At 38.5% G+C, this 57,671-nt stretch carries 60 protein-coding genes (1 of these 60 only partly in view); 38 read left to right on the top strand and 22 right to left on the bottom strand.

Annotated features, from left to right (window positions below):
• Positions 1–1,775 carry the 3' portion of a DEAD/DEAH box helicase gene (locus tag BR30_RS0131265; RefSeq protein WP_026568479.1) on the top strand. 1,429 nt of this gene lie to the left of the window's left edge, so 1,775 of the gene's 3,204 nt are visible here — the last part of the coding sequence; its start codon lies beyond the left edge, outside the window; it ends in the stop codon at positions 1,773–1,775.
• A gap of 35 nt (positions 1,776–1,810) precedes the next feature.
• Here the strand turns inward: BR30_RS0131265 and BR30_RS34995 are convergent, their stop codons facing one another.
• The gene (locus BR30_RS34995) at positions 1,811–2,092 is read right to left on the bottom strand and encodes a YggT family protein (protein WP_035446447.1); all 282 of its coding nucleotides are present in this window, start codon (positions 2,090–2,092) and stop codon (positions 1,811–1,813) included.
• A gap of 106 nt (positions 2,093–2,198) precedes the next feature.
• A complete protein-coding gene (locus BR30_RS0131255) occupies positions 2,199–2,771 on the bottom strand; it encodes an HAD-IA family hydrolase (protein WP_026568478.1) in 573 nt (190 codons plus the stop codon).
• A gap of 155 nt (positions 2,772–2,926) precedes the next feature.
• Between BR30_RS0131255 and BR30_RS0131250 the strand changes: the two genes are divergently transcribed.
• Both BR30_RS0131250 and BR30_RS0131245 read left to right on the top strand, forming a co-directional pair.
• Positions 2,927–3,115 carry a hypothetical protein gene (locus tag BR30_RS0131250; RefSeq protein WP_026568477.1) on the top strand — a complete coding sequence of 63 codons (189 nt, stop codon included), beginning with the start codon at positions 2,927–2,929 and terminating at the stop codon, positions 3,113–3,115.
• A 151-nt stretch (positions 3,116–3,266) separates the two neighbouring features.
• A complete protein-coding gene (locus BR30_RS0131245) occupies positions 3,267–3,692 on the top strand; it encodes a DUF1801 domain-containing protein (RefSeq protein WP_026568476.1) in 426 nt (141 codons plus the stop codon).
• 42 nt (positions 3,693–3,734) lie between these two features.
• Here the strand turns inward: BR30_RS0131245 and BR30_RS0131240 are convergent, their stop codons facing one another.
• Positions 3,735–4,544, bottom strand: coding sequence for an alpha/beta fold hydrolase (locus BR30_RS0131240; RefSeq protein WP_026568475.1), 810 nt, complete (start codon positions 4,542–4,544; stop codon positions 3,735–3,737).
• A 367-nt stretch (positions 4,545–4,911) separates the two neighbouring features.
• Here BR30_RS0131240 and BR30_RS34990 point away from each other — a divergent pair, with 367 nt between their 5' ends.
• The 9 genes from BR30_RS34990 (at position 4,912) to BR30_RS0131195 (ending at position 13,407) form a co-directional block, all read left to right on the top strand.
• Positions 4,912–6,159, top strand: coding sequence for a cation:dicarboxylate symporter family transporter (locus tag BR30_RS34990; protein ID WP_035446446.1), 1,248 nt, complete (start codon positions 4,912–4,914; stop codon positions 6,157–6,159).
• Between the two features lie 194 nt (positions 6,160–6,353).
• Positions 6,354–7,367 carry a glutathione S-transferase family protein gene (locus tag BR30_RS0131230; RefSeq protein ID WP_026568474.1) on the top strand — a complete coding sequence of 338 codons (1,014 nt, stop codon included), beginning with the start codon at positions 6,354–6,356 and terminating at the stop codon, positions 7,365–7,367.
• 30 nt (positions 7,368–7,397) lie between these two features.
• Positions 7,398–7,901, top strand: coding sequence for a GNAT family N-acetyltransferase (locus tag BR30_RS0131225; RefSeq protein WP_026568473.1), 504 nt, complete (start codon positions 7,398–7,400; stop codon positions 7,899–7,901).
• A gap of 287 nt (positions 7,902–8,188) precedes the next feature.
• Positions 8,189–8,359 carry a YezD family protein gene (locus BR30_RS36410; RefSeq protein WP_155928992.1) on the top strand — a complete coding sequence of 57 codons (171 nt, stop codon included), beginning with the start codon at positions 8,189–8,191 and terminating at the stop codon, positions 8,357–8,359.
• Between the two features lie 193 nt (positions 8,360–8,552).
• Entirely contained in the window at positions 8,553–9,623 is a 1,071-nt protein-coding gene (locus BR30_RS0131215) for a sulfate ABC transporter substrate-binding protein (RefSeq protein ID WP_026568472.1), read from the top strand.
• A gap of 83 nt (positions 9,624–9,706) precedes the next feature.
• On the top strand, positions 9,707–10,540 hold the full coding sequence (gene cysT, locus BR30_RS0131210) for a sulfate ABC transporter permease subunit CysT (protein WP_026568471.1): 834 nt from the start codon (positions 9,707–9,709) through the stop codon (positions 10,538–10,540).
• A 345-nt stretch (positions 10,541–10,885) separates the two neighbouring features.
• Positions 10,886–11,773, top strand: coding sequence for a sulfate ABC transporter permease subunit CysW (gene cysW / locus BR30_RS0131205; RefSeq protein WP_026568470.1), 888 nt, complete (start codon positions 10,886–10,888; stop codon positions 11,771–11,773).
• Position 11,774: 1 nt separating this feature from the next.
• Complete coding sequence (locus tag BR30_RS0131200) at positions 11,775–12,845, top strand: sulfate/molybdate ABC transporter ATP-binding protein (RefSeq protein WP_026568469.1); 1,071 nt, start codon at positions 11,775–11,777, stop codon at positions 12,843–12,845.
• A gap of 76 nt (positions 12,846–12,921) precedes the next feature.
• Positions 12,922–13,407 carry an HIT family protein gene (locus BR30_RS0131195; protein WP_026568468.1) on the top strand — a complete coding sequence of 162 codons (486 nt, stop codon included), beginning with the start codon at positions 12,922–12,924 and terminating at the stop codon, positions 13,405–13,407.
• Between the two features lie 21 nt (positions 13,408–13,428).
• Here the strand turns inward: BR30_RS0131195 and BR30_RS0131190 are convergent, their stop codons facing one another.
• From BR30_RS0131190 to BR30_RS0131160, 7 genes are all read right to left on the bottom strand, one after another.
• Entirely contained in the window at positions 13,429–13,737 is a 309-nt protein-coding gene (locus BR30_RS0131190) for a hypothetical protein (protein WP_026568467.1), read from the bottom strand.
• A 133-nt stretch (positions 13,738–13,870) separates the two neighbouring features.
• Positions 13,871–15,274: a decarboxylating NADP(+)-dependent phosphogluconate dehydrogenase gene (gene gnd / locus BR30_RS0131185; protein ID WP_026568466.1), complete on the bottom strand. Its 1,404-nt coding sequence runs from the start codon at positions 15,272–15,274 to the stop codon at positions 13,871–13,873.
• A 67-nt stretch (positions 15,275–15,341) separates the two neighbouring features.
• Complete coding sequence (locus BR30_RS0131180; protein WP_026568465.1) at positions 15,342–16,688, bottom strand: GntP family permease; 1,347 nt, start codon at positions 16,686–16,688, stop codon at positions 15,342–15,344.
• A 17-nt stretch (positions 16,689–16,705) separates the two neighbouring features.
• Complete coding sequence (gene gntK, locus BR30_RS0131175) at positions 16,706–18,250, bottom strand: gluconokinase (protein ID WP_026568464.1); 1,545 nt, start codon at positions 18,248–18,250, stop codon at positions 16,706–16,708.
• Positions 18,250–18,975 (bottom strand): GntR family transcriptional regulator, encoded by a 726-nt coding sequence (locus BR30_RS0131170; RefSeq protein ID WP_026568463.1) that lies wholly within the window; start codon positions 18,973–18,975, stop codon positions 18,250–18,252. The genes gntK and BR30_RS0131170 overlap by 1 nt, the downstream gene beginning before the upstream one ends.
• Positions 18,976–19,222: 247 nt before the next feature.
• On the bottom strand, positions 19,223–20,071 hold the full coding sequence (locus BR30_RS0131165) for a hypothetical protein (RefSeq protein ID WP_026568462.1): 849 nt from the start codon (positions 20,069–20,071) through the stop codon (positions 19,223–19,225).
• A gap of 201 nt (positions 20,072–20,272) precedes the next feature.
• Complete coding sequence (locus BR30_RS0131160; RefSeq protein ID WP_026568461.1) at positions 20,273–20,614, bottom strand: DUF3889 domain-containing protein; 342 nt, start codon at positions 20,612–20,614, stop codon at positions 20,273–20,275.
• A 98-nt stretch (positions 20,615–20,712) separates the two neighbouring features.
• Between BR30_RS0131160 and BR30_RS38620 the strand changes: the two genes are divergently transcribed.
• Positions 20,713–21,822: a GNAT family N-acetyltransferase gene (locus BR30_RS38620; RefSeq protein WP_081825656.1), complete on the top strand. Its 1,110-nt coding sequence runs from the start codon at positions 20,713–20,715 to the stop codon at positions 21,820–21,822.
• 116 nt (positions 21,823–21,938) lie between these two features.
• Positions 21,939–23,357 carry a tetratricopeptide repeat protein gene (locus tag BR30_RS0131145; RefSeq protein ID WP_026568460.1) on the top strand — a complete coding sequence of 473 codons (1,419 nt, stop codon included), beginning with the start codon at positions 21,939–21,941 and terminating at the stop codon, positions 23,355–23,357.
• 95 nt (positions 23,358–23,452) lie between these two features.
• Here the strand turns inward: BR30_RS0131145 and BR30_RS0131140 are convergent, their stop codons facing one another.
• Positions 23,453–23,683: a hypothetical protein gene (locus tag BR30_RS0131140; protein WP_231507875.1), complete on the bottom strand. Its 231-nt coding sequence runs from the start codon at positions 23,681–23,683 to the stop codon at positions 23,453–23,455.
• 153 nt (positions 23,684–23,836) lie between these two features.
• On the opposite strand from BR30_RS0131140, the gene BR30_RS0131135 reads away from it, so the two are divergent.
• Positions 23,837–24,292, top strand: a complete 456-nt coding sequence (locus BR30_RS0131135; protein WP_081825655.1) for a DUF2269 family protein — start codon at positions 23,837–23,839, stop codon at positions 24,290–24,292.
• A 196-nt stretch (positions 24,293–24,488) separates the two neighbouring features.
• Positions 24,489–25,481: an alpha/beta fold hydrolase gene (locus tag BR30_RS0131130; RefSeq protein WP_026568457.1), complete on the top strand. Its 993-nt coding sequence runs from the start codon at positions 24,489–24,491 to the stop codon at positions 25,479–25,481.
• Between the two features lie 51 nt (positions 25,482–25,532).
• On the opposite strand, the gene BR30_RS0131125 is transcribed toward BR30_RS0131130, so the two are convergent.
• Positions 25,533–26,309: an alpha/beta hydrolase gene (locus BR30_RS0131125; RefSeq protein WP_026568456.1), complete on the bottom strand. Its 777-nt coding sequence runs from the start codon at positions 26,307–26,309 to the stop codon at positions 25,533–25,535.
• Between the two features lie 132 nt (positions 26,310–26,441).
• Between BR30_RS0131125 and BR30_RS0131120 the strand changes: the two genes are divergently transcribed.
• Complete coding sequence (locus BR30_RS0131120) at positions 26,442–27,119, top strand: AlkZ-related protein (RefSeq protein WP_026568455.1); 678 nt, start codon at positions 26,442–26,444, stop codon at positions 27,117–27,119.
• Positions 27,120–27,404: 285 nt separating this feature from the next.
• Complete coding sequence (locus BR30_RS0131115) at positions 27,405–28,649, top strand: MFS transporter (protein WP_026568454.1); 1,245 nt, start codon at positions 27,405–27,407, stop codon at positions 28,647–28,649.
• A 34-nt stretch (positions 28,650–28,683) separates the two neighbouring features.
• Here the strand turns inward: BR30_RS0131115 and BR30_RS0131110 are convergent, their stop codons facing one another.
• Positions 28,684–30,201, bottom strand: coding sequence for an ATP-binding protein (locus tag BR30_RS0131110; protein WP_026568453.1), 1,518 nt, complete (start codon positions 30,199–30,201; stop codon positions 28,684–28,686).
• Positions 30,202–30,611: 410 nt separating this feature from the next.
• Here BR30_RS0131110 and BR30_RS0131105 point away from each other — a divergent pair, with 410 nt between their 5' ends.
• The 3 genes from BR30_RS0131105 (at position 30,612) to BR30_RS0131095 (ending at position 33,713) form a co-directional block, all read left to right on the top strand.
• Positions 30,612–32,243 (top strand): M4 family metallopeptidase, encoded by a 1,632-nt coding sequence (locus BR30_RS0131105; protein WP_026568452.1) that lies wholly within the window; start codon positions 30,612–30,614, stop codon positions 32,241–32,243.
• Between the two features lie 581 nt (positions 32,244–32,824).
• Positions 32,825–33,313 carry a GNAT family N-acetyltransferase gene (locus BR30_RS0131100; RefSeq protein WP_026568451.1) on the top strand — a complete coding sequence of 163 codons (489 nt, stop codon included), beginning with the start codon at positions 32,825–32,827 and terminating at the stop codon, positions 33,311–33,313.
• Between the two features lie 178 nt (positions 33,314–33,491).
• Positions 33,492–33,713: a hypothetical protein gene (locus tag BR30_RS0131095; protein ID WP_026568450.1), complete on the top strand. Its 222-nt coding sequence runs from the start codon at positions 33,492–33,494 to the stop codon at positions 33,711–33,713.
• Positions 33,714–33,782: 69 nt separating this feature from the next.
• On the opposite strand, the gene BR30_RS0131090 is transcribed toward BR30_RS0131095, so the two are convergent.
• The 4 genes from BR30_RS0131090 to BR30_RS0131075 form a co-directional block, all read right to left on the bottom strand.
• Entirely contained in the window at positions 33,783–34,292 is a 510-nt protein-coding gene (locus BR30_RS0131090) for a DoxX family protein (RefSeq protein ID WP_026568449.1), read from the bottom strand.
• Between the two features lie 234 nt (positions 34,293–34,526).
• Positions 34,527–34,916: an SRPBCC family protein gene (locus tag BR30_RS0131085; protein WP_026568448.1), complete on the bottom strand. Its 390-nt coding sequence runs from the start codon at positions 34,914–34,916 to the stop codon at positions 34,527–34,529.
• Positions 34,917–34,951: 35 nt separating this feature from the next.
• On the bottom strand, positions 34,952–35,407 hold the full coding sequence (locus tag BR30_RS0131080; protein ID WP_026568447.1) for an SRPBCC family protein: 456 nt from the start codon (positions 35,405–35,407) through the stop codon (positions 34,952–34,954).
• Entirely contained in the window at positions 35,391–35,717 is a 327-nt protein-coding gene (locus tag BR30_RS0131075) for an ArsR/SmtB family transcription factor (RefSeq protein ID WP_035446444.1), read from the bottom strand. Before BR30_RS0131075 ends, BR30_RS0131080 begins: the two co-directional genes overlap by 17 nt.
• Before the next feature lie 191 nt (positions 35,718–35,908).
• On the opposite strand from BR30_RS0131075, the gene BR30_RS0131065 reads away from it, so the two are divergent.
• The 4 genes from BR30_RS0131065 to BR30_RS34980 all read left to right on the top strand — a co-directional run bounded on the left by BR30_RS0131065 (position 35,909) and on the right by BR30_RS34980 (position 39,048).
• Positions 35,909–36,616 carry an MBL fold metallo-hydrolase gene (locus tag BR30_RS0131065; protein WP_026568445.1) on the top strand — a complete coding sequence of 236 codons (708 nt, stop codon included), beginning with the start codon at positions 35,909–35,911 and terminating at the stop codon, positions 36,614–36,616.
• 12 nt (positions 36,617–36,628) lie between these two features.
• A complete protein-coding gene (locus BR30_RS0131060; protein WP_026568444.1) occupies positions 36,629–37,201 on the top strand; it encodes a TetR/AcrR family transcriptional regulator in 573 nt (190 codons plus the stop codon).
• Between the two features lie 639 nt (positions 37,202–37,840).
• Complete coding sequence (locus BR30_RS0131055) at positions 37,841–38,446, top strand: exonuclease domain-containing protein (RefSeq protein ID WP_026568443.1); 606 nt, start codon at positions 37,841–37,843, stop codon at positions 38,444–38,446.
• A gap of 83 nt (positions 38,447–38,529) precedes the next feature.
• Positions 38,530–39,048 (top strand): DUF6933 domain-containing protein, encoded by a 519-nt coding sequence (locus BR30_RS34980; RefSeq protein ID WP_051633865.1) that lies wholly within the window; start codon positions 38,530–38,532, stop codon positions 39,046–39,048.
• Between the two features lie 146 nt (positions 39,049–39,194).
• On the opposite strand, the gene BR30_RS0131045 is transcribed toward BR30_RS34980, so the two are convergent.
• Both BR30_RS0131045 and BR30_RS0131040 read right to left on the bottom strand, forming a co-directional pair.
• Positions 39,195–39,620 carry a VOC family protein gene (locus BR30_RS0131045; RefSeq protein WP_026568442.1) on the bottom strand — a complete coding sequence of 142 codons (426 nt, stop codon included), beginning with the start codon at positions 39,618–39,620 and terminating at the stop codon, positions 39,195–39,197.
• A 201-nt stretch (positions 39,621–39,821) separates the two neighbouring features.
• Entirely contained in the window at positions 39,822–40,346 is a 525-nt protein-coding gene (locus BR30_RS0131040; protein ID WP_026568441.1) for a DinB family protein, read from the bottom strand.
• A gap of 172 nt (positions 40,347–40,518) precedes the next feature.
• Here BR30_RS0131040 and BR30_RS0131035 point away from each other — a divergent pair, with 172 nt between their 5' ends.
• From BR30_RS0131035 to BR30_RS0131005, 8 genes are all read left to right on the top strand, one after another.
• Positions 40,519–40,746: a hypothetical protein gene (locus BR30_RS0131035; RefSeq protein ID WP_026568440.1), complete on the top strand. Its 228-nt coding sequence runs from the start codon at positions 40,519–40,521 to the stop codon at positions 40,744–40,746.
• Positions 40,747–40,913: 167 nt separating this feature from the next.
• Positions 40,914–41,339 (top strand): hypothetical protein, encoded by a 426-nt coding sequence (locus BR30_RS0131030; protein ID WP_155928990.1) that lies wholly within the window; start codon positions 40,914–40,916, stop codon positions 41,337–41,339.
• 170 nt (positions 41,340–41,509) lie between these two features.
• Positions 41,510–41,956, top strand: coding sequence for a nucleotide exchange factor GrpE (gene grpE / locus BR30_RS0131025; RefSeq protein WP_026568438.1), 447 nt, complete (start codon positions 41,510–41,512; stop codon positions 41,954–41,956).
• 95 nt (positions 41,957–42,051) lie between these two features.
• Entirely contained in the window at positions 42,052–43,236 is a 1,185-nt protein-coding gene (locus BR30_RS0131020; protein WP_026568437.1) for a tetratricopeptide repeat protein, read from the top strand.
• A gap of 165 nt (positions 43,237–43,401) precedes the next feature.
• Positions 43,402–44,235 (top strand): BglG family transcription antiterminator LicT, encoded by an 834-nt coding sequence (licT, locus tag BR30_RS0131015; RefSeq protein ID WP_026568436.1) that lies wholly within the window; start codon positions 43,402–43,404, stop codon positions 44,233–44,235.
• Between the two features lie 30 nt (positions 44,236–44,265).
• Positions 44,266–44,397 carry a hypothetical protein gene (locus tag BR30_RS38615; RefSeq protein WP_269320666.1) on the top strand — a complete coding sequence of 44 codons (132 nt, stop codon included), beginning with the start codon at positions 44,266–44,268 and terminating at the stop codon, positions 44,395–44,397.
• A gap of 289 nt (positions 44,398–44,686) precedes the next feature.
• Positions 44,687–45,073, top strand: coding sequence for a VOC family protein (locus BR30_RS0131010; protein WP_026568435.1), 387 nt, complete (start codon positions 44,687–44,689; stop codon positions 45,071–45,073).
• 143 nt (positions 45,074–45,216) lie between these two features.
• Positions 45,217–45,609, top strand: a complete 393-nt coding sequence (locus BR30_RS0131005) for a globin domain-containing protein (RefSeq protein ID WP_026568434.1) — start codon at positions 45,217–45,219, stop codon at positions 45,607–45,609.
• Between the two features lie 46 nt (positions 45,610–45,655).
• Here the strand turns inward: BR30_RS0131005 and BR30_RS0131000 are convergent, their stop codons facing one another.
• From BR30_RS0131000 to BR30_RS0130990, 3 genes are all read right to left on the bottom strand, one after another.
• Positions 45,656–46,951: an ABC transporter substrate-binding protein gene (locus tag BR30_RS0131000; RefSeq protein WP_026568433.1), complete on the bottom strand. Its 1,296-nt coding sequence runs from the start codon at positions 46,949–46,951 to the stop codon at positions 45,656–45,658.
• 90 nt (positions 46,952–47,041) lie between these two features.
• Positions 47,042–47,869, bottom strand: coding sequence for a carbohydrate ABC transporter permease (locus tag BR30_RS0130995; RefSeq protein WP_026568432.1), 828 nt, complete (start codon positions 47,867–47,869; stop codon positions 47,042–47,044).
• On the bottom strand, positions 47,869–48,837 hold the full coding sequence (locus tag BR30_RS0130990; protein WP_026568431.1) for a carbohydrate ABC transporter permease: 969 nt from the start codon (positions 48,835–48,837) through the stop codon (positions 47,869–47,871). The genes BR30_RS0130995 and BR30_RS0130990 overlap by 1 nt, the downstream gene beginning before the upstream one ends.
• Positions 48,838–49,087: 250 nt before the next feature.
• Between BR30_RS0130990 and BR30_RS0130985 the strand changes: the two genes are divergently transcribed.
• The 5 genes from BR30_RS0130985 (at position 49,088) to BR30_RS0130965 (ending at position 57,320) form a co-directional block, all read left to right on the top strand.
• Complete coding sequence (locus BR30_RS0130985) at positions 49,088–50,872, top strand: sensor histidine kinase (RefSeq protein WP_231507873.1); 1,785 nt, start codon at positions 49,088–49,090, stop codon at positions 50,870–50,872.
• Positions 50,869–52,458: a response regulator transcription factor gene (locus BR30_RS0130980; protein ID WP_026568429.1), complete on the top strand. Its 1,590-nt coding sequence runs from the start codon at positions 50,869–50,871 to the stop codon at positions 52,456–52,458. The genes BR30_RS0130985 and BR30_RS0130980 overlap by 4 nt, the downstream gene beginning before the upstream one ends.
• Before the next feature lie 155 nt (positions 52,459–52,613).
• The gene (locus tag BR30_RS0130975) at positions 52,614–54,410 is read left to right on the top strand and encodes a sensor histidine kinase (protein WP_026568428.1); all 1,797 of its coding nucleotides are present in this window, start codon (positions 52,614–52,616) and stop codon (positions 54,408–54,410) included.
• A complete protein-coding gene (locus BR30_RS0130970) occupies positions 54,388–55,968 on the top strand; it encodes a response regulator transcription factor (RefSeq protein WP_026568427.1) in 1,581 nt (526 codons plus the stop codon). The genes BR30_RS0130975 and BR30_RS0130970 overlap by 23 nt, the downstream gene beginning before the upstream one ends.
• Positions 55,969–55,994: 26 nt before the next feature.
• Positions 55,995–57,320, top strand: coding sequence for an ABC transporter substrate-binding protein (locus tag BR30_RS0130965; RefSeq protein WP_026568426.1), 1,326 nt, complete (start codon positions 55,995–55,997; stop codon positions 57,318–57,320).
• Positions 57,321–57,671 lie beyond the last annotated feature (351 nt).

The raw sequence follows: 57,671 nt of genomic DNA, 5'->3' as shown, positions 1-57,671 counted from the left end.
ATCGGATTTCCAGAGAGAATTTTCGTCCGCAGGTAAGGGTAAGGGTTAAAAGGGTACGGACCAACTGGCTTGAATTCAAATTTGAAATGGACGGTATTCCTGAAAGACAAATACGTGAGGTTTTGGCGGCTTTAGAGGAAAAAAGGAAATATTATCGTCTGCCAAATGGGTCGCTGCTTTCGCTTCAGACAAGAGAATTTGAAGAAATCCAGCGTTTTCTTTATTCACCTCTAGCCAAAAATAAGGACCTCGCCAGTGGATTAGATCTACCAATAGAGCAGAGTCTTCAACTCCTTGATACGGTTGAGATAAGTGATGCGTTCAAACTAGAAGAATCCTTTCGGCAGTTCCTGGATCACCTTCACCATCCTGGCAAGTTAGAATTCGAGGTGCCTACAAGTTTAGATCCTATACTCAAAGAGTATCAAAAACACGGGTTTAAATGGATGAAAACTCTGGATTACTATGGATTCGGAGGGATATTGGCGGATGATATGGGGCTTGGAAAAACGATTCAAAGCATCGCGTATATTGTATCAGTCCAGTCTGATATTCGAAAAAATAAGCAGCCGGCCCTTGTTGTTTGTCCGTCATCGTTAACCTATAACTGGCTGAGTGAATGCAGGAAGTTCGCTCCTCAGTTAAAAACAGTTGTTATTGATGGAACGAAAGCAGAGCGGACCCAACTGCTGAAAGAACATACAAATGTTGATGTCGTGATAATCTCCTATCCGTTATTGCGCCGTGAGATTACCTGGTTTGAGAAAAAAATGTTTCATACCGTGTTTTTCGATGAGGCCCAAGCCTTTAAAAACCCGGTGACACAAACAGCCCGAGCAGTAAAGAAACTGCAGTCCCAGCATCGCTTTGCGCTTACAGGTACACCAGTGGAAAATGCCTTAGAGGAGTTATGGTCGATATTTCATGTTGTTTTTCCAGAACTGTTTCTCGGGCTAAAGGAATATAGCAAGCTTTCAAGAAAAACGATTGCGCGGAGAATCCGTCCTTTTTTACTGCGCAGGTTAAAGGAAGATGTTCTCGCTGAACTTCCTGGAAAAATGGAGTCTTTGGAATCGGTCGAACTGTTCCCTGAACAAAAGAAATTGTATGCTGCCTATTTGGCGAAACTAAGGCACGACACGTTGAAGCATCTCGACAAAGATACGATTCGCAAAAATCGAATCAGAATATTGGCAGGTTTGACGCGGCTGCGGCAGATTTGTTGTCACCCAGGTTTGTTTGTAGATGGTTATCAAGGAAATTCGGCGAAATTTGAACAGCTCTTGCAGATTATCCAAGAATCAAAGCTCTCTGGAAGAAGGGTATTAATTTTTTCCCAATTTACGAAGATGCTTGAACTTATCGGACGGGAGTTAACGGTAAAAGGGATGAACTACTTTTATCTGGATGGACAGACCCCATCAGAAGAACGAGTCAACATCTGCGAGCGCTTTAATCGCGGTGAACGGGATTTGTTTCTCATTTCCTTGAAAGCAGGAGGAACCGGTTTGAATTTAATGAGTGCGGATACTGTCATTTTATATGACACGTGGTGGAATCCAGCTGTTGAGGAACAAGCGGCCGACCGTGCCCATCGGATGGGTCAGAAAAATGTTGTTCAGGTCATCAAGCTGGTAGCACGCGGGACGATTGAGGAAAAAATGAATGAACTACAAGATAAAAAGCGACACCTCATCGAAGAAATCATTGATTCTGATGAGAAAGTCATATCAACGCTTACGGAAGAGGATATAAGGGAGATATTGATGATATAGAAAAAAGGAGCTGCAGCCCAGCTCCTTTTTTTGCTTTACACACCAATAACATTCAATGATTGGCGGAGACCTTCGATTGCAAATTGCCTGATGAATTGAAAGGCAAATAATGCAATAATCGGTGAAAAATCAATAGGACCAAGTGGCGGAATAAACCTTCTAAACAAACCTAAGTAAGGTTCGACAAGCTTAGCAATCCAAATCCCAAGCTTGCTTTCTTGAAACTTAGGAAACCAAGAACCAAAAATGGATATTAAGATTAACCAATAATAAGCCTCAAAAACATAATGTCCAATAAGTAAAATATTAGAGCCCAATATAGATCTTCCGTTCTATCATAATTTTTTTTATTTTGCCATTCATCGTACCTATATATACTTGTACGATTTAGATTCAATAAAGTTTCAAAATTTTAATAAAAACCTAAAGGCGGTTTAGAACTTCAGGGATAAAATCTGTATAGCTGTCAATATGAAAATCTGCTTTGATGTTGCGATTTTGAAAGGCACATGTTTTAATATTTAATTCGCGAGCGGGAATTAAGTCTAAATCACGGTCACCGACGACCAAATCAATTTGGTAACTTTTTAAAACATATTCATAAGAGGAACTGTGTGGTTTTCGTGTAAATCCTTGTTCCTCCACGGATACAATGTCTTTAAAGTAGTCGGTTAACTGATATTTCTCAAGCAGAAATACAGTGGATTCCTTATCACGATGCGTCACAATAATATTATTATCCACAGATGATAAAGCTTCCTTTAAGTATTCAAATGGCTTGCTTTCTGTCTTTGAATAATAGTTATGTAAATTTTGATATTCAAGTCTCTGCTCCTCACCGATTCCATAATGCTTAAAGGCAGTTTTAGAATCAATTTTAAGCCACTTAAGAACCTCATCACGGTCCAAATCTTGTTGGCTTAAGCGGATGAATCCAGAGACAAGCGCTGGATAGGTATCAAAAAGAGTTCCGTCAAAATCCCAAAGTACGTTCATAATAATCCCTCGTTTCCGAAACATTTTCATTTTTCTTTTAAGAGAGTACCACAAGTTGAAATTAAAGAAAAATCATTAAGCACACCGGAGGTAGAAAATTTGTTATAATTTACGAAGGGAATGTACATGTTATTAGATAGAAATGAGGGATAACCATGCCATTTGATAGTTCAACACTTGGATTACCATATTTTAGCCTAGAGGCAGCAGCCGTGGATAAAAGTCCAAGTGAATTAGTCATCAGTGACGACAATAAGGAAAACTATTACATAGTTTCTCGCGAAGTATACGAGGACGGCCCGCAGCAACATGGGTATATCATTGTTGTAGAAGAAGGAGAGTAGAGCTACTCTCCTTTTTTATTTGGTGGAAAAGCAACGAACTAGCAGGAAAGGAAGGATTGAAAGAGTATTAATTAATACAGATGTCTGTGGTTTGTTCTTTTTACCAATAATGTATGTAATTCTTCGCATCTAATCTAAAGGAGTGAACCAATTGAGTTATCAACAAAAAACAAAAGAAACTGAGCACAGTGTCATTGAGTTTATTGAACAGGTAGACAACCCGAAAAAACGTGAAGATGCGTATAAATTAATCGATATTTTTACTGAAACGACAGGTTTTGAGGCGAAGTTGTGGGGGCCGAGTATCATTGGTTTTGGTTCTTATCACTATAAATATGAATCTGGTCATGAGGGAGACGCTCCTTTAGTTGGCTTTTCACCACGTAAGGCAAAAATTAGTTTGTATTTTGCACCTGGTGAGACGAAGCGTGAGGAATTACTAAAAAACTTTGGAAAACATACAACTGGAAAAGCGTGTGTGTATATCAATAAAGTAGCCGATGTTGATGTCTCTGTATTAAAAGAGCTCATTACCGAGTCAATCAAATTTTTACAAAAAACATATCCTCAAAAATAGTAATAAAACGCTTCCCATAAAAGTAGGAAGCGTTTGTATCTTCTATCCAATGAAATTAGCCAATTCCTGGGTAAACTTCTTCTGCTCTTCCCAGAACAACCCATGACCACTATGCTCAAACCAAACCAGCTTAGAATTCTGTATGCCTTGATGAAGGACGGAAGAAAGCGGCGGTTTGCAAATTTGATCATGTTTCCCATGAAGAATCAATGTAGGCACTTGAATCCTTTTGAGATCATCGAATAAGGTTTCATCTCTTAAGGAGTTAAGTAAACCTGCCGTGGAATGACCTGCAGCTTGGAGTCCTAATTGAAAAAACCAGTCTGAGAATGGTTTGGTGAGCGCCTGATGGAAGAACATATTCGTGAAGTCAGCAAGCATTTTCGGACGATCGTTATAAATCTGTACAAGTAGTGTATTAACATCCTTCGCTTCTAATCCAAAAGGAAAACCGGGCCGCTTGATAAAACTAGGAGCCGCTGCACCGAAAAGGGCTAATTTCGATACCCCATAGCCATTATGTCGCCCCATATATCTAATAACAATTGCCCCACCTACCGAATGACCTGCCAGCGTAAAGTTCTGTAAACGGAGCGCTTTCACAATTTGGCGAATATCATCAGCCATTCTATCGTAAGAGTAGCCGTTCCATGGTTTATCTGATTTGCCAAATCCCCTAAGATCTATCCCAATACACCGATATCCCAAGGAAGGAAGGACATTAAACTGATATTCAAATAATTTATGATTCGCAGGCCAGCCATGGACAAAGAGGATGGTCTTATGGCTCTTGGGATTAATATCTTCTACATAAATGTTAACTTGAGAAGCAACATTTACATAATACCCCATTTTGACCCCTCCTTTACAAAAGTATGGAAAACCATCTACAACTAGGCTATTCATCAATAGCTAGGCTAATACGTAGTGAACCTTTTTGTACAGGTTGTAAATCCCCATTTTTCTTATACTTTTGAGATGGGAATTTTCCGCGCTCTTTTAATTCTATTAGGCGAAAAGTCTTGGTGAATAAGAAATATTATTATTCCAATATTTTAAATGAGAGTAATTTCCACATATAAAATTATTGTTTTGTGAGGAAAAATTCTATAATATTGACTAAGTATAACTGTATAGATAAGAGAAAATTTCATTTCGTAAGTCAAAGTTGATTCATTATAGTAATCAACTTTTATTATATTGAAAAGGAGAAATGCAAATGAAGAAGATTAGTTTAGCATGGCAGATATTCATTGGGCTCATTCTCGGTATCATTGTCGGTGCGGTTTTTTATGGTAATCCACATGTGGCAAGTTACCTGCAACCAATTGGCGATATATTTATTCGTTTAATTAAAATGATTGTTGTTCCCATAGTTATTTCCAGTTTAATTGTGGGTGTTGCTGGCGTTGGAGATATGAAGTCATTGGGGAAACTTGGTGGTAAAACACTGCTTTATTTTGAAATTATCACTACGATTGCGATTATCTTAGGACTTCTCTTTGCAAACGTATTTCAACCGGGTGCTGGCGTAGATAAATCGAAACTTGCGAAAACAGATATTAACAGCTATGTAAGCACAGCGGAACAAACAGAATCTCATTCAATGATTGATACTGTTGTAAACATTGTTCCTACAAATATCATTCAGTCTCTCGCAAACGGGGAAATGCTGCCAATCATATTCTTCTCCGTTATGTTCGGACTTGGAGTTGCGGCAATTGGGGAGAAAGGGATTCCAATCATTAATTTCTTCAGAGGAACTGCCGATGCGATGTTCTATGTCACAAACCAAATCATGAAGTTAGCGCCATTCGGTGTGTTCGCATTAATTGGTGTTACTGTTTCAAAATTTGGTATTACTTCATTAATACCATTGGGTAAACTAGTCCTTGTTGTATACGGGGCCATGTTTTTCTTCATTCTAGTTGTCTTAGGTTTAACAGCAAAACTTGTCGGATTTAACATTATCCATCTCATTAAGTATTTAAAAGATGAATTAATTTTAGGCTACTCAACAGCAAGTTCGGAAGCCGTTCTTCCAAAAATCATGGAAAAAATGGAGAAGCTTGGTTGTCCTAAGGCGATTACATCCTTTGTCATTCCAACAGGATATTCCTTTAACCTCGATGGATCGACCCTTTACCAAGCGATCGCAGCGCTGTTTATTGCACAGATGTATGGTATTCATATGAGTATTGGCCATCAAATCACATTAGTACTTGTATTAATGTTAACCTCTAAAGGTATTGCCGGGGTTCCAGGCGTATCATTTGTCGTTCTTTTAGCTACATTGGGAAGCGTAGGAATCCCTGTAGAAGGTTTAGCATTTATTGCCGGGATTGACCGGATCCTTGATATGGCACGTACTTGTGTTAACATTGTTGGAAACTCATTGGCGGCCATTGTTATTACTAGATGGGAAGGCCATAAGCTTAAACCTTATCAAGAACAAAAAGCAGCTTAATAGCGGAAAAAGGACATCTTCAACATGGAGATGTCCTTTTTCGTTAGAATTGGGTCACTTTAAGAAAATAATTCTGAATTATAAATGTAGTCAGGTAATATCATTGACTTATAAAAGTTAATCATACTAAAATTAATAAAGCCGATAGAATTACTAAGGTTTTATTTTTTTATCAATAAGGGGGGATGCATTCCATGTCACAAGATAATCAGGGAATAAATAATCGTCCAAATGCCGTTAAAGAGATTACAGCGGATGGTTCGTTTAATCGTCAAAAAAATAGATTTACCACGCCTTTTGGTCAAAACCAAGGGGAGCTGCCTATTGAGGCGGGGCGTTATCGATTATTATGGTCAGCCGTTTGCCCATGGGCCCATCGGTCGGTTATTGTCCGTCGTATCCTTGGGCTAGAAGAAGCAATCAGTTTAGGGACAGCTAGTCCTATGCGCCCAAAACTCCCCCATGTCGATTGGGAGTTTTCTTTAGATGAGGACGGCGTAGACCCAGTATTAGGAATTAGATATATGAGTGAAATTTATTTAAAAACAGCTGCAGATTATACTGGCAGGCCGACGGTGCCGGTAATCGTGGATGTTAAAGAACAAAAGGTCGTTAATAATGATTATTTCAAACTGACCAACTATCTCGAAACGGTCTGGGTCCCTTTTCACAAAGAGCATGCACCTAATTTGTATCCGGAACATTTACGTGCGGAGATTGATGTTTTAAATGATGTCATTTTCCATGAGGTCAACAATGGCGTCTATAAATGTGGATTCGCCCAATCACAAGAGGCCTACGAACAGGCATATGACATCTTATTTTCAAGATTAGATGAGATGGAAGAGCGTCTGTCGAAACAGCGGTTCTTATTTGGTGATTTTATTACGGATTCTGATGTTCGGTTGTATGCTACGTTAATCCGCTTCGATGCTGCATATTATTCTGCCTTCAAGGCCAATCGAAATCGGATTGTCGATTTTCCTAATCTATGGGGCTATTTAAGGGATCTTTATCAGACCCCTGGGTTTGGTGATACGACAGATTTTGATGCGATTAAAAGGCATTATTATTTGTCGAACCATATCGCGAGTAATGATCAAAAGGGATATACTATTTTACCGAAGGGCCCTGATCTATCTGGTTTGACATCAGAACATCATCGACAAGCTTTAAGTAATAACGTAAAGAAATTTTTAATACACTGAGAGAAAAAAAGATTATAAGTAGGTGAAAAAATGATTATACGTGATGCTGGAGCGAATGAATTACCTCTTATTCGCGACCAAAGAGTTCATTCCTATGTAGAACATGCCCAAAACATACCTAATGAGCACTGGCAGGCTCTAAAACAAGCTATCTCTTCGGAAGCAGATTTGCAGGAAAATGTGGAACGGATTGTGGCGGAGATTGATGGGAGCATCGTAGGCAGTGTTGCCTTATTTCCAGCCAAAATCAATGCGTATGGAGGATTAGTCGATGAACTGGATTACCCTGAGATTCGGATGCTCGCAGTCACACCGCATGCTCGAGGAAAAGGAGTAGCAGGTGCTTTGATTTCAGAATGTATAAGGCGTGCAAAAGCGCAGGGATTTTTAGCGATTGGCCTGCATACAGCAGATTTTATGAAAAGCGCGATGAGACTTTACGAACGAATGGGTTTTGAACGGTTACCTCAATACGACTTTGAACCTGCGGATGATGGTATTATTGTGAAAGCATTTCGACTTACTTTTGAATAATGCAAAGGTTTTTTTAAAAACCCACTTGACAGGTAGGAAAAGTCAGAATAAAATGTAAATAATTCAAATAAATTGTAAACATAAAATTAAGCTGATTGGAAAACCAAAGGCTTATACTCTTAGATATAATAAAGGGGTATAGGCCTCTTTTGTTAGGAAGGTGACTGATCATGAATTTTCCGATTAGTAAGTGCAGTCCACATTGTTGTCTGTCATTGGATCGTTTTTTATTGAAATAAAACCAAGTATTCTTATGTGAAATTGGTAGATTGAGAGAGGATGATACGATGGCATACGTGGATCAAGCAAAGGCAAATTATATTCTATCGTTACTTAAAGGGTTAGAGTATGGATCTGTGGTGATAACAGTTCATGACGGCACCATTACTCAAATTGATAAAACAGAGAAAACTAGATTTGCACAACAAAAAAAGTACGCACCTAAAGAACAAAAGTAACCACACTTATTATTGGGTTCATTTTAAAAAAACAGCCGATCAGTCCACTGAAGGCTACTTATTTCCTAGACTATCCGAAAGATGAGCATTTCTGACGGGTCTTTTACTGAGGCCAAACGCAGAAACTTATTCTAAAAGGAATGGTCTAGGGATAGGTAGTCTTTTTTGTTTATAAAAAAGGGGGAAATTACTAATGAAAATAGCTTACAAATTCACAACTGTACTCATTCTAATCGCTCTTATTTTGGCCGGATGCGGCTCTCAGGCAAGTAACCAAAGTTCTGAGAAAAAGGATGGAGGAACCGAACAAGAATCTGCAAAAACGAAGGAACCAGTCCAATTATTGAATGTCTCATATGACCCAACCCGGGAACTTTATGAAGAGTTTAACGGAGAATTCGCTAAGTACTGGGAAAAAGAAAAAGGCCAGAAAGTGACCATTCAACAATCACATGGTGGTTCCGGAAAACAAGGCCGCGCTGTTATTGATGGGCTTGAGGCAGATGTAGTGACTTTGGCATTGGCCTACGATATTGATGAAATTGCGAATCTTGGCGGATTACTTTCTAAGGATTGGCAAAAGAATCTGAAGGATAACTCCACACCGTATACATCGACCATTGTGTTTCTAGTTAGAAAGGGAAATCCTAAGGGAATTAAGGATTGGGACGATTTAACGAAAAAAGGCACTTCCGTCATCACCCCGAATCCAAAGACGTCAGGTGGCGCCCGCTGGAATTACTTAGCCGCTTGGGCCTATGCAAAAGATAAATTTAATGGTGATGAAACGAAAATTAAGAAATTTATGAGCCAACTATATAAAAATGTTGAAGTTTTAGATTCTGGTGCGCGCGGGGCAACTACGACGTTCGTGGAACGCGGAATTGGTGATGTCTTGATTGCCTGGGAGAACGAAGCCTTCTTGACACTGAATGAATTAGGAAAAGACAAATTTGAGATTGTCGTCCCATCCATTAGTATTCTTGCCGAACCACCGGTTGCTGTAGTCGATAAGAACGTCGAGAAAAAGGGAACAAAAGAGGTAGCTGAAGCCTATTTGAACTATTTATATAGTGATGTGGGACAGGAAATTATCGCTAAGAACTATTATCGTCCTCGTAATCAAACGATTCTTGATAAGTATGCAGATGTCTTTCCAAAAATTAATCTAGTGACCATTGACGATGATTTTGGCGGATGGAAAAAAGCACAAGAGACGCACTTTAATGATGGCGGAACGTTTGATCAGATTTACCAGCCGTAAGAGTAGTTCAGTTTGACGGGTGTCCTCCATCAAGTGCGATGGGGGGCGCCCTACATGTATCTTATCTGGAAGGGGTCAACCTCATGGCTCGTTTAGCAAGTTTGAAAATGAAAAGAAATAGTGTCCTGCCGGGATTCGGCCTGTCGTTAGGGTTTACGATGTTTTATATAAGCATCCTTGTCATTCTGCCATTATCGATGATTTTTATTAATTCAGTGACAGTTGAGTGGTCAAAAATTTGGGGGACGATTTCAGATCCGAGGGTGGTTGCCTCCTATAAATTGAGCTTTGGTGCAGCTTTTTCCGCCGCGTTTATTAATGTTATTTTTGGCGTATTAATCGCATGGGTGCTAGTCCGTTATCCGTTTCCAGGCCGACGAATCATTGATGGACTAGTTGATTTACCGTTTGCTTTACCAACAGCGATTGCTGGAATTGCCTTAACAACGTTGTATACAGAGAATGGCTGGGTTGGGCAGTTTTTAAGTTTTAAGGTGGCGTTTACTCCACTCGGAATTACACTAGCATTAACCTTTATTGGGCTGCCCTTTGTGGTACGGACCGTGCAGCCTGTTCTGCAAAATTTGGAGAAAGAAATAGAAGAAGCATCGGCTAGTTTAGGGGCCAATCGTTTGCAAACGTTTGTAAAGGTGATTTTTCCAGAAATAATGCCGGCTGCGTTAACTGGTTTCGCGCTCGCCTTCGCTCGTGCCCTTGGGGAATACGGTTCGGTAGTTTTTATTGCCGGAAATATGCCGATGCGGACAGAGATCACCCCACTTTTAATCATGACGAAATTAGAACAGTATGATTATGCCGGTGCAACAGCGATTGCGGCCGTGATGTTGATCTTTTCTTTCACGATTTTACTTATTATTAACGTATTGCAGTGGTGGAGTAATCGGAAATTTATATAGTATTTTAATAGATTTTGAGGAGAATTGTCTTTTTTCTAATAAACTGGGGGGGTTCGGTAAATAAATCACCTTGTTTCGCAAATAAGCTTTTATAAAACCGAGTTTTTTCAATTATTTACGTTAAATTGTTGTTTTATTAAGTGTAAAATTACACCTAATCGGCGAATTTATATTGTTTATCAGCGAATTTATCGGTTTAATCAGCGAATCCACCGGTTTAATCGGCGAATTTATCGGTTTAATCAGCGAATCTACCGGTTTAATCGACGAACTCACCGATTTAATCAGCGAATCTGAAAAAAACAAACTACAGATGAAAAAGTATAGTTCTAGAAGGAGGTCCTTATGGCAGGGAATGTCTCATTGCAGTATTCAACAACACCGGTTCAAGTTACAGCCAGCAACTCTGAGCCACGTCTTGTACGTTGGGTACTCATCACACTCGCATTAGCATTCTTAGGTTTGTTTTTGGTGTCACCACTGGTTGCTATTTTTATAAAAGCATTTGATAAAGGGGCAGCAGTTTTTCTAGAGGCCATTAGCAATCCTGATGCGTTATCAGCAATCAAGTTAACACTGATTATTACCTTAATTACTGTTCCCCTAAATGCCATCTTTGGTGTGGCAGCGGCCTGGGCCGTTACCAAGTTCAATTTTAAGGGAAAAAGTCTATTGATTACGATTATTGATTTGCCATTTGCTATTTCCCCAGTGATTGCGGGATTGGTGTTTGTTCTATTATTTAGTGCACATGGCTTATTTGGACAATGGTTAATTGATCATAATATCAAAATCATCTTTGCAGTACCAGGAATTGCTCTGGCAACGCTTTTAGTGACGCTGCCATTCGTCGCTAGGGAACTGATTCCATTAATGCAAACGCAGGGGACGGCCGATGAAGAAGCTTCTCTGACGCTGGGGGCGAGCGGATGGAAAACATTCTTTTTGGTAACTTTGCCGAATATTAAATGGGGACTACTATATGGGGTTATTCTCTGCAGTGCGCGAGCGATTGGGGAGTTTGGTGCTGTATCGGTTGTTTCGGGACATATCCGCGGATTGACCAATACCATGCCGCTCCATATCGAAATTTTATACAATGAATATCAATTTTCCGCTGCCTTTGCGGTTGCTTCCTTAATGTCATTGTTCGCCATCATTACACTGATTGTAAAAAATGTGATTGAGTGGAAAGCCAGAAAGTCATTTGAATCAGAAGAAGGAGCGCATTAAGATGAGCATTCAAATCCAAAATATCTCAAAATCATTTGGAAATTTCCAAGCTCTTGATCAAATTAATCTTGATATTCAAACGGGGGAGCTCGTTGCCTTGCTTGGTCCGTCCGGTTCTGGAAAAACTTCACTGCTCAGAATTATCGCAGGCCTAGAAGCAGCCAATCAAGGGGCGATTCTATTTGGGGAAGAAGACATCACGCATATCAGTACTAAGGAACGGAAAGTAGGATTTGTGTTTCAGCATTATGCTTTGTTTCGTCATATGACTGTTTTTGATAATGTGGCTTATGGATTAAAAGTGCGGCCCAGAAAATTACGGCCTTCAAAAAACGAAATAAAAGAAAAGGTCATGGAACTACTAAAGTTAGTAAAACTAGAGGCTTTTGCCGATCGATATCCATCCAATTTGTCTGGGGGTCAACGGCAGCGGGTCGCATTAGCACGGGCATTAGCGGTTGAGCCCAAGGTGCTATTGTTAGATGAACCATTTGGAGCCTTAGATGCCAAGGTCCGGAAAGATCTTCGCAGATGGTTAAGAAAACTTCATGATGATTACCAGATTACCAGTATCTTTGTGACCCATGACCAAGAGGAGGCGCTGGATGTTGCCGATCGTGTGGTCGTGATGAATGAAGGGAAGATTGAGCAAATCGGAACACCAGAAGAGGTTTATGAAAATCCAAACAGTCCTTTTGTCTATCACTTTTTAGGAAATGTAAATTTGTTTAAAGGCCGTCTGCATAACGGGAAATTACGGCAGGGGCATTTTGAAGTCGATGCTCCAGAATTTTCGGGAATAGAGAATACCGAGGCCGTTGGTTATGTTCGTCCGCATGATATTAGTATCGAAAGGGAAGCAAGCCAGGATTCAGTTTCTGCCAAAATTAATTATATTCATTTAGTTGGGGCGGCTGTCCAACTTGAACTGATTCGAAAGGATAATGGGGACTACCTAGAAGTGGAATTAAGAAAGGAGCAATATCGAAGCCTTGATCTAAAAACAGGAGAAGAAGTGTTTGTAAAGCCCAAACAATTAAAAGTCTTCATCCCCCAAGATTATTCTATTTAATAGTATAGTATTATCGGTAAAAATCAGATAAGATTACTGTCAGTATTCGTATCTGATTTTTACAGGGGGAGTATTTTTGAGGAGAATTACTTTATCAAATGGACATACAGTCGAGGTGGAATGTTTAAGCTGTGCGTTAACAAGTGGTTTGATCGAGCCTGATGGCGGGGTCGTCTATGAAACAGAATATTTTCATGCCCATCAAGATGTCGCCTACCCGATTAAGGGATTAATAATTGTCGCCTCTAAACGGCATATTACATGTCTTGATGAATTGACGGATGCTGAGAAGACAGATTACATAAATATTCTCACTAAAATAAGAAAAGCCCAAAGAGAAGTCCTTGGGATCCAGCATGTGTATTATTTTTATAATGAAGATACCACCCACCATTTTCACATGTGGATGGTCCCGCGCTATGAGTGGATGTACCAATTTGGTCGGTCTGTTGAATCGGTACGGCCCGTTTTACTCCATGCTAGAAATGAAATGAATCGTGATGAAAATCTCCAAGAGGTAATGGAAGCTATTAAACAACTGACGATTGACCTAAATAAATAGTGAGGCAATCAAGCAGGAAGATTAGCTTCCTGCTTGATTGCCTTCAGCTTTAGCCGCATCAACCATTAGAATAATCGCTGAGATAATATGCATAATCATTCCTACAAACGGAATCCAACCTATACAAGAAGTTATGATGCCAAGGACGCTGCCTGTAATTGATTCGCTGCCCTCTTTTTTGGTAATCACCAACGTAACAATATGTAATATTAACATGATTGCTAGAGGGGTCCATACAAGACTGATAACGATTGTACCTCCAAGTACAGGAATTCCTAGTAATGCTTCAAGCCCACCTGAAACCCATTTCAGTATTCTCGATGTTGACATAAAATCCCTCCAATATTAGTTGGTTTTTCTTTCCATAATCCTTTCGTTTCATTCTATTCACGCTCTATCCAAAAATAGAACAAAGTCCTATACTCATTGCACGAGTATAGGACTTTTATGGTTAAAAGACCGCTTAGTTCCAGTCGGTGTGAAATACACCTTCCATATCGGTTCGTTCATACGTATGGGCACCGAAGTAATCCCGTTGAGCCTGTAAAAGGTTGGCATTGGAATGGCCTCTTCGATAGCTATCGAAATAAGAAAGGGAAGCACTTAAGCAGGGGAAGGAGATCCCGGAATTAATTCCCTCACATACGATTTTCCTTAAACCTGTTTGATACTCTTTTACTTTTTCAGCGAAAAATGGAGCGATTAATAAATTCTTCAGATTTGCTTGTGTTTGATAGGCTTCACTTATTACGTTTAAGAACTCAGCACGAATGATGCACCCGCCGCGGAAAATAAGTGCAATTTCCGCCAATGGCAAGTTCCAGTCATAGAGGTCAGAAGTCATTTTATATTGTGTAAACCCTTGGGCATAGGCACAAACTTTCCCCATATATAAAGCTTGTCTAATTTGCTCAATCCACAAATCTTTATCTACTATTGACTGATCCAATTCCGGTCCAGCTAAAATTTCTTCCGCAAAAACACGTTCTTCCTTTAAAGAAGATACATAACGGGAGAATAATGATTCCGTTATGATGGATAAGGGAATCCCGTTATCAATTGCTTGCATACTTGTCCATTTACCCGTTCCCTTTTGCCCTACTTTATCAAGGATGACATCAATCAGTGGTAAGCCTGTTTTTTCATCCTTTTTCTTTAAAATTTCCGCCGTGATTTCAATTAAATAACTTTTCAGCTCACCCTGATTCCAAGTTTCAAAGATATCAGCAATTTCATTCACAGCTAATTGTAATCTTTCCCTTAAAAAGGTATAGGCTTCAGCAATCAATTGCATATCAGCATATTCAATTCCGTTATGAACCATTTTCACAAAATGCCCGGCACCTTTTGGACCAATATACGTACAACATGGAGTACCATCCACTTGGGCCGCTATTTTGGTGAGGATGGGCGCTACTTTTTCATAAGCTTCTCTATCTCCGCCAGGCATAATTGATGGGCCATTTAAAGCGCCAACCTCTCCGCCAGAAATACCAATCCCTAAATACTCAATTTCTTTCGACTTCAAATCATCGTATCTTCGGGCCGTATCATCATAATGGGAGTTCCCGCCGTCCATAATAATGTCACCTGGCTCAAGAAAAGGTACTAAGGATGAAATGACTGAATCAATTGCTGCTCCAGCAGTCACCATTAGGAAGATCTTTCTAGGGGTTTCCAAGGACTGAACAAAACTTTGCACGTCGTAATATGGGTCGATTGGGTGATTGTCAATTCTATGTAAGAGTTTATCTGTTAAATCCCTCGTGTAATTGTAGACAGCAACTTTTTCCCCTTTATTCGCCATATTTAAGGCAATGTTGCTGCCCATTACACCTAAGCCAATAACTCCAATTGTATTGTTCATTTAACTCTCTTCTCCTTTTAACTGCCAATAGTGGGGAATAAAAATTCCCCACTATTGGATATTCTTCTTAAACAAATAAATTTAGTATTAAAATAAATCCTAATCCACAAACGGAAATGATCGTCTCAAGTAATGTCCAAGTTGCAAATGTTTCTTTCATGGTTAAACCAAAATACTCTTTAAACATCCAGAAACCTGCATCGTTAACGTGCGAGGCAATTAAACTACCTGCTCCTGTTGCAAGGACGACTAAGGCAAGGTTCACGTCTGTTTGCCCTAACATTGGAATCACTAACCCAGCAGTGGTTAAAGCAGCAACTGTTGCAGAACCTAAGGCAATACGTAAAATAGCTGCGATGATCCATGCGAGAATAATTGGTGATAATGAAGTTCCTTTAAATAATTCAGCTACATAGTCTCCTACATGGCCATTAATTAATACTTGTTTGAAGGCACCGCCGCCACCGATAATTAATAGCATCATCCCAATATGTGAGATGGCTGTTGAACAAGAATCCATCACTGATTTAATAGGAATATTTCTTGCTAACCCCATTGTATAAATAGCGAATAATAACGAAATCACCATGGCAGGGGATGCACCGCCAACAAAACGGATAATGGCAAGTAAAGTGTTATCTGCAAATCCCATTGTTTTTTGAAGCAAAGTAATAATTGTAGCGATGGACATTAGAATTACAGGAAGCATTGCAGTAAATACACTGATTCCAAATCCAGGTGTGTCTTCCATTTTGAATGTTTTTTGCTCACCTAAAGAGGCGATATCTCCAGTTCTTGTAAAGGATGCAGGAACCAATCTTTTCGCAATCTTTGTAAATAAAGGTCCAGCAATAAAGACAGTTGGAATAGAAATAATAAAACCGTAAAGTAATACTTCCCCAAGATCTGCACCATATTCACCTGCGATGGTTGTTGGTCCAGGATGTGGCGGTAAAAATCCGTGTGTTACAGATAAAGCTGCTGCCATTGGAATACCAAGAAATAGAATTGAAACCTTTAATTGTTTAGAAATTGCAAATACGATTGGAATTAATAAAACTAGTCCTACTTCAAAAAATAAAGCGATTCCAATAATGAATGAAGATACTACTACAGCCCACTGAATGTTTTTTTCTCCAAATTTATTAACGAGAGTCATCGCAATACGCTGCGCGCCTCCTGAATCTGCAATTAATTTACCCAGCATTGCACCAAGTCCAAAGATTAGTGCTATATGTCCAAGTGTTCCACCTAACCCTGCTTCAATTGTTGCAATGATCTCATCTAATTTCATTCCAAGTGCGATGGCCACACCGAAAGAGACAATGATAAGTGAAACAAAAGTGTTTAATTTAAAGCCCATGATTAAAATCAGTAATGCTATAATCCCTACTGCAACTATAACTAATGGCATGATAATTCCCCCAAAAATTATTTATTTTTATTAATTAATCCTCTTTGATAATTAGCAATCCGTGTATAATCTTCTTCCAAAACTCTCGATAAGTTAATAAAGATCGGCAATAATTCTCTATATTCTTTTGCTGCCTCTTCTTTAGGCGTATGTTTGTAGGTACTGCCAATCATTTCAGAAACTACCTCAAATGATTCAATTTTTCCTGTAGCATACAGGCCCAAGATACAAGCCCCTAGACATGAGCTTTCATAACTTTCTGGAACGACTACTTCAAGGTCGAAAATATCGGACATCATTTGACGCCAAACCTCTGACCTCGCAAACCCTCCTGTTGCTTGGATTCTTGTCACAGGACCTTCCATGCATTCAATTAGTGCTAGAAATACCGTGTATAAATTGTAAATAACACCTTCAAGGGCAGAGCGAATCATATGTTCTTTCTTGTGTGCCATCGTTAAGCCGAAAAATGACCCGCGCACGTCTGGATTCCATAATGGCGCCCGTTCACCCGCAAGGTAGGGATGGAATAACAATCCATCAGCGCCCGGTCTAACACCCTCTGCGATTTTTGTTAGTACTTCATATGGATCAATGCCTAGTCTTTTTGCGGTTTCTACCTCGGAAGCGGCAAATTCATCCCGAATCCAGCGAAAAATCATCCCGCCATTGTTAACGGGCCCGCCAATTACCCAATGCTTTTCCGTTAATGCGTAGCAAAATATTCGGCCTTTTTCGTCGGTTTGCGGCTGATCAATTATGGTCCGAATCGCACCACTTGTCCCAATAGTGACCGCAATCTCACCTTTTCCAATCGCATTTACCCCAAGATTGGAAAGGACTCCATCACTGGCACCAATTACAAAAGGAGTTTGTGGGTCAATCCCCATTTGGTTTGCTAAATCCTGATTACAATTGGTGAAAATTTCTGTCGTTGGTACGAGTCTTGACAATTGCTCACGGGAAATCCCGGCGATTTGTAATGCTTCCTGGTCCCAATCAAGTTTTTTGAGATCCATCATGCACATGGCTGAAGCTAGTGAATGATCGACAACGTATTGGTCAAAAAACTTTTTAAAGATATATTCCTTTATCCCGATATACTTTTTTGCCTTTTCAGCAATTTCGGGACGATCATTCACAATCCAAGTAATTTTGCTTAATGGCGACATCGGGTGAATCGGCGTTCCTGTCCGTTTGTAGACCGCATGTCCATTTAATTCATCTTTTATTTTATGGGTCCAGGCCTCACTGCGATTATCTGCCCATGTGATACATGGTGTTAGCGGTTGATCATTTTCATCCATAGCAATGAGACTATGCATGGCGCTGCTAAATGAGATGAACGATATCTCTTTTTGAGGATGTTGTTTTCTGATCCTCGAAATAACTTGTACCACAGCCGAAAAGATTTCTTCAGGGTCTTGTTCGGCAGTCGAAATATCAGGTGTATAGAGCGGATAACCAATATTCTCATGTTGGATGACTTCGCCTTTTTCGCTAAATAATACGGCTTTTGTGCTTGTTGTTCCGATGTCTACCCCTAACATATAGTTTGTCATTATTCTTGCTCGACTCCTTTAGAAAGCATTTGTTGAGACCTCCAGAGGTCTTCTACTTTTCCTTGAACATCATCAAAATTTTGATGTAAGGATAAAATCATGAGGTCTCTATTTTTTGCATCGATTGCATCAATATATAATTGATGATTTTCCACAATGCGCGGAAAGTCTTCGTAATTTTCCTTGAACCGGCACCGCATCGATAAAAGGATGAAGGCTTCCATTACTGGTTTGGCATTATTCCAGATCATCATGATGTAGGAATGATTGATTGCCCGAATAATTGTTTCGTGGAAGAGGACATCTTGATAGGCAAACTCATCGGCATCATGATATTTGATGGCTATTTTCATCATCTCGAGTATTTTACTCAGTTCCATAACTAATGATGTATTGTCCAATTTTACAAGACGTTCATATACAAACGTTTCAATCAGTAATCGGACATCATAGATTTCAACTATTTCTTTACTGGTTAATCCAATGACAACCGCACCCATTCGCTCTAAACGGATTAAATTTTCAGAGGCAAGTGTTTTTAATGCTTCGCGAATCGGTGATCGACTCACATTAAAATCAGCGGCTAATTTATTTTCCGAAAGGATGGCACCGCTTTCAATCAAACTAGAAATAATCTGCATTCTTAGCTCATATGTTACACGATCGCCGACAGAAGCTTTTGTGAGCCATTTGGTCGGATATAATAAATCTTTTGGTTCTTTCATCGCTACACCTTCTTAATTAAATACGAGTATACTTGTATACAAGTATTATAGAACGAATTTGAAAAAATGCAAGCGCTTTTTTTCTATCTTAATGAAATGGTCGGAAGGTGCATTATTTATTCTTCACGAATTTAATAAAAATAATGTCAGCAAAAAGGGCGGATATAATGGAGAATCCAGATATTCGGAGCAGGGTATTTGGACTTAACGAATAGAATGAGAGACGGTAGCCAAAGAGTATCTATGGCTACCGTAAGTTTGGCAATTGAGATAATCTTATATCAATAATTTTAGTTAGCAGGAGGAGAAGAATTGATAGAACGACATAGTAGGGGATGTCCCACCATACTAGACTACGAAGAATTCCAGCATTAATTAGCATTAGATTTACTACATACATAAGGAAACCAGTGAAAATATATTTAATCCAATTCCTTTTCAAGTTAAGTTTCGTCATTAGACAATAATACAGACTGTCACATAGGTAGAAAATGGCACCCAAGGCAATCGAGTCACGGCCAGAATTTTCAAACCAGCCAGGGGAGTAAATTCGATTCGAGAAAAAAATGATTGGCAAAATATGTGCACTAGCAGAGAGTGAGCCTGTTATTAAATAAAGGATCCAAAATTGTTTGTACCCTTTGGAAGGATGTAAAATCCAATTATTATAAACTTTTGCAGTAGCAAAATAGAAGGGGAGTCCTATACCCGTATAGGCTAACCTCCACCAATTATGGGAGTAAATATGAAGCTTTAAAAATAACCATTCGATGCCAACAAATAACCCTGAAAATAACAGCATCCACACCCAGTTTAAATGAAAAACAGCTATTAAGGTGGCTATAATTGGTAAAGCGAAAGCATTGGACACAAAGGCGCCCAAATTATTGTCATAGAATTCATTACTCTTGATAAAATTGGGATTATAGTCATAGCTGGCTAAAAAATTATAGATGACAGTCTCAATTAGAAAAGCGCCGCCTATCTTGGTTAATAATAGGAATAGAGATTGAGTATTTCTTTTTTTGATGAGAACAAAACTAAATAAACTGATGCTAAAAAAAAGTAAAGCATAATACCAATATGAATTATGCATATCATTCACTCCGATTAACTCGATTGAATTAGTTTGTTCTTAAGAATAAAAATTATGCAATTTTTTCCAGCAAGTATAAACCACTAAGGTGAAAATATTCTTAGTGGTTTAAGGAAGTATAGTCCATTGAGGCGAAAAAAAAGAGGAAAACCTATCCGAAGTCATAGGATTAGAAGCGATGCTGATTTTACGCAATAAAGTCTATCTCGAAGTCTCTGCAAAAGTGATTTTTACGACCTTTTCTGTCTGCTTGTTAAATTCTATATTAATAAAAACCCCGAACTCCTTATTGTTCTCTCTTAACCAGAGCTTGAATTTTTCCGTAGAGGTTTGCGGTCCGCTTGTTCTCCCAATGTGAAGATAATCAATTATTTCGGCATGCGGATATTTTTCATGGGTTTTCTGCAATGCTAAAGTACCCCACTTTGCATAGGGAGGAATCGGTTTTTGTTGGGCGGTTGCTCTATTTATAGCTGTCAGTGAATTTACACTTCCTGAGAAGACAAACGTGGTAACTAATAAACTAATTAGAATTTTTTTCATGATATTACCTTCTTTGTTTTTGTTCTTATCATTTCAGTTTGTGTAATAACTTATGTAGAATTTTATTAAGCATTGTATTTGTTAAATTTCAACAATAAATGATTTATCATTTTTTTAAAAAAGGCATTTTGGAGGAGAGGGGAATTATTTTGGAGATTAAATTACTAGATGCATCTGATGCAGAACGCTATTGGGCACTCAGATTGGAAGCCCTTAAGCAGAATCCGGAAGCTTTCTTAACAAGCTATGAAGATGCGATAAAAAGAGAAAACCCGATTCAACAAGTGGCCCGCAATTTCAGCGCAGAAGGGAATTATACTTTCGGAGCATTTGATAACAATAAACTGGTTGGAGTGGTCACGTTATTACATGAGACTGCGGAGAAAATCCGGCACCGTGCCAATATTTTTGCCATGTATGTTACGCCTAAGAAACAAGGTTTAGGTGTGGGAAAAGCATTAATGACGGAGGCCATTAATAAAGCCCAATCGATTCATGCGATTGAAAAAATAAATCTATCTGTGATGGCCAGCAATGAAAAAGCGAAACAACTTTATAGTAAATTAGGTTTTCAAGTGTATGGAATGGAGGAAAACGCTCTAAAAGTTAATGATGTCTCTTATAGTGACCTACATATGGTGTTACATTTGAAATTAAAGAAGGAAGAATTAATTTTCAAAGGTAAACATGTCTACATTCGACCATTTTCTGAAGAAGATGTAGTGCAACTCCTCCAATTACAAACAGACAATCGTCGTTTTTTTGAAAAATTTTCGATGGAACGCAGTGAGGATTTCTATACAATTGAGACGCAGCTTAAGCGAATCCAGACGTATCAAGAAGAGTGCAGCAATGATTTGAGTTATATGTTTGGAATTTTTACAAATGAAGGCAGATTAATTGGGATCATTAATTTATTTCACGTACTAAGAGGCTCACTTCAAAGTGCGTTCATCGGTTATTTTTTAGATGAAAAGCATAATGGGAAAGGCTATACGACAGAGGCGGTTAAATTGCTGGTGGGATATGCATTTAAGGAATTGAAATTACACAGGATAGAGGCCGGCGTCATGCCGCACAATATTGGTTCCATTCGTGTATTGGAGAAATCCGGTTTTCAAAAAGAAGGATTAGCTTTGAAAAATGTGAAGATAAACGGAAAATGGGAAGACCATCAAGTATTGGCGTTGATTAATTCGAATGATTAGGTGCTTAATAAGGAGAGGTCCCGGTCGGAGGACCTCTTTTTGGGTTTATGATATAATAATGTCATGAAGGTAAATTGTTTTAATATCTGGATATTATGATAGGGGGCAGAGGTAGAATGGATAACAATCAAATGATGCCAACCGAAATTTCGATAAAAAATAAAAAACATATGGTAAAAGGAAATGTAATAAGGACTGCCGTATTTGCACGGAGTAAGGTAATCGAACTTAGTACGGTAGATCAAGAAAGATATTATCTTATTTTTTATAAAAATTCCCTTATTTTTGGTGGAAAGCTCGACCAAGTCGAGAAGGGAACATTTATCTATAAAGCAAATCATGAAGGTATTATTATTGAATTTCCGCATCCAATCTTACGTGCATTAATCCCCGAAGAAACCGTAACTATTCCCAATAAAAGCAACCTTTTTTCTCAACTTCAACTCCATTACTCACCACAGGAAATGGTCTATATTCTAACCACACTTGACTCTTTTTTTGAAAAAGAACAACTGATCAAGACTATTGACAAGGTCTTCTTCCACTTTAGAAGAAACGGTAAATTTCTAAAATCCTTTCAAATCCTTCAGATGTTAGCTGATTTCGCACCGACCTTAAAATCAGCACAAGAACGTTTGGCCGCCCAAGAATTTAATTCATACCACCATTTTTACCATTCCTCAAGTTTACCTGCAATCCTATCCAAGGACCCTCTATATGTAGAATTACATTGCTTCAAAAATCGAACCAATCCGGAAGAACGAAAATGTTTAGAAGAAATAGTGAGGAATCAAGACGGTTTAGTTGAGTTATTGCTATGGTTAGATAATACAGAGAAACTTAAAGAGACTAAATCAATCGAAAAGTATACGAGCAGCGCGTTACGCTTTGTGACGATGGAAGAATGGATGCTGATTTTGGCTCTACTGAATATCAACCCGTTTCAAGTGCTGCCTGATTCAAAATCTGTCATCAAAAAAATGCTCCAAGCAGGTAATTATGAGAAAGCTGCCCTATGCTTATTAAGATTTATCGATGACCTGCCAGCCTCCTACAATGCCAATCTCCTAATAATTTGGGACCATTCTGACCCGACATTTGTCATAGAACATTTTGATGAATTTATTAAATTGTTGCAGCACTTGCCACATTCAGAAAAAACTAGGCGCTTTGAAAAAAAGGTGTTTCAATGTGCTGAACTCCTCCTTAAAGAGCATGACCTTAAAACAGTTTATGAACAACTCATCCCTATACAAATGATAATCCCGGACCTAGAAGTGATTAAAAAGATAAGTGAAATGGTTGGATTATTAGAGAATCCCGATCGGATGATGGAATTGGGTGATTATTATGCGGAGTTTAACCAATTTGACCAAGCAATAGATTGTTTCTTTTGGGAAATGGAACTAGATCCGCAAAATCCTGATCCTGTACGGAAAATCAGTAAAATGTATCAATCTAAAGGTATGGTACAAGAAGCGGTCGCCTATCAAAAGGTGCTCGCTCAATTAAAAAGTAATCAAGAAACTGGCTGAAGTCCTATCTTCAGCAAAAATAGGTACACAAGAAAAGGTCATCAGACGAGATATCTGATGGCCTTCCGTGTTTGTTATACTTATTCATCAATAAACTAAATTCTGTTCTTCACATTGGCTCTAATTAATTCAATGATATCTTCGGGTAAATTAGCCGGCAATGACGCACCGTTCTTAAAGACCCAGGCATTCACTACTTCGAGGTCTCCTCTTTTAAAAGTAATACTATAATCTTGCTCCTGGTAGGTAAAATCAGTGGTCACTTCTTCTTGATCATATGCATCTTCATCAACAATCATATTAAAAATTTCATAAGGTTGTTTCACAGAAAAGCTCCTTTGTATATTCTTTATGTAGATAGGGTTAACTTTAAAAATTTGTTTATTCAAAAGCAGCCACAAAAACTACTATATTTCACTTTAAAATATTAATTAAGAATATGATAAAATGAGAATGGAGTGAATGGAGGTTGGCAGCAATTGATTACTTTCTATAAAATCCTTGTTTTTATACATATTTTTTCAGCCATCCTAGGGATGGGTCCAGGATTCATATTAACTACCGTGGTCAAATCGGGAAAAAACATGACCGAATTAAGACATTCCTATAAGATTAGACATAGACTGCATATTTTTGTCATGATTGGCGGCACGCTTTTATTAATTACAGGGTTAAGTATGGGGTTCCTTAACCCAAGCTTATTCAAGATGGGGTGGTATGTAACAAGTCTGATTCTCTTTTTGGCAGCCCTTGCCATTGGTCCGCTTGTCCTATCACCAAGGTCAAAACCCGTAAAGGCACTTTTAGAATCTCATAAAGGCGAAGAAATCCCAGCGGAATATTGGCGATTATCAAAAATACTCTTTCAATTTGAAAACCTAGAAAATATCATCTTTTTAATCATCATCAGCTTGATGATCTTAAAACCGTTCTAATTGAGTATTGGGTGTCAGGCACCATGTGAAGTTTTCACATGGTGCCTGACACCTTTTTTCTATTTTATCTTAAAGCATGGCAGGAATTATTGTAATCATTGGAGAATAGATATTGGGTGATTTTTCCTGTTATCTCTAGGCAGAAAGATGCGTATATTTCTCGAGTAATGATTACTTATGGATGGGCGATGATGAAATGTTTACAAATAAAACGCCGGCTATTCCCAATGAACCAAACAGTATTTCTTCACTGGAATCGATGAACATTGGCGGTGTAGATCAATGGGTGCTTCTTCGTGGTCACGATCACCGCAAACCTATTATTCTTTGGATCCATGGAGGGCCAGGAGGAGCACAAATTGGTTTTATCCGCCAATACTGTTCTGACCTAGAAAAAGACTTCCTTATTGTCAACTATGACCAGCGTGGGTCAGGTCTCTCTTTTTCTAAGAATATACCAAAAGACTCCATGACCATTACTCATATGGTGGAGGATTTATTGGAAGTAGTGGACACATTGTGTTCCCGCTTCAACCAAGAAAAGGTCTATTTGCTCGGTCATTCCTGGGGGACGATACTTTCCTATTTAGCCATCACGCGCAAGCCAGAACGATTCCATGGGTATTTTGCAGTTTCACAGGTCGTTAATCTGAAGGAAAACGAGAGAATCTCTTATGAATATACCCTTCAAAAGGCAAAGGAAAGCGGAAATGAAAAGGCCTTTGCACAGCTTGAAAAGTTAGGGGCACCCCCATGGAAAAACTTGAACGCCGATCGAATCCACAATAAATGGTTACAAGAATTTGGCGGGGGGATTGTTCACACCGGGAATTTTGTCGGAACCATGCTCCAATCCATCCTCAAAGGTCCTGAATATCGACTGCTGGACTTGATAAGATGGGTTAGAGGGCAAATGTATTCCATGAATGTTTTTAAGGATGAGTTAGCTAATCTAGATTTGTTTCAAGCCAACAATCACATCCAGGTTCCGATTGTATTCTGTTGCGGCCGGCATGATTTCACCGCACCAAGTGAAATTGCCGAGGTATTCTACAACCAACTTCAGGCCCCCTCGAAAAAGTGGATGTGGTTTGAACAGTCTGCCCATACCGTATTCATAGAGGAAAAGGAAGCATTTATCAAATTAGTGAAAGAGACAGTAAATGAATGGAACACGATTAAAGTGTAACGAACAAGAAAGGTATGGCGGACAATCTACCATACCTTTCTTCGAGTACAATCATACATCTGAAAATAAATAGGATAGGACGGCCGGAATTCTTTTTCTAAAGAATATATAAGCATGTTCCGCGTCCTCGACAAGCTGAAAGTGTAGGTTGGTTATTTTTCCGGTCAATACCTCATAGACACGATTAGTAAGATCAAGAAAAACCTGATTCATTTCTTCATCCGCACCCACTTCTTTTGTGCCAAAATCCATATAAAACTTCTCGATTTTAGATAAATCGGAGGTTTTTAAAAGGTTTTCGATTTCCTCTTGATTTCGATAAAATCCAGGTGACAAAGCAGCGATTCTTTTGAAAATATGCGGATAACGGCAGGCCGCATATGTGGAGATTAATCCACCTAATGATATTCCAGCCATCGAGGTATGATTTTCAATGGTACGGTACTTCTCATCAATTAACGGTTTCAGCTCGTTCACAATAAAATCTATATATTCTTCACCGCGTCCGCCAGATGGACTGGCGTAGCCTAAGATTTGTTTGCTTACCTCTCCATGACCCCATGGACAGTATTCATTGACTCGTTCTTCTCCCTCGGGATTTCGATCAATCGCAACGACAATCATCTCAAGCCCACTCTTATCCAAGTAATCTTTCATTCCTAAAGATACTCCTTTAATGGCCCCTTCATCTTCAAATACATTTTGCCCGTCATGCATATACAAGACTGGAAATCTCTTATTTTTCACTCTGTAACTATTAGGCAGGTATACACGAATCACTCGTTCTTGCTTGAAAGAAGTCATATAAACAGGGAATTTTTCTAACACGATTGTCCACCTACATTCTAAAAAATCTTTTCCTTAAATTTACCATAAACAGTGTTTAGATAGTAAAGGATTTACCTAAACTAATAGGGAAGTAAATAAAGAGAGATTAGGTATTAAAGGAGATTGGTTGGCTTGGTAGATTATCAAATTAGTACATATGAGGATGCACTTGAGGTCATTAAGGAAGTAGGTTTATTACCACTTTCGCCACTTATTCCTAACTATCCTTCGCTTGATAGTATTACATCAAAAGAACATTGGTATTCGGGCTCCGATTTGGACCCTTGGTTATGGAGGGCGCAGTTCCCTGTTGATGGTGTGGCAGCCTATGGAAAGTTTATTAAGAAAAAATCAGTGTTAATCTCACGGCAACTCCTCCCATTAGTTCATGCAGTCTTAGGGTCCAGGGAGTCAGTTGCGGAACGTTATCATGATGGTCTTGTATCAAGAGAAGCCTTCGAAATATTTACTCTGATAAGCGAGGAAGAAGGCATCGATACGAGAGTGTTAAGGGCTAAAGCAGGAATGAAGGACAAAGAAAAGAAAAAGCCGTTTGATCACGCACTGTTGGAGTTACAAGGATCAATGGATATTGTCGTCGCTGGGACCAAGGAAAAAACAAACGTATCCGGTGAGAAGAATGGCTGGAGCAGTACCTCTTTTGAAACACTTGACTATTGGTCAAAAAATAATCAAGTGGATCTAAAGGATATGGAAATGGGCGAAGCGAAAGATGCACTTAAGAATCATTTTATAAAGATAGGTAGTCCCGAGTCTTTGAAAGTTTTAGGTAAGATATTTAAGTTTTAGGTTAAGGTGAAATCATTGGTTTACACCATATGACAAACTTCGCTATTGATTCTTCGAGTTGAATCGAGTACTATGGAGAATACGATAATTGAAAGGGTGACCATAAGGCCAATGATTCACTAAACCTATTAATAGAAAAAAATTCGGATAATCAAACGAACATATTTCTGGATAGGGTTAGTGCGGGCTTTTATAGACAAAGGGGAGTAAAAGGTACTTGGTGTACTGTGCCCTTTTGCTGCATAAGTACCTCCTGTCCAGATAATTGGATGAGGAGGTTTTTTTATGGAAGAAACAAAATCAAGCATTACCATGGGGGACTTATTTAGAAATCGAGTCATACGTACCATTTTGCTCTCAACGTTATTCTTACAAATCGGTATTTGGGTACGAAACTACTCCATTTTATTATTTGTAATTGAACAGACAAATGAAGATCCCGTTGCAGTCTCACTGATTTCAGTTGCAGAATTCGCACCAATCTTTCTTTTTTCCTTTATTGGAGGCACTTTTGCAGATAGGTGGCGGCCGAGACGGACGATGATTTGGTGTGATTTCCTCAGTGCGGTGTCTATTTTTATTGTTTTGTTAACACTGGTATTTGGGGGCTGGAAGGTTATTTTCTTCGCAACACTCGTGTCATCAATCCTTTCACAGTTTTCACAGCCTTCTGGAATGAAACTTTTCAAGCTTCATGTAAAGGAAGAACTAATTCAAATGGGTATGTCGATGTACCAAACGGTGTTTGCTCTATTTATGATTTTAGGTCCGATTATTGGAACTTTTGTGTATCAGCATTACGGGATAAATGCAGCGATTGCGATTATGGGGATTGCTTTCATGCTTTCAGCGGCGATTCTATTTATGCTTCCTCCTGACCGGGAAATTGAGGAAGGCCCTGTGAAAACGACACTTATGGACGAAATGAAGGCAGGATTCCGTTATGTTTGGAACAGCCGTGCGCTAACCTTGCTTGGCGGATGTTTTGCGGCAGCAGGTTTAGGGCTAGGACTAACGCAGCCACTTTCTGTTTTCCTTATTACAGAAAGACTTGGATTACCAAAAGAGGACCTGCAATGGTTGATGGCAGCTTTTGGAGCGGGGATGATTTTAGGTGGGGGCCTCACGATGGGGTTAGCCAAAAAGACTCCTCCTCAAATCTTGCTTGCTATTGGAATGAGCGCCTCGGCACTAGGATTTTTTGTGATGGGGCTATCAGAACAATTGTGGCTGACATTGACTGCGCAATTCATTAGCGGTTTGTTTATGCCTTGTATTCACATTGGAATTAATACAATGATATTGAAAAACACAGAAGAGGCTTTTATCGGTCGAGTCAATGGCATATTAAACCCTATGTTTATGGGGACAATGGTTATTACCATGACAGCGAGCGGTTGGCTGAAGAAAACGACTTCTTTGGTAACCATGTACGAATTATCGGCCCTGCTTTTTATCGTGGGGGTAATTATCCTCATTCCACTCTTCAAGAATTCCGTTAATCTTTTGAACAAGAGTAAGGAAGTATAATTTAGTAAAGCTGCCCTGTTTTGAGGGCAGCTTTTTACGCGTATGTGTCGAATGCTAATGGGAGTGTAATGATGACTTGTGTTCCTTCATTTTGAATGCTGTTGATAAAGATCTTCCCTCCATAGGAGTCGATAATCCGTTTGCAGACGGTTAATCCTAATCCAGATCCATCCTTCTTGAGTGTGAAGAATGGGTTAAATGCTTGGTTGATTTGATCTTGATCCATTCCCACTCCGTTATCCGTGACGGTAATTAAACATTGTTCTGCCTGTTTCTCAAGAGTGATAGAAAGTTTTCCTCCAAAAGGCATGGCTTGCAAAGAGTTTTTTGTTAAATTAAGAATGACTTGCTTTAACTGATCTTTAACACAAGAAACGGGCAGATTTTCCTTAGAGTAATTAATCATTAACTCCACATTCATAAAATTAGCTTCGGAATGAATGAGTGGCTCGACTTCAGTCAGAATGGTATTGACATTATCAGTTTTAAGCGTATGAGCAGTGGGTTTCCCTAGTACGAGCAATTCACTAACAATGACATTGATCCGATCGATTTCCATTTGAATCACTTCGAAATAGGATTGGGCCTTCTGATCCTGATATTCCTCGCTTAAAAGTTTTATTAATCCTTTTATACCGGTTAATGGATTCCGTATTTCATGAGCTGTACTTGCAGCAAGCTTCCCGATTAATTCTAGTTTATGATGTTCCGTTTGAGCATTTTCCCTTTCCACTTTCTTTTTTAAAAGTAAATATTGGGCCCATAAAAAGACGATATTGGAAATGGTTAGAAAAATTATTAAATATTTAACAAACGGTTTCCAAAAAGCTAGTCCATTTTCCGATTGGACAAAGACTGAAATTTTCCAAGGTACATTGGCTATTTTCATACTGGATTTTACCGAGTTCTTTTCAGGAAGGGAACCTGCTTTAAATAAAACCTTGTTTGAATTATCGGTGATAATGACCATTTCATCATTAACCAGTTTTTTAATGGTTGCTTCAATTTTATCTGTACGTAAACTGGCAACAAGCACACCCTGAACTTTTCCATGCTCTGCAATAGGAGTAGCAATTGTGATGATTTGCCTGCCAGTAACTCGGCCAATATGTACGTCCGAAAAACTTGTTTTCTCTGTCTGTATGGCACGCTGAAAATAAGGTTGATCGCTTACATTCACATTTGTAGAATTTGTATTCGTACTAATTAATAAGTCACCATGGCTATTTGTCCAAAAGAAACCAGATAGACGAGGATCTTTCCCTGTAGTTTCCCGGAGTACAGCTTCCAAATTAGTTAGGTTGGTGTTCTGAAACTTAAGTGAAGTTGCTAGCATCTCTAGTCTGCCAACCGTTTCGTTAAATAAATTTTCAATGTTCATCGTATGGAAGGTGGCATATCGGGCGGCTTTATTTTTATTTTGTGCTTCCAAAATTTTTACTTGGTGTTGTGCTAAAACCGAACTAACAGCCATTGCGGGGATCAAAGTGAGAAGAAGATAAAGTAGAAATTTATTCTTCAGGATGGACGTTAGAACGCGAATGAAAACCAAGTGGAATCTACTCCTCATAATGTTGTATAGCAATATTCTACTATTTTTTTAAGCAATGGAATATACATTTTGTTGTTTATTATTGGTAATTTTACTTCCTTATTATTTTGTAACAAATTCTATATAAAATTATTGGAAAAAAGTTTTGTGTATATTCATAAAAGCACTTTATAAAAAGTTACAAAAAATAAAATAAAGTTTAGTCCACCGAAAAAATAAATAATAAAATTTTCCCAACGCCTTTGCGAACCTAGCGTTGGGATTTTTAATAGAATGGGTTATTTTTCGCTAGTGCCTTCACGGGTGCCTGACACCATGTCCCACACTTTTTCCCAATTATCCTAATAGACTTATCGTGTTATGATTATTTTGAAAATTGTATACAAAGAGAAATTAGGAGGCGGTTGGAAATGAAAAAGAGAACATCACTTGTATTAGCATTGGGATTAACAGTGGGGTCTGTACTGCCGATTACGGCTGCGGCAAAAACTGTTCCGTATAATGTTACGGTTCAGAAAGATGCAGCGCAGTTTGGTCAGGATGCAAAGGTTCATTGGAAACAAGGACAAAAGGTACCATCCTTTGTTCATGGAAAGTTATCTACCAAAGCTTATAAAGATAAAGATGCCATTAAGCAATTTTTAAAGGAAAATAAAGAGCTTTATCAATTAGATACAGCTAAAGATTTAACATTACTAGATGTCCAGACGGACGAACTTGGCAGCAAGCACTATAATTTTGTTCAATCGGTTCAGGGGATTCCAGTTGATGGAGCAAAGTTTAAGGTCCACACGGATAAAAATGGAATCGTTACGGCAGTAAATGGAGATGTGTTTCCAGAAGCATCCTCCTATTTCCAAGGGGCACTGAAAGCGCAGCTATCGAAGGATGCAGCCCTTGAGAAGTCTTGGAAATCTATTAAAGTAACAAAAGCGGAAACCCTAACCAATGCCGAGGCTGGTCCTACGGGTAAAAAGGTAGAAGATACGGTTGAAAAGACAGAATTAGTGGTTTATAAGAATGGCGATCAATTTAATCTGGCTTACAAAACAAATCTACAATTTATTCAGCCATACCCTGCCAACTGGGTAGTCTATGTGGATGCCGTCAACGGGAATATCTTAAAGTCCTATAATGCTGTGGCAGATGGCACAGGCGTTGGTGTCCTCGGGGATACAAAAACAATAAACACCTACTACTCAAGCGGAACTTACTATTTATATGATACTACCAAGCCAATGACAGGTGTCATCGAAACAAGAACGGCATCAAATCAATCACGTTTACCTGGTAATTATTCAGTGGATGCTGATAATAATTTCAACGCTACAGGCCAGCGAGCCGATGTAGATGCACACTACTATGCTGGGGTCGTCTATGATTATTATAAAAATACGTTTAATAGAAATAGCTTTGATAATAATGGTGCGACGCTTCGCTCGACGGTCCACTATGGCAGAAATTATAACAATGCGTTTTGGAATGGATCGCAAATGGTTTATGGAGATGGTGACGGAACAACCTTCCGTTCCTTGTCAGGTGGGCTAGATGTTGTTGCCCATGAATTAACACATGCAGTTACTGAAAGAACGGCAGGGCTTCAATATCAATACCAATCAGGTGCTTTAAATGAGTCGATTTCTGATACATTTGGAGTGTTCCTTGACAAAGGTGATTATTTAATGGGCGAAGATGTGTATACACCTAATAAAGCTGGCGATGCTCTTCGTAGTCTATCAAACCCTGAACTTTATGGACAGCCATCGACTATGAGCGGCTATGTAAATACAACCTCTGATAATGGTGGAGTTCACACAAACAGCGGTATTCCAAACAAAGCAGCTTATTTAACGATTTCTAGTTTAGGGACAGCCGTTGCTGAAAAAATCTACTATCGTGCACTAACAGTTTATCTGACTCCAACAAGTAATTTTAGTGGTGCCCGTGCTGCACTCCTTGCTGCAGCAGCTGACCTTTATGGATCAGGCAGCACACAATACAATGCCGTTAAATCTGCTTGGACACAAGTAGGAGTAAACTAAGAAATTAAAAAGGTCAGCCATCATAAAATCAGATGGCTGACCTTTTTATAGGCAAAAAAAATAGATTGGTGTCAGGCACCAATCCAAAATGGGAAGTTTAAGAAATGAGCTCTTCGAACCATTTCCTAATTAAGTTATCTTTATAATAGTTGAAACATGTGTAGAACTTAGGGAGAACTTGTGTGGAAGTTGTGAAGAAATCAGTTTAGGGCAAAAAAAATAGATTGGTGTTAGCACCAATCAAAATAATGGGAAGTTTTAAGAAATGAGCTCTTTGAACCATTTCCGTATTAACTTGAGTTAATCATATGAAAAACTTGTGTAGAATTTAGGTGGAACTTGTGTGGAAGTTGTGAAGATTATAAATGTCTCAATGTAACTAAGATGGCTTGCGACCATTTAAAACAACTTCTGCCATAAAAGGGGAATACTTCTTCAATAGCTTAGTTGATTCGTCACTCAGGACGCCGCTTTTATAAAATATCAGGTATTTAAAAAAAATGCTCTGTTTATCTGCGTTATCGGAATACATAAAATTAGAACTAAAACATATTCTTAAATGTGAGAAAAGAGGGATGGAAATGAGTGGGTATCTGATCAGAAATGGAGTAAAAGAAGACGAGGATTTTTTATGGGAGATGCTGTATCAGGCAATTTTTATTTCCGAAGGACAGCCACGTCCGTCAAGGGATATATTAAATGAGCCAAATATCGCCCAATCACTGAAAGACTGGGGAAGAAAAGGGGATCTCTCCTTAATTGCAACAACTCCGGAACATAAGTCGATAGGCGCTGCCTGGTTCAGGCTATTCAATGATACAAATAAAACATATGGTTATATTGACGAAAATACGCCATTATTAGGAATGGCTCTCCACCCTGATTACAGGGGAAGGGGAATAGGTAAAGCACTCCTAGGGGAATTGCTAAAAATCGCAAAAGAGGCTGGCTTTTGCAGTGTTTCTTTAAGTGTGGATCCCAACAATCCGGCGCTTCATTTATATGATAAATTTGGCTTTAAAAAGGTAGGCGTGGAAGGGACATCTTGGAATATGGTCTTATCACTTTAATTGTATTGCTGCTTCCCCCAATTCACAGCATGATTTGGCTGGAACCTCGCCTTTTTTTATTTTTAAGGGTGTTGCTTTTCCGTTTGATACAATATAATAAAAGAGAGATGTTCACAAAATTGTCAAAATCAAATTTTCATTAACTTACATAAATATTAAATTCTCAGGGGGAAGACATATGATGAGGGCAGCTATTGCTGGTGTAGTGGGTTTTGTGCTTATTTTTATCGAATCGATGATTGTCATGAAGCTAAAAGGCCTTGAAACCATTGAGTTTGGTGGCATAGCCCCATTTATTAATGTCTGGGCTATGAACTTCTTTTTCGTCTTTGCTATCCTTACACAGGTAACTAATTGGTACTTGAACAAGGAAAGCTTGGAAGAGGATAATAGCTTTTAAGAATTTCATATGAAAAAAAAGCTACACAATCTAGAACGATGTCCAAGATTGTGTAGCTTTTTGTTTGGTTTAAACGTTGTGTTTTACGGTTTTATTCCCTTTAAATGCAGTTTTACGAATGAATGGAATTACCCAACGGTCAAGACCGATGCGGCCGGCATTATAACCAGCGAATAAGATAATTGCTCCGATGAAAAGGTCAGTTGGAATATGAGATACAGTTCCTGCTAAGAAGAAAGAGAAGTTCATCACAAGACCAAAGAACATTGCAGCTGTTGTTAAGCATCCAAGAATAAGTCCAAGTCCAACTAAAAATTCGCCAAGTGGAACGATTGTGTTAAAAATATCAACGTTTGGTAATGCGAAATGTTGTAAGAAATCAACATACCAGCCATAAACGACGCTGCCGTCAGGTCCTTTAACGGGATTTGCAATTGCTCCTTTTAAGAATCCAGAAGCATCGAAACCACCTGCTAATTTGTGGTATCCAGCTGTTAACCAAGAATAACCGATATATAGGCGAAGGACTGCTAAAATTCCTGCGGCAACTTTGTTTTCTCTTAACCAATTTACTACCATGTGAAACACTCCTTGTTTAATAATTTTTTTATTTGTTTTCTATATTGTTACTATAACAAACTTATTTCGAAATCAGGGTAAATTGTTCACTATTTCACATATTTGTAAAAAAGGTTTGAACAAATTTTGAACAAACAATCATTTTTTCATGAGGGAAAAATCTGAGAAAATCATTATTAATATATAAAAAATGCTTGGAGAAGCTCCAAGCATTTTTCGTAGATAGGATAACGCTTATCCTAAATATTTTTCTAAAGGTTTCCAATAATTTTCTCCCCATCCAGCCGCAAGATGTACTTCTTCCGCTTCAGGAAAACCGATGTGATCGAAAACCAAGAGGGTTTTAGAGTCTTGTTCTTTAAGCTCAAACTTCGCGATAGAGTAAACCCCTTCAGGCCAGTTTGCTACTCGCCAAGCTTGAACGATACGTACTCCTGGAACTAGTTCAATGTTTCTTCCAAGAATCATACCGCCAAAGCAGGAGAAAGCCCCACCAGCATCAGGGCTAATTTCAACCGGAGCCCCACCAGTAATTTCACTAAATTGCTTTGAATCTGTGAGTGCTTCGTAAATCCGTCCTGGGCTTGCATTGAAAACTACTTCCTGATGAATTGTTTTAGACATTTATTTCTCTCCTCAAAATAATGTATTTATAAAAATTAATGCATAGCTACAACGGACCAAGGGTCTACGCCTGGATCGCGGCCTTCGGCAAAATCTTTGATGCGTGGCATGTAATGGGACCAGCCTTGTTGATGAGAAGGGATTTCTTCCACCGGCAAGTCATAATGAGTTAATACTAGGTTCGTACCATTTTCTTTCGGAGTCAGTTTGAATTCAACTTTACTTGAGCCAGGCGGCACGAGCTTGGATTTTTCCCAGCCCCAAGACATAACAATTTTTTCATAAGGTACAATTTCAACATATTCGCCCATGGCAATATCGCTGCCATTCACATCAATTCGATATTTTCCGCCTATTTTAGGCTCGAGAAGGATCTGTCTCCCCATCCAGCGAACCATTTTGTCGGCATCCGTAAAGAATGAAAATAATGTTTCTGGACGCGCTTCAATGAAAATTTCTTTGGTGATTACGTCATTATTGGTCTGATTCATTATTGATTCTCCTTTCTTCCTCTTCTGCAGCTTCTTTCAAACGAAGTAAACTATCATCCCAAAAACGGTCAATATATTGCTTTAATTCTGAAAATCCGTCCCTTCTAATACCGTAGTACCGTTTTGTTCCGTCTCTCCGAACCACAACAAGGCCAGATTGTTCGAGAACTTTGAGATGCTGAGAGATTGCTGGAGCTGAGATGTCAAAATGTGAGGCAATTGCGCTGGAGGTTAGCTCTCCATCGCGAACAAGATATAAAATATCTCGACGTCTAGGCTCTGCCAAAGCATGAAGGACTTTTTCAATCATGTTGTTATTTTAGCGCACACTTAATTAAGTGTCAACTTAAATAAGTGGTATCCATGTTAGTATTTTTTGGCACAGGAGATGAATATATGTCTAAAAGAAGGAAATGAAATTTTTTCCAAAAAGGGTCTTGATAAAACTAATAGCATTAGTTAATATAAAACTAACGACATTAGTTAAAGGGGATATGCCAGATGAGGATGATTAAAAATGGTTATTTATATCAAGTCACATTCATGGCAAGTGTTTTTCCGGTCAACTGCTATTTGGTGGAGGAAGAGGATGGGTTAACGTTAATTGATGCAGCACTAGGTTTTTGCACGAAGGGAATTATGAAGGCCGCGGAATCGATTGGAAAGCCCATTACAAAAATAGTGCTGACACATGCTCATGAAGACCATGTCGGAGCTCTGGATTCCTTAAAAGACTTGATGCCAGAAGTGCTGGTGTATATTTCGATTCGCGACAACAGACTAATGAATGGTGATCGGTCGCTTGATCCTCATGAGGCACAAACACCGATTAAAGGCGGAGTCCCGAAAAAATTAAAAACGAGAGCCAATATATTATTGAAGGAAGGCGACATGATTGGTTCGTTAACCGCAATCGAAACACCAGGTCATACACCGGGCTCGATGTCATTTTTAGATTTGCGTACAAAGGCGTTGATTGCTGGGGATGCCATGCAGACACGAGGTGGAATGGCGGTGGCAGGGGACATAGTCCCGTGGTTTCCATTCCCAGCCTTTGGTACTTGGAGTAAAGAAACAGCTATGACTAGTGCACGGAAGTTAGTGGGGTACCAACCAGAGTTACTTGCGGTCGGCCATGGGGAGATGGTGATGAATCCTGTGAAAAAAATGGAACAGGCAATCAAACATCTTGAACAAAAAATTGGATAGGGAGTCATGACTATGTCACCAAGACCAAAAATCGGTCTCGAATTATCATTTATTATTGAAGCGGCAGCAGAACTTGCCGACCAACAGGGTATCCAAGAAGTTACCTTAGCAAACCTAGCGAAAAAACTAGGAATCCGCTCGCCTTCTTTATATAACCATTTCGACGGTCTACCAGGATTACGAAAGAGATTGGCGATCTATGGACTCAATATGCTTTATGAAGCGATGGCAGATGCAGAAATTGGGGTGTCAGGCACCGAAGCTGTCCTGGCAGTAAGTCAGGCTTATATAGATTTTGCAAGAAGGCACCCAGGAATTTACGAGGCAACCTTACTTGCACCGAATCCGGAAGATATGGATGTGCAGCAAGCAGGAGCAAAGATCGTTGACCTTTCAGTCCGCATTTTGCAGGCGTATCATTTAGAAGGGGAACGTGCCCTGCATGCCGTCAGGGGCTTGCGCAGTATTTTGCATGGATTTTCAGCCTTAGAGCAAAAAGGCGGTTTCAAGATGTCTTTGGATTTGAATGAAAGTCTAATGATTATTATCAAGGCATTTCTTGCGGGGATGGTGGAGGGGAATTAATGTGGATGTGAAGGTTCACAGTGCCCGTAGCTGTAGAGAAAAACCTGTCATGGGCACCTTGGAAGGTTCACAGTGCCCGTAGCTGTAGAGAAATATCTGTCATGGGCACTCTGAAAGGTTCATAGTGCCCGTAGCTGTAGAGAAATATCTGTTATGGGCACTCTGAAAGGTTCACAGTGCCCGTAGGTGTAGAAAAATATCTGCGATGGGCACTCTGAGAGGTTCACAGTGCCCGTAGGTGTAGAAAAATATCTGCGATGGGCACTCTGAAAGGTTGACAGTGCCCGTAGCTGTAGAGAAATATCTGTTATGTGCACTCTGAAAGGTTCACAATGCCCGTAGCTGTAGAAAAATATCTGTCACGGGCACTCTAGAAGGTTCACAGTGCCCGTAGCTGTAGAGAAAAACCTGTCATGGGCACTCTGGAAGGTTCACAGTGCCCGTAGCTATAGAAAAATATCTGCCATGGGAACTCTGAAAGGTTGACAGTGCCTGTAGCCTTTGAGAAAAACTTTTCATGGGCACCCTGGAAGACTTCTTCCCTTGAGTATTCACATGAAGGTACATTTTGGAGATAGAGTCTTATGTCTTGCTTTGGTATAATGGGATAAAGTTTAGTATTAAGGGATGATCATGTAGATGAGATCAGAAAAATTAGGATTGGTATTAGATGTTGAGACAACCGGTTTAGGACCAACTAAAGATGAAGTAATTGAACTTGCCTTAAAGTTATTTTCTTATCGAGCTGACACTGGCGAGGTAATCGATATTATCGAAGAAGATTCCTTTTTACGTGAGCCGCTCTCTCGTACAGCAAGGAATAATTATGACTCAGCCTATCGAGTTCATGGAATCCCATATGAGCTGGTTCAAGGGAAAAGCTTTTATGATGTAAAAATAAAAACCTACTTCCATCGTGCCGATTCAGTGTTTGCTCATAATGCTTCCTTCGACCGAAGCTTTCTTTATCATATGTATCCTGAAGTCAACGATCTGAAATGGTATTGTACGATGAGAAATATCCCTTGGAAAAATTACGGCTTTCCAAATGGAAAATTACTGACCCTATTACAAGCACACAACATTACAGACTACCAAACACATAGAGCACTAGATGATATTACATACTTGTTGGAGTTACTAAAGAAAACAAGTCCAAATGGAAACTATTATCTTCAAGAAGTGCTAGAAAAGTCCCCGATGAGAAAATACCAGCCAGCCGTTTCACGATCAAAAATGGGTTAAAAAACTAATCAAGCGCTTGATTAGTTTTTTTGTTATATTGTCAATAATGGTAAGAAATGTTCTTAAGGGAAGATGGGTGTCTAATGTTTATTATTGGTGCAACACAAAAGGTTTTAAAAGAATTACAGATTACAGTAACTGAAGATGTGAAGGTTTCTAAAAGCCTAAATGAATGGCATTTAAATCTATTTAAAATAGGACGCTATCAATGTTTAATTCTAATTAATGATTTTACGCTTTATAGTGTAGTGATTCCGGGCGTCAAAAAGAAGGATCTAGCCAATATTGGGGCAGTGTTTTCCCAGCATTTAGCCGAGAATCTCTTAGCTGAAGGGATCGAGCCTGTTTTAATTGAAAAATTTTTGGAGCAAGGAAATGAGATTGTTTTTACAAAAACACATAACCGGAGTGTTGTTGGTGTCATCGTTGAAATAGTCAAATTCATTCAATTTCAATATCCAACGGGAAAGGACATTCTTGCAGCAGACCCTGTAGAAATAAATAAAATAAATAATGGTTTCATTTATTCACCAACCGAATATGCTTACCCTAATAAAATGATAAAAGAGGAAATCACAGCGGTCTATTCGCAACCTATTTAAGTTACGTTGTTGAAAAATAGAAAATCGAAGAAAAGCTTTGTTATTTCTAGAAGGGTATCATGGCAGCTTAATCTACCTTCATAAATAACAAAAGCCCGGTCGCAGATGGACCGGGATTTTGTGCATGCATCATATATGTAAATAATTTATTTTCTGCCCTCAGTAAAAATCTGGAAGGTTATACCGAATTTATCAATTACACTGCCGTATGCTGGGCTGAAAAATGTTTCTTGAAGTGGCATGGTTACTTGACCGCCTTGTTGCAGGGCTTCAAAGAATTTATGGGCTTGGTCTGCGTCGTTTGTTGAAATACAGATGGTCACTTGATTTCCGCTTTGATGTGGTTGGCCAGGGAAAGTATCGGAAAACATTAGTTCTGTTTCGCCCACTTTAATCGTCGCATGACTTACTCGATCTTTTGCTTCAGCCGGTAGTGGAAAATCAGGATTCTCTGGCATTTCTCCGAAAGATTGTGTAAAGAGAACTTGTGCATCTAAAGCGTTTTCATAAAATTGAATGGCTTCCTTCGCATTTCCATCCATCACAAAATAGGGAATCAAACGTAATGTCATAATTAACCTCTCCTCAGTTAAATAAAGTATTTTTTCGAGATTCTTGATCGGATATAAGCCGTTGTGGACATTTTGATTTAAGCGTCCCACTTCTTATTATTACCGATATTTCTATTATAAAACTAGGAACGAATGTTCGCAACTGTTATTTGAGCAAAAGTTAACCCGTAGGATAAATTTTCCCACGGGATCGATATTAGTTTATTTCAATAATGGCAGGTACCTATCACTTATAATATTAAAATGATGGAGGGCATGGCCTGCGATAATGTAGGCGATGGCACGGGCAGTAACTTCTGTGTTATTGGCAAAGCCAATGTTTGCCCAGGCCTCTTCCGGCATATTTTGTATCAAAGTTAGGGTAGCTTTTCTAGTGGCAATAAAGTCTTCGAGAATATTTTTTATGGGTAATTTATGAATTTGCGAGCCCTGAACATAATCATTCTCATTAAAACCAGCTAATGCAGTCTGGTCTCCACGTCCAACGCGAAGAAGCCGATAACTCATTATTCTTTCCGTATCTGCCATGTGGCAAAGTACTTCTTTGATGCTCCATTTATTTTCAGCATAACGAAAGTGGCCAGCCTCCTCCGATAGTGACTCAAAAAGCTCGATTGTTTTTACCAAATGCTCTTTCAAAAATAATAATAGATCGCCATCAGGAACTAGATTTACATACGGTTCATAATATTCTGGGTACTCACTTACTAGTGGGCGTTGTAACATTTCAATTTCTCCCTCCTAATTCTTATAACGAAATTGAATTTTCGGAAATTATCATTATTAATTTTACCATAAATCGTAAATAGTGAGTTAAATCTAAATATGTGTACGGACAGTTCGTTAGTAGATTCATATGATAAATAGATAAGAAATATCGTAATAAGGGGGAGAAATGATGAATCTTTTCTTGGTAGGAATCATCTATTGGCTATTAATTGGAGCATCCGTGCTGCTTTTTGTTTGGGGGCTTTGGAAGAAATCTTGGAAAGGGTTTTTATGGAGTGGAATTGCCCTTGCATTACCAACGATTTCTCTATATGTTGGCGGTGCGGAGGGGTGGTTTAGACTAGCTGGACTGCTGCCGCTTCTTTTGTTCGTACTTGCTTTTTATACAAAAAAATAGCATTTATATGAAATTCCAATTTAAAGAAAAAAATATTTTTATAAAATCATAAATAGTTTTTTCCAATTTTGTGCATTCTAAAAAGAAAAAGGAATGGCACATAGATGAGAAAAAATAAAATGATTTTACTCGTGATCATGATCCTGCCTTGGTTGTCGATGCCGTTCATGGGGAAACGAACAATCAAGCGTTTATTTCCAGGGGCTATATTTATGCTCATCTGGGTAGCTGTTGAAAGTATTCTCGCCAAAAAAAGAGTGTGGTGGCGGATTTATGAAAGGATTAATACTAAAGTAATAGGCGAATTGCCATTCATGCTGGGTCCATTTTTTGTCGGTTCTTTATGGATTTTAAAATGGACTTTTGGTAATTTTACTCGATACCTTTTTTTAAATTTAATTTTTGATACTCTTTTTGCTTATCCAGGGATGTTTATTTTAAAAAGGCTAGGAATTGCCTCGCTTGTTAGACTAAGACCTTACCAAATGGTTCTTTTATTTATGAGTAAATCAGTGATTATGTACGCGCTTCAGAGCTCTGCGGATAAATTGCGTAAAAAACCTAAATCACTATTTCAAAAATTATTTTCATAGGAAATACCATATGTGTAAAACAGTCCGTAAAATGCTGTTTTCATGTGGTGTTTCTTTTTTTCGTTAATTTTCGAGAAAAGTTAGTGGATGTCCATCATATATATCACAAAAGACCACTAAAAAATAAAGCGGCCATTGAACATGACCATTAACTCGGAGGGATGCGAACGGTGACCAATGAGAGTACCTACATTCAAGCGATTAGAAAAAAGCTTCAAGAATTAAAGCCTATCACGAAATTGGATTTTGAGTCGGAAAAGAACAATATAGACCATCAACAGGAAGTGAATAAATTAATCCATTTGACCATTCAAGCCGTTGATGCTATGGATTTAATCTATCAATCAGCTCTAAAAATGAACCTTAAAGAATGGGGGGAGCAAATGGAAGTAATCATTAATGACTACCTCAAAATCCTAGATTCCAATGGAATTGAGGAAATTAAGTCATTAGGTGAATTTATGAATAGCGGCACCATGACTAGTATTGGCACGATTCCGGAAAGTTTTCAGGCTGAATTCCAAAAGTTTCAAGTATTTGGGGTTCACGAACGCGGTTTCCGTCATAAAGACACAGGGAAATTAATCCGTGATGCAAAAGTCATTACCATTTATTAATAATTTAAAGGGGAGCGTTAAAATGACTTCAATTGTGTTCATTTCTAGAATGGTCAAAAAAGACAAGTTTATTTATTTGGTGTAGAGGCGATTAAATGGAGATACAATCATATAACCTAGCTATTCAATACTTACAAGCGGAGCGATATGAAGAGGCTGCTCTTATTCTTGAAAAGATGATAAAGGACTATCCTTTATGTCCCGAAGTTAACTGGGCACTTGGGTTACTTCATGTTCTTTCTGGGTTTCCTTATCTTGCCCTGACACAATGGAAAAACGTACAAACTGCCAAGCACTTAAGCAGTAAGCAAATGATAGAGGAAAAAATTCCTCTTTATGATGAGCTATATTCCAACTACAATCAGGCCTTGCATATGATTGAGGCTGCAGAGTACCACCTGGCGAAAAATATTTTTCATAATTTGCTAACTTTTCAAGCGGAACTTCCTTTACCGGTGGACTTTTACCATGGCTATTTATTGACCCTGATTGTTACTGGAGAAGATAAAAGTGTGCCTCAAGAAATAAATTATTTGCCGCTTTATGTGAAAAACAGTTCCGTTATTCGCGAATTGAAACTATTGTTAGAAAATCATCAGCCACAAGAACCTAATGGTGTGGAGGAAATATCGTTCAAAAATAACTGGTCCAAGCGTATTATCATAGGTTCAGGTTTGGTTGCTTCTTTATTGATGGGAGGGGTAGGTTTCCGGGTTTTCAGTCAACAAAATGAAGCGAAGCCTGTGATTCAGCAACAAGGAAGTACACCAAAAACAGAGATTTTTAAGAAGGAGACAGTTCGTTCAAAGGGACAGAGCGAAGGCCAGGTTAAACAACCAGATACTATCGACACCAATAGCAGGCTAGAATCTTCTACGAAAGCCGGTTTTAGCACTTATAGAGAAGGCTTAACAGCATTTAGAAAAAAGGATTACAGGGCGGCAGCGGCACAAATGGAAAAGAGTCTATCACTAGAGCCAAAAGAATATTTTTCAGATGATGCCATGTTCTTTCTAATAGAATCAAAGCAAAGATTGAATGAAAAGGAGAACATTCACTTCCTATACGATCACTTTTTTTCTCAAACCAGCCATCACTATGTTTATTCACCATATTTTGATGAGCTGCTGCTTGGTAAAGCAAAAATATTGATTGAGGATGGAAATACCAAAGATGCTTTGCCGTTGTTGGAAAAAATTTTGACCGATTATAGACAAGAGTGGACCTCAGTAGAAGCGATGTTACTGATGAATCAAATCAAAGCGGAAGATAAATCTTAAGGAACCGAAAAATATTGCATGCCCTTTCAAAAAATGATAATATTTGAAGTAACATTTAATTAATAGGATTGTTACTGTTAAATCAGGCAAAACCTAAAACTAATAATACACTTTATTAGTTTTAGGTTTTTTTTTTTATAAAAACTTCCACAAAAGGTGATTTATATGAAAATCGCGAAGGTGATTAATAATAATGTTATCAGTGTTTTGGATGCGCAGAATAAAGAATTAGTGGTAATGGGCCGGGGAATTGCGTTTCAAATGAGGCCCGGCGATGTTGTGGATGAAAGTAAGATCGAGAAGACCTTCAAATTGGACAATAAAGATGTTTCAGAAAAGTTTAAAACGTTGTTATACGATGTTCCTTTAGAATACATGGATGTTTCAGAAAGAATTATTTCCTATGCTAAGGAGAAACTAGGGAAGAATCTAAATGACAGTATCTATGTATCATTGACCGATCATATTACTTTTGCCATTGAGAGAAATAAAAAGGGTTTACTTATCTCTAATGCTTTATTATGGGAGATCAAAAGAATTTATAGTGACGAATTTGCGATTGGTTTGAAAGCGATTAAAAAGATCGAAGAGATGCTTGGGATTACTCTTCCTGAAGATGAAGCTGGTTTTATCGCCATGCATATTGTCAATGCGGAGCTTAACGAAGAAATGCCCAATGTCGTCAATATGACAAAATTAATTCAAGATATCTTAAACATTGTGAAATACCATTTCAAAATCGAAATTGATGAAGAATCGTTGAATTATTTCCGATTCCTTACCCATCTAAAGTTTTTTGCGCAACGCCTTTTTAGTGAAAAAAACTTGGAAAGTCCTGACGATTATCTTTATGATATGGTGAAAATAAAGTATCCAGATGCCTTTATATGTACCGAAAAAATAGCGGAATTTATTGAGAAGACCCATAATTATAAAATAACAAAGGAAGAAATGTCCTATCTTACTATTCATATTGAACGAGTTGTTAATCGGAACTAGCCAGAGATTTCCTTTATAGAAAGCGTTGCCATGAATTGGAAGCGGAAAAGCAGGCAAAACCTGAGTAGCTCGAGTTCGGATATTTTGCGTACTCCTGCTGCTCAGGATAAAGATGTGATTGTAACCAATGAGGACAACTATAAAGTAGAAAAACATCGATAACCATTTTGGTTATCGGTGTTTTTTGTATGATTCCTTCTAATAAATTGTTGTTTCCAGTAATATCCGAACTGTTAAGAGCGTTAATACTCTTATTTTGCTAAAAAGTTATACTTTAATAATTAAAAATTATGATTTATTTAACTTCATGTTCCATCAATGGGCGAATTATTTAATTCAATATGCGAATCTTTAGTTTCAATGAGCGAATCTAGCTGGGCCGCATCTATTGTTAACATGATACAATTGGTGAATTGATGACTAATAGGTTTATAAAAGGAGATAGAAGAAAATGTTGCACCATGTAGAAATCAATGTTTCCAATCTAAGCAAAACGATCGAATTTTGGCAGTGGTTTTTAACGGAGTTAGGATATCAACCATATCAAAAATGGGAGTCGGGTATCAGCTGGAAACATGGAGAAACCTATCTTGTTTTTGTACAAGCTGAAGAACGATTTTTGGATGTCCCGTACCATCGTTCACGAGTTGGTCTTAATCATTTAGCTTTTAATGCCAAATCCAGAGAACAGGTCGATGAAATAACTGCAAAATTAAAGGAAAAAGGGGTCCACATTCTTTATCAGGATAAACATCCATTTGCCGGTGGGGATTCCCATTACGCTGTTTTTTTCGAAGATCCAGATCGTATTAAAGTCGAATTAGTAGCTCCGTTCTAGTATCAGGGACCTGACTCTTTTTATGAAATATGGAAACTTTTGTATTTCTTCAATTAAAGTGATATAAATCACAAAAAGCCATCCTTTTTAATCTTATAATAATCAAAAACAGAGGAAAAATTGAAAGTGGATGGTGACGAAAAGTGGATTACAATTTTAAATCAATCTATGATGAAATAGGCGGGCAAGAAACAATAGATAAATTGGTCAATGCTTTTTATCCGCGTGTATATGCCGACCCAGAACTAAGACCATTGTTTGAAGGGGATATGGAAGAAATAAAGCGTAAACAGCGGATGTTTTTGCCGCAGTTTTTAGGAGGTCCTGCCCTTTACAGTCAGGAATTTGGACCGCCTGCCATGAGACATCGGCATCTGCCATTTGAAGTAACGCCTAGAAGGGCAACATGCTGGCTTCGCTGCATGAAAGAAGCATTTGAAGAAATAGGACTTGATCAACAACCTGCCGGACCTGCGTTCTATGACCGGTTAACGCAAGTGGCTGGAATTATGGTCAATAGCCCGGATCGTGAATAATTCAAAAGGCTCTTCTCAGATAGAGAGGAGCCTTTTGAATGAAATCCTATTTCTTTAACTTAGCCCAAGTAGCATCCAAAGCTTTTTCTGTTTCTGCTTTCGATTTTTGGCCGCCAACGTATGCTTGAAGAGAAGCACCAAATTCTTGACCAGCACCATCAGGATACTTCATGAACTGCCAAGAGTAAGTTTTGCCTTCTTGAGAATACTTTTGAAGTTCTGCACCAAGTGGCCCAATATCTTCTGCTTTTGCTTCGATTGTTTTAAATGCTGGGATGTACTTGAACTCCTTAACTAGAGCTGTTTTCCCTTCTTCAGAGGTAACCATCCAGTTTAAGAAATCTTTTGCCGCTTTTTTATCTGCTTCAGGAGCTTTGTTATGAACTACCCAGTTCGTTGGAACGTCAACCATTAATTTATCTGCTTGTGCTGCATCATCTGTAAGTGCCAATGGAATGAAACCAACTTCCATGCCTGGATTTAGTTTGTCAAGCATCGGCTGAATCCAGTTACCTTGCTGGATCATTGCCGTTTCGCCGTTGGCAAATTGGGTAACTTCGGTGTTGTAGTCAGTTGTTAAAGGATTTTTGTTGCCATATTTAATCGTTAAGTCGACAAGCTTGAAGTAGTCATCGAAGTATTTGTTGCCTTCGATTTTCGCTGTCCCTTCATTTAAACCTTGGATATAGTTCTCGTCATCTGCTTGTTGGTACGCGAACGGAACGTTCAGCCCATGGTTTGCTAATACCCACCATTCAGCATAGCCTACTGAGAAAGGAGTAATGCCGGCGGCTTTAAGTTTTTTCGATGCTGCTTCTAACTCCGAGTATGTTTTTGGCAGTTCTGTAATGCCAGCCTTTGCAAATAGCTCTTTATTGTAAGCAAAACCATAGCCTTCCATATTAACAGGCTGACCATAAATTTTTCCATCGATTGTCATAGGCTTTAATGCATTTTCATAGGCATCTTTCACCCAAGGCTGGTCAGATAAATCTTCGAATTTATCCTTCCAAGTTTGAGCCTCTTGATAACCGCCATTCCCAAAGATATCAGGTGCTTTGTTGGAAGCAAACTTCGCCTTAAGTGCAGCAGCACCGTCAGCGCCGCCGCCTACTGTTTCAATATTAAAGGTTACATCTGGATGCTCTTTTGTATATTTATCTGTTAACGCTTTCAATTGATCGGCGATTTCAACCTTTCCATTAAAAAGATCGACCACTACTTTACCGTCTTTACTATCACTTTTTTTATCCCCTGAAGCACTGTCGCTAGAACATGCTGTTGCTAATAGAAGTGAAGCGGATAACACACCTGCAAGTAAAGAATACTTTTTGATCCCCATTAAATTTCCCTCCTGGTATATAAATCTATTTTATATTTGTCTCTGCTATCTGTCATGCAGATAGCAGAGGTTGTTCCTATGGCAAATTTTCTACTTTATAGAACCGCTGGTAATCCCTTTAATAATGTGTTTTTGCATCGCAAAGAAGAAGATTAACAACGGGATGATGCCCATAACTAATGCGGCTAGCGCTAAATCCCATTGCTTTGTATATTGTCCAAAGAATGAGAACGTTGCTAATGGAATCGTTTTTAATTCCGGGTCCTGAAGTACGAGTGATGGTAATAAGAAGTCATTCCAAATCCATAAGCTGTTTAAAATGACGATGGTAACTGTAATCGGTTTTAATAGTGGAAAAACAATTCTCCAAAATACGCCAAACCTTGTACAGCCGTCGATGATTGCTGCCTCTTCAAGCTCGACAGGAATACCTTTGATAAAACCGTGATATAAGAAAATTGTCATTCCAGATCCAAAACCTAAGTACATGATGACTAGACCCCATACGCTGTTTAAAAGACCAAAGGTTCCAGCTGTTTTGATGAGCGGAATCATAATTGATTGAAACGGAATAATCATTGCTGCTACGAAGGTCATGAAAATGACATTGCTGATCTTCTTTTTTGTTCTAACCAGCATGTAGGCAGCCATGGAACAAAAGATAACTAGAACAACATTACTTGCTATTGTCACGATTAGAGAGTTTGTAAATACCTTTAAATAGTTCAACTTTTCAAATGCGCTAACATAGTTTTGAAACTCCAGAACCTTCGGCAAGGCCGATGTGTTGGATAATATATCAGCGAACGGTTTCAAGGAGTTTGAAATCACATAATAAAAGGGAACTAAAAAGGCGAGACCGAGCACGATGGCAAGAATTTCAACCATAAATGTCTTTACTGTATACCTGATTCCCATTATGATTCAACCTCCTTCTTCTTCGAATACGTCACTTGAATGACAGAAATAGCTGCAACGACTAGGAAGAATATTAATGCTTTTGCTTCACCAATTCCGTAGCGGTTATTAACAAATGCTTCAGTATAAATGTTGAGCGCTAACATTTCGGTTGACTTGAACGGACCTCCATTTGTCAATGAAAGGTTCGCATCAAAGACCTTAAAGGATGATGCTGTTGTTAAAAATAAACAGATGGTAACCGCAGGTGCTACAAGTGGCATAGTGATGTGACGAAGAATCTGCCATCGATTTGCACCGTCAATTTTGGCTGCTTCAATTAATTCTTGAGGAACGTTTTGCAGGGCAGCGATATAGATAATCATAATGTAGCCTGCACCTTGCCATACGCTGACAATGACAATTCCCCAGAAAGCGGTATTGGCATCGCCTAACCAGGCTAATTCGAAAAGAGGAATCTTGGTTAACTCTCCAATCGATGCAAAGCCTTTGACAAAAATAAACTGCCAAATAAATCCCAATAAAAGACCGCCAATCAAATTAGGCATAAAGAAAACTGTTCGTAAAATATTTCTCGTCTTCAGCATTTGGGTAACAAGTAATGCTAATCCAAACCCAATCGCATTTGTTAGGATAATGGCAATTATCGTATATTTCGTAGTAAGTTTGAATGAATCCTGGAATTGCTTATCCTCGGTGAAGATGTACTTAAAGTTGTCCAATCCCACCCATTTGACAGCCCCTGTTATCCCATTCCAGTCTGTAAAGGCATAATAAATACCTGTAAAGAAAGGGATCAGAACAATGAGCGTGAAAGCTAAGAAAACGGGACCGACAAATAGAGCAAATAATCCTGCGTCTTTCAGTTTCTTATTATTATTTAAGGAAACTGACTTTGAAACTTTGGTGTTTTTTTGAAGTTCTAATGCTGAGGTTTCTACTTTTTCCAACTTACTATGGCTATTCATTACCTGCACCTCCATAACTTCATTTTAGAGAATAATGAAAATTATGAAACGGCTTACATTGACCAGTAGGGTGGAAAATATTGAACAGTCAAAACTATCGACAAGTCAATGTATGCCCTATCAATGGTTAAAGAATGTTGTTACAATGGAGGAAATTTTACTAATTGGAGGAAGGTTAGTTCTTGTTTTACCATTTAACTAACCGAATGATATGCAGTGGGGAATTCGTAAAAAGCTTATAATATTTTTATTGCTAGTAACGGTTCTGCCTTTTGGCAGTTCGATCGCGATTACTTATTATCAAACCACGAAGACACTCAATAATCGCTTTGTTTCGACCAACCATGACCTGATTGTAAAAGGGGAAGAAGAACTTACGGTTTATTTGGAAGATGTTGCTCAGATGTCTTCGGTACTTTACCGGTATACCCCTTTTATGAATGTGATGAGGGATGGGCTATCACAGAATTTAAACACTAATCAGGAAGAAGTTCGACGAGCTCTTGCTTATTTATTTAATACACGGCCTGAGATTGAACAAATGCACATTTACATTGATAAAGGAAAGAATTCCTATACCAATTATCATTCTAGAATTAGCGGCAGAGCAAAGTATGAGAGTATCTTTTCGCATCCTTATTATGCACGATTAAATCGATATAACAGCCTTTTTTCCGTTATAGAACCGCCCCATGAAATGTATAGTTATAACAATATATCGGTTATCCCGAACTCGGAAAAGAAAAATGTCCTAAGCTTTCATAACATCCTTCGTGACGTACCATCAGACAAGCTATTAGGTTTTTTATCCATTGATATTAATCTTTCAAAAATAAGTGCGATTGCCGGCCGCTTATTTACAAAGGATATGGAAGATTTGTTTATTATGGATGATAAAGGAGTCATTATATACTCCTCAAATGAATCTATGATCGGTAAGGAAAATAAAGAAAAGTGGTTTGAGCAGGTGAAGAAAGTATCTTCCACAACTAAAAGTATGGAATGGAAGGATAAACAATTCTCCGGTGTGATTGTCCATGATAAGTTTTCCGCTCCCTACAAGAATTGGTATATTGTTAAACGAATTCCTTACAATGTACTTTATCAAAGTGCTAGAGAAACAGCTCTGATTAATATTTTGATTGGAATAGTTACGCTCGTTATCGTGTTAATAGCCACCATGTTTGTTTCATTTAAGATAACTGCTCCGATAAAGGTATTAATTGATAACATGAAAAAAGTAGAAAAAGGCGAATTTGAGGCAGATTTTGATTCGTTAGGAAACGATGAAATTGGCATGTTGGGAAGGCATTTCAAATTAATGATTTCAAAAATCAATGATTTAATTGAGCGAGAATATAAATTGGATATTGAAAATAAAGAATCCCAACTGCGAGTATTGCGGTCGCAAATTAACCCGCATTTTTTATATAACGCTCTTCAATCGATTGGGACGCTGGCACTAAAATCTAAGGCGGTTCCGGTGTATTCCTTACTCACTTCCTTATCGAAAATCATGCGATACAGTATGAATGTGAAGGAAGACATTGTTCCATTTATTTCAGAAGAAATGCATGTTAAATCCTATTTATTATTACAAAAACAACGGTTTGACGAGCAGTTTGAATTCGAAGTAAATGTCTCAAAAGAAGTACAAGAAATAAGTATTCCGAAAATGATACTACAGCCAATTGTGGAAAATTGTTTTAAGCATGGTTTTGATCAGCGTTTAGAAAAAGCAACCATTCAAATTGAGGGGAAGCTAATTGATAACGGAATGGTTTACATCTGTGTGAAAGATAATGGAGTAGGCGTAAATGAAGAACAGCTAAATCGTATCAGGCAAGAATTATGTAATGAGGGATCTAAAGAAGAAAAACAAAGAGAAACCATTGGTTTAAAAAATATTTATGACCGTTTGCAGATTTATTACGCAAATCAAGCGCAAATGTGGATTGACAGTAATGAAGAAAATGGTTTTATGGTGACCATTCAGTTTCCTATGGAAATCCAAAAAGAGGTGGAGCACACATGAGAGCATTAATAGTCGATGATGAAAAGCACGTTCGTGAAGGAATCAAGATATTAGGTGCTTGGGAACAAAACGGAATTGACGAAATATATGAAGCGGGAAATGGCGAAGAAGCGATTCAACTCATTCAAAAGTATAAGCCAGAGATCATATTTTCAGATATGAAAATGCCAAAAATGGACGGTGTTTTACTTTTAGAATGGATAAAAGTAAATCAGCCCACCACCAAAACAATCGTTGTGACGGGTTATGATGATTACCACTACATGCGTAAAGCCATTCATTTCGGCAGTTCTGACTATCTCTTAAAGCCGATTGACCCCGAAATCTTAAATCAGACGTTGGAAACAGCCGTGGATGAATGGAGAAAAGAAGCATTAAACAGGGCGAAAATCGTAAGCAGCTCTCAATTAATCAATGAAATGAAACCTGTTTATCGGGACCGAAAGCTTACCAAACTCCTAAATAATGATCATATGAAGGAAGATTTGTATAAGGATTTTGGGATACCTCAGTCTTGCAATTATCAAACAGCACTTGTCCAGATGAACGGAAAGACCATTGAGGCTTTTCAAGGAGATCGTGATTTAGCCTATTTCACGATCTTGAACATCATTAATGAAGTCATGAGGGAAAATGAATGTGGTGTGGGTTTTCGTTACTTATCCAATAAGGGCGAAGTTGTTATTATTTTTTGGGACAAGTTTGAGCAAATAGTAGACCTTTTAAAACAAATATATAAGACGATACAAAGCTTAATGGATATTTCTTGTCCTATTGTTTTAGGAAAGCTAGTAACAAAGAGTTCCTATTTATTGGATTCCTATCTTTATGCCAAGCAGTTGTTGTTTACTAGTAATATTTTGGACAATAGAGAGAATCGAGTCTTTGTGCAGGAGACCTTGCCAAGCCCTGCCTTAAAGAATCTTATGGACTACTCGGCTAATATCGAACTGGCCGTACAAGCCGGTGAAATTGGGGCTTTTGAAGAAGTGATCAAACAAATAGCAACGGATTTTACTGAAAACGATTATTTATCATTAAAACAGCTGCTCCATTTTGAAAATGAATATCTGGTGATCAGCAATAGATGGTTTAAGCAATATCATCTACCTATTAAAACAGGAGAGGATATCCATAAACAAATTGATTTATTCTTCGATCAAAACGGTACCTTTCAGTTAGAAGAATACAAACAGAGGAAAAAACGTGAAATTGCTATCTTCTTGAAGAAAGTAAAAAGAGGCACGGAACAGAAAAATAGTAACATCATATATGAAATCGAAAAGTACCTGCAAGCAAACTTTGACCGGGATGTAAAACTGCAGGAGATATCAGACCATTTTTATATGAGCAGAGAATATATCTCGAGAAAATTCAAACAAGAATTTAATGTCAATATATCCGATTATGTTGTTAGGTTTCGGATGAAAAAAGCAAAATCATTATTAAAAAACAGCCAGCTAAAAATCTATGAAATTGCCAATATGATCGGCTATCAAGACGACAAATATTTTCGGAAAGTATTTAAAAAGGTTGAGGGGATTACCCCAAATGAATACCGTGAATCCTCTATAAAACAGAAATAAGCAGATCCGAAATCCGGTTTCTGCTTTTTTTTTGGAATGAAATCACCCGTGGTAAGTTGATGGGGGATATGTTAAATTGAATAAATAATAATAGCCAAATCTCATTAATTGAGAAATAGATTGTAAGGGTTTTCTTTTTTGTTTGGGGGGATATTATGTTTTTTTCCTTACGGAATCGCTTATTCATTATATTTACGTGTTTGTTAACGATTCCCTTAATCATTTTATCGATTATTATCCCACGATGGTTTACATCTATTATTGAAGACCAGACACAGGATCTAACCATAGAAGCGATGGATCAATACTCGCTGTATACTGACTCGATTACAACCCAGGCGGAGGATTTAGGTAAACAGGTCCTGGTCAATCAAACCACACAGCAGTGGTTAAGGTTTGAAAAAAAAGATGAAGAGATACCACGAGAACAGAGCTTGTTGCAGAAGAATCAACTGAAAATGCTGCTTTCTTCGATGATGGTGAACAATTCAAATGGGATGTCTATCTCCGTCGTTTTGAATAACGGTGAAGGAGCATGGGGGAATAATCCCAACTTACGCAACCTAGATTGGTTTCAAGACTTTACTATTAATGAACAGCGATTTGTTAAATCACATATTGATCCATATATGCCGGCACAAGGAACTAGTAATAGTTATATGTTGCCCCTGGTTGATTTGAATACGGTAGTTTCCTACGGATTTATAAAGGTTAATTTCCCTTCAACATTGCTAGAAACAGCCTTAGGGAAAATCTCGATTGGTAAAAATGGACATGCATATTTATTAGATCAACAGGGAGCAAATGTGTTAGAGGGGAAGATTGATACTCCTAAATCGGTATTGAAAAATAGTTTAACCAAAATAAAAACCAGTCAGAAGGAAAAGGGTTTATTAGAAACGGATTACCACGGCGAAAAATACTTTGTGTTTTTTCAAAAGTTAGCAGTAGGTGATTGGATTCTAGTTAGTGAAGTGACCAAGTCTGACTTATTCTCAAAAGTGAATATTTTGCAACGCAATCTACTATTAATCAGTGCCCTCGTTTTTTTATTAACGATTGTGGCTTCATTTGTGCTTTCGTCCAATATCGTCAGCCCGTTAGGAAAACTAGCAAAAGCAATGAAATTTATCGAACGCGGCGATTTTTCAGGTGCCAAACGCTATATGCCAACGATTAAATCGTCAAACGATGAAGTTGGATACGTGGTAAAAGTGTTTGACCACACCGTCGATCAATTGAAGAATTTAATTGAAACAGAATATGAAGCGAACATTCGTAGAAAAGATGCGGAATACAAAGCTTTATTACTGCAAATCAATCCTCACTTTTTAAATAATACGCTTGAAATAATTGGCGGATTAGCCGTACAAGGAAAAAATAAAGAAGTCATGAACGTAAGTATCTACTTAGGCCGGATGATGAGATACTCCTTGAATACACAAAATGATGTGGTGAGATTGGGTGAAGAGATCAGCTATATCCGCAGCTATACAGATATTTTAAAGGTGAGATATGAGGATGCAATTACGATTGATATTATTGAGGATCCGGAGACAAAGAATCTTCCTATTATTAAATTCATTCTCCAACCGCTTGTTGAAAATGCCGTTAAATATAGTTTTATAGAAAAAACTACGGCTGATATTTTTATAAAAACCGAAAAAATTAACAATCAAGTATTGATCATTTTAGAAGACAAAGGGATGGGCATGTCTGAAGAAGTGATATCAGATTTAATGAATGAAGAAATAAAGTATGGAGCAATTAGTGTCTTAGAGAGCAAAGGAAACAGTATTGGGCTAAAAAATGTGCTTGGCCGATTAAAGCTTTACTACGGTCAAGATTTCTCGTATAAGATTGAATCTGAAAAAAATGTAGGCACGAGGATTACATTGTGTATTAATTTTGACCGAGGTGATATACATGATGAAGGTCATCATAGCGGATGATGAGATTCAAATTCGTAAAGGCTTGCGGATGAAAGTGGATTGGGAAGAGGAAGGGTTTCAAATCGCTGGCGAGGCTTCCAATGGGAAAGAAGCACTCGAATTGCTTGGGAAAATGGATATCGATTTAGTCCTTACAGATATGAGAATGCCCATTATGGATGGTCTAGAATTGGCTAAACACTGTCAGCAGGAATTTCCAAACGTAAAAGTGATCGTATTATCGGGTTATTCCGATTTTGAATTGGTCCGTGGCTCCATGAAGGAAGGGGTTAAGGACTATCTATTAAAACCCGTTGCCCCGGATGAACTAGTGGAGGCCTTACAAAAAATCCGTAAAGAAATAGAGACGGAGAGGCAAAAACAGGTTGAAACGGCGCAGATGCGACAGCTTGTTCTTTCTCAACTGCAGGAAGTGCAGGAACAATACTTGCTTTATTTGGTGAAAGAGGAATGGCTGGAGCTTAATTTAGTCATCGAGAGACTACGTCAGCTTCAACTTGAGGAACTTGTAAATGACCACGCTGTTGTTCAATTTGTCAGTGTGGAAATTCGAGAGGGCAATGGAAATCCTAATCGATTAAAGGAGCTCTGGCTGCCATTCCAAATGCTATGTAAGGAAATCTCCAAAGAGCATGTGGGAACTTATTCCTTTTACGATCCAAGCTATGCTAATATGGTTCATTTTTTAATACGAATTGATTTAAATAATCCTTCTAACTTAGTTGAAAGTTTACAACGAAATGTGAAAAGGTTGTTGAATTTAGAAACAGTTATAGGAATTGGGAATGTTGTCACGGGTCTAGCAAACTTTAAGACAGGTTACATTTCCAGTTTGCTTGCTTGGAGCCAAAGTCAGCTAGGCTCCCAATCGCAGGTGATTGATGCGGCGATAACGAAAGAGGAAGCGTTTGAATTTTCACCTGATTTTGAGAGAAAGTTAACCAATGCGATTGAAAATGCCAGCTTCGAAGCGTTTAGAGAAAATATTCACTCCTTATTACAAGGAGATGGGAACCAATCGATATTATCGTTTTCGTTTGCTGCCAATCGAGTGTTATTTCTTTTAGGGTCACTTGCCAAAAAATATGATATCGAAACAAAAGATATTCAAAAAACGATTTGGAATTGCCAACAAAGTATTTGGGAGCTTAATTCACAGAGTAAAGTGCTTGAAAACCTCCTTCACTTAGCCCAATCAATAATTGAAAAGGTGCGTTTGGCCCGCTTTTCAAATGGGAAGTTAATCGTGGATAGTGTTCGGAATTATCTGGATCAGCATTATGCAAGTGAGATTTCACTGACCTTATTATCGGAACTATTTCATATCAACAGTGCTCATTTATCTGAAACCTTTAAGAATTATGTTGGTCAGAATTTTAGTGATTATCTGGTGAAATTACGAATGGATAAAGCCCAGCAATTTTTGAGAGACAAGCAGCTTAAAATCATTGATGTAGCAAATTTAGTTGGCTTTTCTAACTCCGGGTATTTTAGTACAGTTTTTAAAAAGCATGTGGGACAAACACCGGTTGAATTCCGTAATGCCATAGATTCCTAAGTTTTCAGGAAAGAAAGGGAATGTAGATGAAGAAATGGTTCACTATTTTTGCAGTGATACTTATGGGTATTTTAGTGTATGCGTTGTCCTTTTTTGATACATTCTCAGGCAGCGGTCAAAAAGAGAAAGGGGAAACGGTAAAGGATTCCGAACGAATCCAGTTGACGTTCTGGCGAAACGGCGGGAACGTGGCCGAAAATAAAGCATATGAAGAATTAGTTGCTTCTTTTGAAGCAGCTAACCCTAATATTTTGGTGAATATGAAGTCGATTCCCTATAGTGATTATGAAATCAGGCTGCGAACGGAACTTGCCGCGGGGAACCCTCCGGATATTTTGACCATTGACAGTCCTACGCTTGGTCTGTATGCAAATACAGGTTCGTTATTATCGATCGACCCTTTCATGAGAAGAGAGGGGAAGATAGATGATATCCCTGATTCCACCTTAAAAGGATTAAGTTATAAGGGGCAAATATACCTCGCCCCGATTGTCGAGTCAAGTATTGCATTATATTACAATCGACATTTACTAGAGGCGGCTGGTATCCCAGATCCACCAACAGATCCCAATAACCCTTTAACATGGGATGAGGTATTAGAGATTGCTAAGAAAGTAAATAATCCTGCTAAAGGAGTAATTGGAATAGACCCAGCTCAAGGATTTAATGATGGAGAATCTCCTGCTTATTTTAAAACACCACTCCTTTGGCAGTTTGGGGCTAATGTTTTAAGTCCTGATGGAACTACTGCAAGCGGTTTTTTAGATTCACAAGAAGCGTTAGATGCTCTGCGATTTTACCAAGACTTGTATCATAAATATCGAGTTTCTTCGATCGAAATACCTGGTGGTGCTTTTGAAGAAGGGAAGCTGGCGATGACTGTGCTCGGCTCTTGGACACTGGCAGATTTGGAAAAAAATCATCCTGAGTTCCAGCTGGGAGAAGATTTTGGAGTAACTCCCCTGCCAAAGGGTAAGTATCAGTTTGTCCCCAATGGCGGATGGGCACTTGGCATCACATCCAAGTCCAAACATCCAGAGGAGGCATGGAAGTTTATCAATTATGTCACTGGATATCAAGGTGTGAAAAAGTATGTCACTATTACAGGTGATATCCCTGCCCGATACTCTGTCGCAAAAGACTTCCCAGAGTTGAACGAATATCCTAAAAACATATTTGTACAGCAAAGCCAAAAGTATTCAAAGAACCGCCCGGTTACTCCTGCTTATCCGGTGGTCAGTGATGCCATCAGAAGATTATTTGAGGATGTTGGTATCGGCGGAAAAGATGTAAAGGTTGCGGCCAAAGAGGCGGTTGAAAAAATCAATACAGGTCTTAAAGAAATCAAATAAATCCAGGATAATAGCAAGTAGTTTAATATTTTATGGAAGCATCTCCTCTAGTTAAGGTACTAGAGGAGATTTTTTTATTATAAGATATCCCTATTGGTTCAGGTGGTTTTAGAATCCGATGGACAAAACCACACAAGGGACAGGTAAAATGTCCATCGGAAGGAGTCCGATGGACAAAACGGCCTAAGAGAACAGGTAAATGTCTATCGGGAGGGGTGCGATGGACAAAACGGCCTAAGAGAATAGGCAAAATGTCCATCGGGAGGGGTCCGATGGACAAAACCATACAAGAGAACAGGAAAAATGTCTATTGGAATGGTTCCGATGGACAAAACGGCCCAAGAGAACAGG

It is taken from the genome of Bacillus sp. UNC41MFS5 (assembly GCF_000686805.1).
This window is presented reverse-complemented; position numbering and strand designations above follow the sequence as displayed.

Excerpts from the sequence above, each read along its gene's own strand:
- BR30_RS36410 (WP_155928992.1), top strand. The coding sequence starts at position 8,189 with ATGGCATACGTGGATCAAGCAAAGGCAAATTATATTCTATCGTTACTT.
- BR30_RS0131000 (WP_026568433.1), bottom strand. The coding sequence starts at position 46,951 with ATGGGGATCAAAAAGTATTCTTTACTTGCAGGTGTGTTATCCGCTTCA.
- BR30_RS0131035 (WP_026568440.1), top strand. The coding sequence starts at position 40,519 with ATGAATCTTTTCTTGGTAGGAATCATCTATTGGCTATTAATTGGAGCA.
- BR30_RS0131200 (WP_026568469.1), top strand. The coding sequence starts at position 11,775 with ATGAGCATTCAAATCCAAAATATCTCAAAATCATTTGGAAATTTCCAA.
- BR30_RS0131190 (WP_026568467.1), bottom strand. The coding sequence starts at position 13,737 with ATGTCAACATCGAGAATACTGAAATGGGTTTCAGGTGGGCTTGAAGCA.
- licT (WP_026568436.1), top strand. The coding sequence starts at position 43,402 with ATGAAAATCGCGAAGGTGATTAATAATAATGTTATCAGTGTTTTGGAT.
- BR30_RS38615 (WP_269320666.1), top strand. The coding sequence starts at position 44,266 with ATGAATTGGAAGCGGAAAAGCAGGCAAAACCTGAGTAGCTCGAGTTCG.
- gnd (WP_026568466.1), bottom strand. The coding sequence starts at position 15,274 with ATGAACAATACAATTGGAGTTATTGGCTTAGGTGTAATGGGCAGCAAC.
- BR30_RS0131075 (WP_035446444.1), bottom strand. The coding sequence starts at position 35,717 with ATGATTGAAAAAGTCCTTCATGCTTTGGCAGAGCCTAGACGTCGAGAT.
- BR30_RS0131255 (WP_026568478.1), bottom strand. The coding sequence starts at position 2,771 with ATGAACGTACTTTGGGATTTTGACGGAACTCTTTTTGATACCTATCCA.
- BR30_RS0131160 (WP_026568461.1), bottom strand. The coding sequence starts at position 20,614 with ATGAAAAAAATTCTAATTAGTTTATTAGTTACCACGTTTGTCTTCTCA.
- BR30_RS0130980 (WP_026568429.1), top strand. The coding sequence starts at position 50,869 with ATGAGAGCATTAATAGTCGATGATGAAAAGCACGTTCGTGAAGGAATC.
- gntK (WP_026568464.1), bottom strand. The coding sequence starts at position 18,250 with ATGACAAACTATATGTTAGGGGTAGACATCGGAACAACAAGCACAAAA.
- BR30_RS0131060 (WP_026568444.1), top strand. The coding sequence starts at position 36,629 with ATGTCACCAAGACCAAAAATCGGTCTCGAATTATCATTTATTATTGAA.
- BR30_RS0131010 (WP_026568435.1), top strand. The coding sequence starts at position 44,687 with ATGTTGCACCATGTAGAAATCAATGTTTCCAATCTAAGCAAAACGATC.
- BR30_RS0131045 (WP_026568442.1), bottom strand. The coding sequence starts at position 39,620 with ATGACATTACGTTTGATTCCCTATTTTGTGATGGATGGAAATGCGAAG.
- BR30_RS0131115 (WP_026568454.1), top strand. The coding sequence starts at position 27,405 with ATGGAAGAAACAAAATCAAGCATTACCATGGGGGACTTATTTAGAAAT.
- BR30_RS0131090 (WP_026568449.1), bottom strand. The coding sequence starts at position 34,292 with ATGGTAGTAAATTGGTTAAGAGAAAACAAAGTTGCCGCAGGAATTTTA.
- BR30_RS0130995 (WP_026568432.1), bottom strand. The coding sequence starts at position 47,869 with ATGGGAATCAGGTATACAGTAAAGACATTTATGGTTGAAATTCTTGCC.
- cysT (WP_026568471.1), top strand. The coding sequence starts at position 9,707 with ATGGCTCGTTTAGCAAGTTTGAAAATGAAAAGAAATAGTGTCCTGCCG.
- BR30_RS0131215 (WP_026568472.1), top strand. The coding sequence starts at position 8,553 with ATGAAAATAGCTTACAAATTCACAACTGTACTCATTCTAATCGCTCTT.
- BR30_RS0131180 (WP_026568465.1), bottom strand. The coding sequence starts at position 16,688 with ATGCCATTAGTTATAGTTGCAGTAGGGATTATAGCATTACTGATTTTA.
- BR30_RS0131020 (WP_026568437.1), top strand. The coding sequence starts at position 42,052 with ATGGAGATACAATCATATAACCTAGCTATTCAATACTTACAAGCGGAG.
- BR30_RS0131240 (WP_026568475.1), bottom strand. The coding sequence starts at position 4,544 with ATGGGGTATTATGTAAATGTTGCTTCTCAAGTTAACATTTATGTAGAA.
- BR30_RS0131230 (WP_026568474.1), top strand. The coding sequence starts at position 6,354 with ATGTCACAAGATAATCAGGGAATAAATAATCGTCCAAATGCCGTTAAA.
- BR30_RS0131225 (WP_026568473.1), top strand. The coding sequence starts at position 7,398 with ATGATTATACGTGATGCTGGAGCGAATGAATTACCTCTTATTCGCGAC.
- BR30_RS34980 (WP_051633865.1), top strand. The coding sequence starts at position 38,530 with ATGTTTATTATTGGTGCAACACAAAAGGTTTTAAAAGAATTACAGATT.
- cysW (WP_026568470.1), top strand. The coding sequence starts at position 10,886 with ATGGCAGGGAATGTCTCATTGCAGTATTCAACAACACCGGTTCAAGTT.
- BR30_RS0131250 (WP_026568477.1), top strand. The coding sequence starts at position 2,927 with ATGCCATTTGATAGTTCAACACTTGGATTACCATATTTTAGCCTAGAG.
- BR30_RS0131100 (WP_026568451.1), top strand. The coding sequence starts at position 32,825 with ATGAGTGGGTATCTGATCAGAAATGGAGTAAAAGAAGACGAGGATTTT.
- BR30_RS0130970 (WP_026568427.1), top strand. The coding sequence starts at position 54,388 with ATGAAGGTCATCATAGCGGATGATGAGATTCAAATTCGTAAAGGCTTG.
- BR30_RS0131085 (WP_026568448.1), bottom strand. The coding sequence starts at position 34,916 with ATGTCTAAAACAATTCATCAGGAAGTAGTTTTCAATGCAAGCCCAGGA.
- BR30_RS0131030 (WP_155928990.1), top strand. The coding sequence starts at position 40,914 with ATGGGGAAACGAACAATCAAGCGTTTATTTCCAGGGGCTATATTTATG.
- BR30_RS0130990 (WP_026568431.1), bottom strand. The coding sequence starts at position 48,837 with ATGAATAGCCATAGTAAGTTGGAAAAAGTAGAAACCTCAGCATTAGAA.
- BR30_RS0131080 (WP_026568447.1), bottom strand. The coding sequence starts at position 35,407 with ATGAATCAGACCAATAATGACGTAATCACCAAAGAAATTTTCATTGAA.
- BR30_RS0131165 (WP_026568462.1), bottom strand. The coding sequence starts at position 20,071 with ATGCATAATTCATATTGGTATTATGCTTTACTTTTTTTTAGCATCAGT.
- BR30_RS0131095 (WP_026568450.1), top strand. The coding sequence starts at position 33,492 with ATGATGAGGGCAGCTATTGCTGGTGTAGTGGGTTTTGTGCTTATTTTT.
- BR30_RS0131170 (WP_026568463.1), bottom strand. The coding sequence starts at position 18,975 with ATGAAAGAACCAAAAGATTTATTATATCCGACCAAATGGCTCACAAAA.
- BR30_RS0131055 (WP_026568443.1), top strand. The coding sequence starts at position 37,841 with ATGAGATCAGAAAAATTAGGATTGGTATTAGATGTTGAGACAACCGGT.
- BR30_RS0131145 (WP_026568460.1), top strand. The coding sequence starts at position 21,939 with ATGGATAACAATCAAATGATGCCAACCGAAATTTCGATAAAAAATAAA.
- BR30_RS0130975 (WP_026568428.1), top strand. The coding sequence starts at position 52,614 with ATGTTTTTTTCCTTACGGAATCGCTTATTCATTATATTTACGTGTTTG.
- BR30_RS0131065 (WP_026568445.1), top strand. The coding sequence starts at position 35,909 with ATGAGGATGATTAAAAATGGTTATTTATATCAAGTCACATTCATGGCA.
- BR30_RS0131040 (WP_026568441.1), bottom strand. The coding sequence starts at position 40,346 with ATGTTACAACGCCCACTAGTAAGTGAGTACCCAGAATATTATGAACCG.
- BR30_RS0130965 (WP_026568426.1), top strand. The coding sequence starts at position 55,995 with ATGAAGAAATGGTTCACTATTTTTGCAGTGATACTTATGGGTATTTTA.
- BR30_RS38620 (WP_081825656.1), top strand. The coding sequence starts at position 20,713 with ATGATTTATCATTTTTTTAAAAAAGGCATTTTGGAGGAGAGGGGAATT.
- BR30_RS0131105 (WP_026568452.1), top strand. The coding sequence starts at position 30,612 with ATGAAAAAGAGAACATCACTTGTATTAGCATTGGGATTAACAGTGGGG.
- BR30_RS0131130 (WP_026568457.1), top strand. The coding sequence starts at position 24,489 with ATGTTTACAAATAAAACGCCGGCTATTCCCAATGAACCAAACAGTATT.
- BR30_RS34990 (WP_035446446.1), top strand. The coding sequence starts at position 4,912 with ATGAAGAAGATTAGTTTAGCATGGCAGATATTCATTGGGCTCATTCTC.